The organism is Legionella rubrilucens (genome assembly GCF_001468125.1).
In the GTDB taxonomy this organism is placed as follows: domain Bacteria; phylum Pseudomonadota; class Gammaproteobacteria; order Legionellales; family Legionellaceae; genus Legionella_C; species Legionella_C rubrilucens.
The window spans coordinates 200444-257168 of record NZ_LNYT01000020.1; the positions used below are offsets into that span (position 1 = coordinate 200444).

Below are 56725 nucleotides of genomic sequence, written 5' to 3' on the forward strand. Positions count from 1 at the left end.
GAGACACTGCGCCATTTGTATGAAGAAATGGCAAAAACAGCATCGTTTAACCCCCGAGAAAAATTAGGAGTCAAACATGGCTAAGGACAATGAAACCACGACAGTGTGCGAAGAATGGTATACCTTGTCCCTGCATGAGGTGACAGGTTCTTTTGGCGTGAGCGCCGAAGTCATTTTTGAAATCATGGATGAAGGGATTATTTCATCGCAAAAGAACGAGCAGGATGAATTTTATTTTGGCAATGAAGACCTGCGACGCATTCGCACCGTTTTGCAATTGCACCGCGATCTTGGTGTCAACGTTGCCGGTGCAGCCTTGGCCTTGGAGTTGATGAACGAAATAGAGCAGTTGAAGCGGTTATTGCAGGGTGGCCATCACTAATCAAGCGACAGGGGCCACTGTCGGCGGCATGGCTTCGGGTTCCTCACCGGTTGGTTGCAATCCAGGGTCATAGTAGGCGCGCTCGTTCTTGGTAAACAGACCGAACTGATTGGCAAAGGAGGGCATTGGCGGTTTATTTTTTTCTGCGGCAATATCACGCAGGGCATTAAAACGCTTCAGTGGCGTGGGCGTATAAAGATGCAGAAGCGACAGCAGATAAATGAGGCAACTCTTAAACCACAACCAGTCAGACTCTGTGAATGAGCGCTGTTTGGTTAAGGGAATTGAGAACTCAACCTTTTTACAGGCGGTTTGTAATTGAAAAAGCCGCTCACTCGGCGAGTTTTTATCATTGAGGGCAATGTCTTTTAATAGAGTGAGCAGTCTGCTTTTCTCATGAATGAGCTCCTGTATCTCATAGACGGAAGTGTCATCCACCCCGTTGCCTTTTGCTGTGTCCAGGTACAGATAAAAGGCCTGAATGGCTGACAGGACTTTATCCAGATGCACATAATGACGCAATTCGTCATTCTGAAACGCTCGGGTTTTTTTAATTAATAAACGAATCATGCTCTGGCGGATATGGTTAGACGATTTCGTCTGCTCAATAATTTCCTGATTAAACGACATCAGGTGGGCATGCAGTTTTTTCTCATATTCACTGTGAATGTGCAGTAAACCAAGGCGGCGTCCTGCCATCTTTGTCACGAGTTCCTCAAAGGTGGATTGCAGGTAATTGGCTTTGTACTGTTGGTTCAGTTCAGCGTCTTTTATCTGAATGGCCTGCAAATAGAGGCTCTGTTCTTCGGCTGTTTCCTTTTCGAATTGGTAACTGGCCTGTAAACCCGTGTAATGAGCATTTAAATTGGCGACCCAGTCAGCGACACCGGAAGGTATGGCCATGCACACAGGCAGTTGCGCGCCATTGAGCAAGGTATCCACGTGAGGATAGCGGCCTGATGCGCTTTGTCCTGCCTGGTAGTGGTCCTGATGTTCATACAGGTCCGGTAAAAGACTGGTGTATTGAGCGAGCAATTGGTTCTCGATGGCCTTAAGAATTTCAGGCGTTGAGGGAAGGTACCCTGACGTAAATTGCAGGTAGTCGTTTAATTGGTCATTGAACTGGCTGTAAATACGGATTTTTTTATCGCGGTCGGGCGAGGCGGATTGTTTCTTCCAATAAATGAGTGCACCGGTTGTCAGGCCGGCAATGTTGTCAATCACAGGTATGATTGTGAGGTCGCTTTTGAGAAATAACCCATCGATTACAGGGGTGTTTGTCATTCCCTGTGGGAGTAAATGAGGTAATTCCTTTGCTGCCTGTTTAAGAAAAGGCAATGCCTCGCGGTAATGCTTGACTGCGCGCTGTCTAGCGAATTCCAGCACATCCGGCCGCGGCGGCGGGCCTGGTATATAGGATAAGGGTTGTTTAAGACGAATGTAAGATTGCAGGGATTGATGCAATTCCTTAAAAGCACGCTGCTCACGACTGATTTGTTTAAGCTTCAATTCAGCCAGGGTTGCTCGTTGTTTCGCCGCCGCTTGCCGTTTCTGGATGGGCGTCATGGAGAAAACCAGTTCAAGATGCTGAACCGAAACCAGACCTGCCGGTTCAACCAAACCCTGGTAAAATTGATCCAGAATGGCTTTCATGGAGGTCGCCAATACACCAGGCTTTAAGGCCAGTTTGGCCTCAAAATGATCCGTTTCCATTAATAGACGAGTGAATAACACCGAATTGATTTCGTCCAGATGATCCATGACTGCGTCATGAGAAGTTTGAGAAAACTGGATCAATTTGGCTTTTAACTCCATGAACAGACCATACATGACAGGCGTGTCCAGCAGTAATCTGAAATACGAGGGCGAATCGTGGATAATCTTCTCAATGTTCGTCGCGATGCGTTTGGTATTGAGACGGATTTTTTCAAGCCTGTCCGCCGGTATCGGTGTTTGATAATTCAAGGCGGCAACGTGTTCGGGAACCACCATAAAGGCCTGGATTGTATACCATAATCCATTGTAATGAAGGGGTTCTTCCTTCGGCTCTACCTCCTCGGGGTGGACCAGGTAGGGTTGGGTCTGATCGCGTGTGAATTGATACAGTTGCTGGGCTTTCATCATCAGATCACGGCAAACCAGGCGTGAGTGAGGATCATGATAAAAGGAAAGCGACAACTGATAGATGGTGTTGATGGCATGATAAACCTGCAGCAGATGATACACATAGGTTGATTCATTGCTTTTGTCATTGAGTTTCTCAAGTTCAATGACCATTTGTTCAAGGTAATACAGAGCATTAAAAAGACGTTTAATGTTAAGCAACTGCTGAGGCTCTGCCAGCAGGGATTGCCTGTTTTCCAATTGGGGAAAAGGAATACCCTTTTCCTGTGGTTTAAGGTACTGTCTGGCGGGAAGATTCAAGGCCGCCGTGAATTGAAAAAGCGATTTGCGGTAATCCGCGATGTGTCTCGAGCAGGTGTCTTTTTTAAGCAGGTAATGCGCTCGATTGGCATGCTGAGTATTCACCGCCAGCGGTGCGGACTCCACGTCGTTTTCATAGAGCTTTTTACCCTCATCAAGGTAACTGTTCCGATAGTCTTTCCAACGCGTCTTTGTGGCAGTGAAGCCTGTGTTAATATCCAGTTCCATTGAGATTAATTCATCGAGCGTCACCGGCAATGCAGGCGCTTTGCCGGTCAGAGACGCGATGATATTCTTATCCAGGGCGCCAATTCCTGCGTCAGAAGCCTTGATCGTCCTAAAATAAGGCTGAAAACAGGCATAGAGAGGCCGTAATTTTTTCTTCTCCCCCTCCGGGACTTCAGCGAGGGTCGTCACGTCCTGCTGATCAAGAATAGCCATGAATTGCCGATACGCTTTTTGGGCCTGAGTTAAGGCAATTAACCGCTGATCGTAATGTTGAGCAAGAAGGAATGCCTGATCGGTGGTTAAGGGCGCAGGCTGTTTTAAAAGGCAATGCCCTTCTTCGGAGACGGTAAACTCAAAACCCTTGGCCTCGTCTTTCAAGCCGAGAGCGGCTTTCTCGTCGAGCTTAAACCTGTCTTCATCTGGGGCAGGCGATAATGCCAGGTCGCTCTGGTCAATAATGTGTTGCAAAAGTGCTTTGTTAAGCTGTTGATGGAACCTGGCGGTGACTGTTTCCCGGGAAAACAAGGCAGCCAGCGTGGCTTTTTTGGCCAGAAGGTGGCTGATTTTATCGGTGTTTTCGTAATTGTAATACCAGTCATAAGGCTTTTTTAAGGCGCTCAGCCAACCGCGGTTTTGCGTCAAGCCATAAATAATGGCATTACTTAGGTCAACATGATGATGCTCGATAACAGGGCGGATGTATCGATAGTGCCTGGCTAGTTCCTTTTTGACGATCTCAGGCAGTTGGCTTAAATGAAGCCCCTGGTATTCTGGCAGGGCAAGAATAGCATAGAAACTGTTAAATGCTCTTTGCAGGTGTTGCGCTTTGACTGAGGCTGTCCGTGTTTTGCTGAGTCTTTCGCGCGTTTCACCGAGCCGCAAATCAAGGAATCGCGCATCTTCAAGGGTCAGCAATTCCTTGCCGCAGGTTTCAAAATTAACGGGTTTGCGGGCATAGGTGATGAGCCAATCATAAAGCGGTTTTACCTGCTCCATCATGGGCTTGGAAAGGGTTCCTGGATGCAGCAGGGCTTGATCTTCGATACGATCAATCAGGGCAAATAACCGTGGCAGCAGGTCATATTTTAATTTGGCCAGATTATCACGTACCACGTTCTGGGAGGTTTCATTGAATTGCACCATCTGCTGGAAGGTGCTGGTGCTCAGGCTGATAATGTTGCGAACAATATTGACGTATTTCATCAGCTTGAATGCGATGAAAAAATTATTTTCCCTCAAATCATCCAGCGCAAAAATAATCTTGATTGCATTTTCCTGAAGTTCCTGTAATTTTTGCTCATTTATTTCCGGTGCTTCAATGGAAATTTTTGCAGAATAATGATGCAGATGGAGGCGTAATGCCTGAATATAGCCTGGAAGTTTCGCACTGAATTTACTGATAAAGTTGTAATCAAATCCGCCCGGCCGAGGTTTCATTTGATCCACAGCAATGCCTGCATACCAGCCGGCGTTATAACTCAGTGGAAAATCCAGAATGCGGCCAGCCAGATCATTCGCCTGCTTTTCATAACCATCCGCCTGCTGTTTGACGAGATGCAGAATATGCTGCAACTGCATCAGCTCATGGCCAAACACTTCCATAAAATCCAAATCGACATGTGTCAGCAGATAGCTGGCCTGATAGGCGTGATGAATGGTATTAAAGTAGAGTTTTTTTAAATCAAGGGTTTTTTGCTGGCCATTGCGGAGATTGACATTTTCCAGATCGATGAAGGCCATTTCCGCATGGTACAAGGCATTAATGAGTTGTTTAATCTGGACGATGCGGCGGGGTTCATCGGCGAAATCAACATAGGGTTCACCGGAGGCCTGCGTGTCGGCAAAATAATCGCGTGCGTAACTTGAAAAATAGGGGCCTTTCAACTGAGTTGTGATAAATTCACGATTGCTGCGCAACAGCGTGGAAATCTGATTTTCTTTAAAAGTATCCAACAAGCGCAAAAATCGTTCTATCATAAGTAGTTACCGATGCGATCGTGTTGCAGTTATAATATAAGTCGCGTCTTAAGTGAAGTGTAAGATGCTTTCTTTTTGTTAATTATCTGGAAATTTTGGTTTTTTTGAAGGCATTCAATGAGGGGATGTAACATGACTGGGTGGCGGACCTTAGCAGATATACGGCGGGATTATGGGGATTTACGGATTGATGACCAACAGATCGGGGGCGATCCCTTACTGCTGTTTCAACGCTGGTTTAATGAAGTGCTTGCCAGCGAGAAACAGGATCCCACAGCCATGGTCCTGTCCACGGTGGACGATGAAGGTATGCCGGATTCAAGAGTAGTATTACTCAAGGGAATCGAAGAGGGATGCTTTATCTTTTATACCAATTATGAAAGCGCGAAAGCCGTGCAATTGCACAATCACCCGTTTGCCGCCTTGAATTTTTATTGGCCGGAAATGGCACGGCAAGTGAGAATACGGGGGGGTGTGGAAAAAACCAGCCGGGAAATGTCAGACGCCTACTTTGCCAGTCGGCCGCCAGCCAGTCAGCTCAGTGCCCTGGCTTCGCCTCAGAGTCGTCCCATTGCCACCCGGCAAGAATTGGAGATGGCCTTTAACCGCCTGATGGCGCAATGGAATCAGCAACCCATTGTCCGTCCGGAAAACTGGGGTGGGTACCAGCTCAAACCGTCGACCATTGAATTTTGGCAGGGTAGAGATAACCGTTTGCATGACCGCGTGCTGTATCGTCGACAGGGCGAGGAATGGATTGGTTGCCGCCTGGCGCCATAGTGAGTAAAATCATATACTTATAAGTACAATGTGTATTATTTTTAATAATATTGTCAAGAAATAGTAAATTAATCTAACTTGTCCCCTCCTGGATTGCTCAAGGCGTAAAATAGCTTTTAAGTGGATTGAATCACGAATCCCCTGGCGATGGTACGGAAGTTGCTACCATTCAAGTAAGAGGAAGACGAGCTAAGAGAGGGTACGAACATGAACGATACTTCAGCCTTATTACCACACATAAAATTGCGCTTTAACATTGAGCATCCTAACCTTGAAGAGTGCTATGATGAGGGGTACCAGTGCGCATTGTCCGAATTGGGCGAGCAGGAAAATCCTTACCGTCAGGGCACGAGTGAATACGAACAATGGCAGGAGGGGTGGTGGGCTGGTTTTTATGGCGAGGAACCGCTCTATGACTTAGGGGCAACGACCCTTAAGAAGGATGAAGAGGAAAAGTCAGCCGTGTCAGCCGCCAATGACGGTTTATTTTCCATTCACAATAAATCATTTCTGGTAAAAGTGTTGCGTATTACAGGGGCCATCGCCGCTTCGGCCTTTGTTGGTTACCAGGTACTCGATTTAGTCGCATAACCGTGAAGGCCGGCGGGTCAAAAACCCGCTTTCATTTAAACAATTTTAAAACCATACTGCGCATCCGGGCGATCTCGGATGCGTTAAATTCTTTGTAAATTTCGCTGCCGATATTCAAACAGACAGTCACGTCATCACCTATCCCTTTCAGCAGGTCAACGCCTGAGAGGCGCAGGATCTGGATGGCATCACGAATGTCCTGTGCCCAGGCATCAAGGTAACTCATCTCACTAAAGACCGGCAAAAACGTGTGTTCACCTTCTTTAAGAAAGAGCACTTCCGGATTGTCCGGCGCAGAATGAATATCCACCGGGATGATAAAATTAGCCTTGATGAATTCAAGGTAAGCTTTATTCGCCTGTTGACTATCCCCTTGCGAATCCAGGGCATTTTTTACAGCAAGTTCGAGACTGTTCATAATCTACAACGTCAATAAAAGGTCAGATTATACGGATTCATGGCGTATAATTATACCCCACCTTCATCCTGCCAACGATGATGGCGTGGTTTTCCATGCCACTCTGGTGTTGAAATAAACATTTGTAGCAGTATAATGGGTGCTTGGGTTTGTAAATTTTTTGAGCTAATTGCTGTTGGTAGGAAGCATTAAGACAGTCGGAATGGGCTTTGCTTCTGGATACAGTTACCGAGTGTGTATTTATGAATAAAATAGCAGTATCTCAAAATGCAAATTCCTCAGGACGTTTCAGTCAACTGAGCTTTGCATGGATCGTCTGGGGGTTGGCCGCGGCGTTTTATTTTTCTGATTATCTCGCCAGAGTAGCACCCGGAGTTATGCATCGCAGCCTGCAGATTGATTTTGGCATCAATGAAGTCGGATTTGGGATTCTGACAGCGTCTTTTTACATACCTTATATTATTATGCAGGTTCCGGTTGGCCTGACCGTTGACCGTTTGAGCATCCGCGGCATTTTAACCGTTATGTCTTTGATTACTGCCCTGGGCTGCGGGGTCTTTGGCTTGGCAGATGGTCTGATGATGGCCTCCGTAGGACGTATGCTGATTGGTTTTAGTGCGGCGTTTGCCTTTGTCAGCGCGCTGCGTCTGGCGACTTCCTGGTTCCCGCCGGCCATGTTGGGCTTGTTGTCGGGTTTAACTCAGGCGTTGGGCATGTTGGGTGCTGCAGCAGGTGAGGCGCCTGTGTCTTTTCTGGTGGCCAATGTGGGCTGGCGCCACAGTATGTTGATTATTGCGTTCCTGTTTATCGTTTTAGCAGGTCTTTTGTATCAATTTGTTCAGGATAAGCCAGGGACCAAACGCCGTGAGATTAAGGCTCAACCTCACATCAGCATTCTGGAAAGCCTGAAAATAATTTTATCGCATCGACAAACCTGGCTTAACGCCCTGTATGCGGGTTTTCTTTTCGGACCCACTGCTGTCATTGGCGAAGCCATTGGCCCGGCTTACCTGCAATATGGTCGCGGCCTTTCTGCCCATGCTGCGGCATTTGCAACCGGCCTCATTTTTATAGGCTGGGGCATCAGCGGTCCGCTGTCGGGATGGATTTCCGATCGCATGGGGCGTCGCAAACCCTTTATGATATTCTCAGCGTTGTGCGGGGTTGTGTTGACAACCTTGTTTGTTTTCTACCCCGACATGAATAAAACCTCGGCCTATTTGCTTTTCTTTCTCTTTGGGCTGACGAATACCGGCGTGGCTATCGCCTATGCGGTTTCCACTGAAATTCAGGAAAGCAAAGTCATTGGGACCTGCATCGCCTTTACCAACATGACGTCTATTTTTGTGGGGGCATTAATGCAGCCTCTCGTGGGACGTCTGGTTGATTTGTCAGCCGGAGCCCGGGCATTCAATGTGGAAACCTTGCTGTTAAGCGACTTCCAGGCCGGTCTGCGTATTTTGCCGCTGTGCTCACTGGTTGCCCTCATTCTGGCATTCACTGTAAAGGAAACGTATTGCAAGCCCATAAGGCAGGTTAACTGAGCTGATTTTGTTGAGTTTTTTTTCTTATTTCTTTTGCTAGTTAGTGTATCTCGTGCTTTAATTAGGGCGGGTACTACTTACCGCATCTTTTATGCAGTTTTGCAGTGAGATGTCACTAACACGGAGATAATAATGAAAAAAATCATAGGATTAGTGGTTATCCTGGCCGTTCTAGTCCTTGGCGGATATTATGGTATGGGCATTATCACTGAACACACAGTGAGAAAAAACGTCGATATCGTTAATCAGTCGAATGGCCTGTTTGCCGATATCACTGAATACCATAGAGGCTGGTTTAAATCCCAGGCTACATTAAACTGGCGTTTACATGTGCCCGAGCGCATCGTCAGAGGTGCTGATGGCCAACCGCAAACCATGCCTGCACAAGATTACCAGATGCAAATGCCGTTAACCATTTATCATGGCCCCATTATATTGGCTGACAACGGCGTTAAATTGGGCTTAGGTTACGCTAAAACGGATTTAACCTTACCACAAACCTATGCTGAACAGTTCAATAACACCTTTACCGGCGATTCCACCAAACCCAAGCTGGATTTAAGCCTGCTGATTAACTACTTGAATAACAGCAAGGTCAATATGTCCATTCCTGAGTTTAAACTGATTGCCAAACAAGGCAATTCGCAGTTTGACTGGAAGGGCATGAGCAGTACCGTCAATGTGACTTCTTCCATGGACGAAGTGGCGGGCGATCTGACCATTGAAGGCATGAGCTTTGTAAAAGATCAAGTGACGGCCACCATGGGGGAAATCTCCAGCGAATACAACCTGCACCGCACGGATTCCGGTTTATTCCTTGGTGAAGCCAGCGTTTCTTTCCCTTCTCTGCTCATTCAGGATAAAACTCAAAAACTGTTTGAGCTGAATGATCTCGACATCAATACCAGCAGTGACATTGAGAGTGGTCTCTTCAATTCTCATTTCAAAAGCTCATTGGACAAGATCGTCACTCAAGGCAAAACCTATGGCCCCGGTAATCTGGAAATGGCTGTACGTAATCTTGATGCTGATGCCCTGGCCCGTATTAATGAACAAGCCAATAAAATGCAGCAGGGTTCCGATGTGGAGAAACAGCAGGCGTTGATGGCTATTATGCCTGAGATTCCTAAACTGTTTAGCCGCGGCGCGGAATTTGAAATTTCTGAAATGACATTTACCATGCCTGAAGGTACAGTCGAAGGCAACCTGATTATTACGCTGCCCAAAGGCGATAACAATAATCCGGTCGAGATGATGCAGAAAGTTCAGGGCAACGGCCGTTTGAAGGTTCCTGGTGCGGTGTTGAAACAGATCATCAGCCAAACCGTCAGACAACGATTGGCTTCTGGTTCCGTTCAGGTTACGTCAACTCCTGACACCACGGCTACTGATCCCAATGCGCCTGCAAATGCTGCCTCCACGGCTACGCCGGATATGGAACAGCAGATTGCGGCCCAAACGGATCAACAAATCAATGCCATGGTTCAATCGGGCTTACTGGTACAACAAAGCACTGACTATGTGGTTGAAGTCAGTCTGAATCAGGGGCAGCTTGTTGTAAATGGCAAGCCATTCAATCCTGCCATGATGAAATTCTAAGTCTTATCAATACCTTGTGAGCAGGTTTAGTTTCAATTAAACCTGCTCAATAACACCTGATTATCAGTCAATTTTTCGGTTGTTTTACTTGTCAGGAATTGTCCAATTGGGTAAGATTCATGTTTTTAAAGGAGGAGTTAATAATAATGACAACAATCAGTAATGAAGCCGGGGATACAACTGCGTCACTGGCCGAGAGCGTAACTCAATCAGTGCAAAGGTATTTCTCCGAGCTGAAGGGAACTGATCCTGTTGATCTGTACAAGTTTGTTTTGGAAGAAATAGAGACACCTCTGTTTCGTGCAGTAATGGAGCACTGCAAGTACAATCAATCTCGTGCAGCGGTTATGTTGGGTATTAGTCGAGGAACTTTACGCACCAAATTACGTCGCTATTTTGATGATAAATACGTTGGAACACGTGATTAAGGTTAAGTAGACCCAATAAAAAAGGAAGCTCAGGCTTCCTTTTTTATTGGCTGTCATTAACCCTATTCGGCAAACATGGAGCTCACCGACTCTTCGACATTGACTCGTTTAATGGCCTGAGCCAACATGTCAGCTAAACTGACTACCCTAATTTTTTTACACTGTTTGGCGGCCTGAGAGAGAGGAATAGTATCAGTTACCACAACCTCATCCAGGGAAGAGTGAATGATATTATCGACAGCCGGTCCTGAGAGTACGGGATGGGTGATGTAGGCCCGGACACTGTTGGCACCATTTCGCTTTAAGTGCATGGCCGCTGAACAGAGCGTACCGGCGGTATCAACAATGTCATCGATAATGATGCAGTTTCTACCCGCAGGTTCTCCAATGATGTGCATCACTTCCGATTTATTGGGACCACTGCGGCGTTTGTCAATAATGGATAATTCTGCATCATTCAAGCGTTTTGCCATGGCTCTGGCACGCACCACACCACCGACATCCGGGGAAACAACCATCAGGTTCGCCAGATTCTGCTGCTTGATGTCTTCCAGCAGAATGGGGGTTGAATACACGTTATCGACCGGCATGTAGAAAAATCCCTGTATCTGATCGGCATGCAAATCAACGGTCAAGACTCGGCATATTCCCACCGAAGCCATCATGTCGGCGACAACCTTGGCGGTAATCGGAACGCGGGCGGAGCGAACACGTCGATCCTGTCTCGCATAGCCAAAATAGGGAACAACCGCCGTGATTCGGCCTGCGGAAGAGCGTCGCAGGGCATCGGCCATAGTCAATAATTCCATGAGGTTATTGTTCGTTGGCGCGCAGGTGGATTGGACAATAAAGACATCACGGCCACGGACATTTTCCAGAATTTCAACCATGGTTTCACCATCGCTGAAAGTGCCTACAGTAGCCTGGCCAATTGGAATTTGTAAGTGGGAAGCAATTTTAAGTGCCAGTTCGGGGTTGGCGTTGCCGGTAAAGATCATCATCGTTGACATGTGTAAGAAACCTTCGATTGTTTATAATCAGTTAACTTAAACACATAGCAGAAGACAGCCAGAAAGATATAATTATTATTTTAGCGATCCGGTGAACGCATCCTTCCCGGTTATCTTCTGCCGTCTGTTTACTTGAATCAACAAGAAAATGGCTGGGGTGCTAGGATTCGAACCTAGGTATGCAGGGATCAAAACCCTGTGCCTTACCACTTGGCGACACCCCAATATGCTTAGATTCTTAATCATCCATGAATCATCTGCAGTTGTCGCTGCAATGTGCTGCGTATTTTGCAGAGAAATTAGGGTAATGTCAACGTTGACCTGCGAAATTATTTTCACAGGTCAATTTCTTCATTTTATTGCTCATTTTAAGAACATAAATTAGATTCGCCACTTTTTGATCACCATCTTGATAAAGATGTCGTGGCCCTGAAGTCGGATTTGGCTTGGCAGGGCAGCTCGACCGACAGCGCTGTAGCCTAAGTATTGAATAGTATAGCCAGCCTGGCGAAGCAGTACGAGGCGGTTTTGAGGATCGCGCTGAGCAGTTTGTACAGCGCCGGGGGCAGGCAGACCGCGAACCCAGTAATACAGGTTGGCTACAGGCAGGCCAATGCCCGTTTCTTTTCGCAGCAAAGCATCTGCACTGCCGGAGGAGACTTTTTTCGGCCCGTCACGCAAAGTGACCACGCTGCCTTTTTTGTCGATCATGACTGTCCCGCTGCCTAAGGGGCCGAAAAGGCGGATTTGATAACTGCCAGGACCATTCTGCAGCCAGTTCACCGACGCCGTCCAGCTTTTTTTCTTTCCACGAGCGGCCATGGCACCGGATAATTCCCAGGACGAAATACTGGCGGTTTGTTTCGCCTGTTCAGCGGGCGATACGTTGACTGCGGGCGCTGTTGCCGCTTCTCCGGCTGTTAAGGGCTGGCCATTTGCAGCCGTCTCGCCGGACAGGTTATCCCCTGGTCCTGAATGAATGGCGTGATGATGGCGCGGTGCGCAAGCTGTTAAAAGTAAAAGCAAACAAAGCGACGAGCATTTCAAAGCATTCATTGCCAAATCTCCATTTCGTCAAATCTCAATCATAGTTTTTTAAATCACAATACGCTAGACTGCGTGAAGTTGCAATTAATGACAAACCTTATGAAACCACGAGCGATATACCCCGGTACTTTTGATCCCGTCACCAATGGTCATGTGGATATCATCAAGCGGGCGGCATCCATTTTTCCGAATATTATCGTGGGTGTAGCGAACAGTTCGGCAAAAAAACCTTTCTTCTCCCTCGACGAACGCATTGCCCTGCTTCGCGAGGCCTTGCATGACGTTCCAGGTGTGAAAGTGGTCGGTTTCAGTACGCTTTTAATTGATTTTGTACGTGAGCAGCAGGCGACAATCATTTTGCGTGGCTTACGTGCGGTAAATGATTTTGAATATGAGTTTCAGCTTGCGGGGATGAACCGTAAATTATCACCCGACATTGAAACCCTGTTTTTAACGCCTTCCGAGCACTTGATGTTCATTTCCTCCAGCCTGGTTCGGGAAATCGCCTCATTCAATGGCGATGTTTCTCAATTTGTTCCGGCTCCCGTTGTACGGGCTCTTAAGGATAAAAAGCAAAAATCATGAATGCACGCACAAGTCTGTTGATTCTGGTCAGTGGTCTTTGCAGCGTTTGCCCTGGTTTTGCCTCACCCTTTCATGATATGCCGCCTGGCTATGCAATCGCCACTGCTCATCCTTTAGCGACTAATGCAGGGCTTGAAATTCTGGCGGCTGGTGGCAATGCTTTTGATGCCGCGGTGGCGGCAAGCGCCGCTCTGGCTGTCGTTGAACCGTACCACTCAGGTCTCGGAGGGGGGGGATTCTGGTTAGTGCACCTTGAAAAGGAAAAGAAAAACTGGTTTATCGATGGTCGGGAAACCGCACCCCTGGCGGCTCACAAAGACATGTTTCTTGGAAAGGACGGCAAACCCGTTCCTGAACGCTCTCTCAACGGAGGGCTGGCTGCGGCCATACCGGGCGAACCGGCTGCTTTGGTTTATATTGCCAGCCATTATGGCCGTCTTCCCTTATCAAAAACACTGGCGCCGGCTATTCGTCTTGCGGAAGAAGGCTTTCCTGTCGATTACCAGTTCCGTTATTTTTCGAGCCAGACGGACAGGCTTAAGCAGTTGCGCCATTTCCCGGCGACAGCGGCCGTGTATTTGAAAAACGGTAACCCTTATGACATTGGCGACATTCTGCGTCAGCCCGATCTGGCTAAAACCTTGCGCCTGCTCGCTGAAAAAGGGCATAAGGGCTTTTATCAGGGAGAGGTGGCTGAGCGTTTGGTCAAGGGGGTGCGTGCGGCCGGTGGGGTTTGGACCATGGCCGATTTGGCGCGTTATCAGATTAAAGTTCGCGAGCCCTTGCAGGGGGCCTACCATACCATGCTGATCATTACCTCGCCTCCGCCATCAGCGGGCGGGATAGCGCTGCTGACCATGCTGAATATTCTTTCCGGTTATTCGCTCGAGAACCTGCCTCTGCCGATGAAGATTCATTATATCGTCGAAGCGATGCGAATGGCCTACTGGCAGCGTGGTGATGCCATAGCCGATCCTGATTTTATCAAGGTGCCGATTGATGACATGATTTCGGCTGCCAATGCTAAAAAGCTGCGTCAGTCCATTTTACCGATGCAGGCAACACCCAGCCGCCGGCTTGAGTCCAAAAAGACTATGGAAGATGTCTCCAATACCACCCATTTGTCGATTATGGATGCCGAGGGCAATCGCGTGGCAGCGACCATGACTGTGAATTATATTTTTGGTTCCAGTGTGATAGCTGAAGGCACCGGCGTGCTGCTGAATGATGAAATGGATGATTTTGCCAGCCAGCCCGGGGCATCCAATGTTTTCGGTATTGTCGGCAGCCAGGCCAACATCATCGAACCCGGTAAACGGCCGTTATCCAGTATGTGCCCCACCTTTCTGGAAATGCCGGGGCGTGTGGCTGTTATAGGAACTCCGGGCGGCAGCCGTATTCCCACCATGGTTTTGTTAGCCAGCCTGGTTTTTTATAATTCGGAGGGGGCAATCAGTATGGTTTCCCGTATGCGTTTCCATCATCAATACCTGCCCGATGTGCTGCAGTTTGAACCGGAAACTTTTTCACCGCAATTGCAGTCGCAATTAAAAAGCATGGGGTATGTGCTGATGCCTTTACTGCAGTACTATGGCGATATGCAAGGGATTACCTGGGACAAGCAGGATAATGTCCTCACCGCTGCATCAGACCCGAGGCACATTGGCCTCGCCGCCACGGTGACCCCCACGCAAAGCCAGGAGAGCTACGGTGTGTCGCACTAGGCTTAGTCCTGTGCTTCGCCAACCAGCTTTTCAATGGATTGATGAACGCGCTTGATGAGTTCCTCTCTCTGGTCAATGGTATAGGCACTCGCATCAATGGGTTCACCGATATGAATTTCAGCCGTTTGATTGATATTAAATTGAAGGGTTCTTGCCGGCAGTATGTTATAAGCACCGCGAATACCAATGGGGATGATGGTGGCTTTGGCTTCGATGGCGGTGACAAAGGCGCCTTTTTTAAAGGGGGCGAGTTGACCATTCTTGGATCGGGTGCCTTCCGGCGCTATCCACATGATGATGCCGCTTTCCAGCAGTTGGCGCATGGCTTCAAGATCTTTAATCGCCTGAGTGCGGTTTTTTCTATCGATAAAAGGGAATTCCGCTGCGGTCATGCCTTTGCCCATGATAGGAATTTTAGACAGTTCCTTTTTAGCCAGCATGCGTATGGAATGATTGGGGAAGGCTTTAAAACTGATGGGAATATCGTAAAGGCTGCTGTGGTTACACATGATGATGTAGGCCTTTCCTGGCTCAGGGACCACGCCGTGGGGATTGATGATTTTGCATTGGACCCCCACCAGATTAAGCAGGCGGTTAACCCAGCGATGAATCGTGGTGTCTACCCAGGCACGGCTGGTTTTACCGAACAGACGCATAAGGACGGAGCGGCTGCAGGCATTCACCGTATAAAGCGCTGACAGCAGCATAATCCAGAACGTGCGGAGTTTACTAATTTTCATTGGAACTCGTTTCAATCATTGGGTGGGGAATCATACTGTAAGAGTGCGAACTTGCCCATACTCCTACACTTTATCCCAACGCACATTGCAGTGTTTCTTAACAGCCGCTGTCAGGAGCTGGACTAACGGATAGGCACGATTGGCAAGACTCACCTGATCGTCATCGTCTTCCTGACTTAAAGGATGGTTTTTTGTTTCCCTGTCGATGGCTTCTTTCAAGTGGTTAAGGGCTGCGGGGATTTCCTCAGCGACCATGGCGCCGGGAATGATGCCGCTGTGCCCCATCATCTTTAACAATCGCTGCGCAATATCCCCTAACATGGTGATGTTTTCATAAGCGTCGCTTTTAAATTTAACTAACATACAGCTGTCCTTCTCTGGTATGAAACAGGGTAAGAATTATATACCGATTTTACGGTAAGAAACGAGGGGCGAAAGGCATTCACTCAGCCGGTAGTACCGGCTGGCATTGAGGGCAGAAGGCCGAACTTCTGCCGCCAATGATTTTGACCTCAATGGCGCAACGGCATTGAAAGCAGGGTTGGTTTTTACGGCCATAGACCTGCAGCTTCTGGGTAAAATAGCCGGGTTTGCCGTCTTTATCATAAAAATCGCGCAGCGTGGTGCCGCCGTCTTCAATGGCGCGCCGCAACACAGCCTGGATATGCAGACTCAAGCGGTTGAATTGCTCGAGGCTTACCCGTCCTGCGGGGGTGAAGGGGTGAAGGCCGGCTAGAAACAGACTTTCAGTGGCATAGATGTTGCCCACTCCCACGACAATCCGATTGTCCATGATGAAGGATTTGATGGTTTGGGTTTTGCGTTTTGCCTTTTCAAATAAATAGCCGCCATGGAACGCTTCGCTTAAAGGTTCCGGCCCCAGGTGACGAAACAGGGGATGATCGTCCGGCTCATCGGCAATGTACAACCACAGGCCAAAACGGCGCGGATCGTTGTACCGAAGAAGCCCGCCATCGGTTAACAGTAAGTCGATATGATCATGCTTTTTAGGCGGGGGAACGTTATTTTTAAGCAGACGCAGATGCCCGGTCATGCCCAAATGGATAAGAAGATGCCCTTCTTCGAGGTGAATGAGAATGTATTTAGCGCGCCGGCTGACTTCAATAATTTGTTTGCCGATACACCACGCAGCCAACTGCGGCGGCACCGGCTTGCGCAGGCGTGAATCCCTTACGGCCAGTCCGCTGATTTCCCGTGCCATCAGAAACGGTTTAATGCCTTCCTTGGTGGTTTCGACTTCAGGTAATTCCGGCATCAGTCTTGGTCTTTATGCTCTATAATCCGGCCTTGTGGCGTATCCTGTTTAACCTTGGGTGCCGGGAATAATGCGTTTTTAATCAGGGTGGCTACCCAGAGTAAGCCGCCGATGAACAATCCCCAGACCAGGACATAGGAAAACATGATAAACAGGCCAATCAACAAGGAAACGGCCACGCCGATGACCAAAAAAGGCACAATGCTTTCTATGATTCGTTTTATACTGTCATTCATTATGGAGTCCTGTTCTCGATGTACTGCAATTTATTTCCTGTTTAATTAAAATTATCGTTCACAAGTCGACCTGATGCAATGCGGTTTGTGCAATTTGTGGTATGATCATAGAAGAGGTGTAATTTTATACCTTAACACACGCCTTGGCTTAATAGAGGATTCGATCGCATGTCGAAGCTGAGCGGATAGTTTAATCAGCTGTTAAGTATCTGGCAAATAATTCTTTTTTGGGGAGTTACCGAATGATTTATGGGGTTTTGAACCTTTCATTTTGGGGATATGTCATTGCGACCATCGTGTTAACGCAAATCACGATTGCCGCGGTTACCATCTATCTGCATCGCTATCAGACACACCGAGCATTGACCCTTCACCCTGCCGTCAGCCACTTCTTTCGTTTGTGGCTCTGGTTGACGACCGGTATGGTGACGGCCCAATGGGTGGCTATTCATCGTAAACACCATGCCACGACGGATGTCGAAGGCGATCCTCACAGTCCCAAAGTTCTTGGGATTAAAAAGGTATTCTGGCAGGGTGCCGAATTGTACCGCGAAGCCTCCAAAGACAAGGAGATGATAAAAAAATACTCCCATGGTACGCCGACTGACTGGGTGGAACGCAATGTTTACAGCCGTTTCAGTTCCAAAGGCATTATCATCATGCTGCTCACCGACCTGGTTCTTTTTGGCATTCCCGGCCTTACCATCTGGGCCATTCAGATGATGTGGATTCCGCTGCACGCGGCAGGAGTCGTCAATGGGATTGGCCATTACTGGGGGTATCGCAATTTTGAATGCCCGGATGCTGCGACCAATATTTTCCCCTGGGGTTTCTGGATTGGTGGTGAAGAGTTGCATAATAATCACCACACCTTCGCTTCCTCGGCCAAGTTTTCTGTGAAATGGTGGGAGTTTGATATTGGCTGGCTCTATATTCGCTGCCTGTCTTTTCTGAAATTGGCCAAGGTTAAAAAACTGCCCCCAAAACTGGCGATGGAAGAAGGCAAGCTGCACGTGGATTTGGAGACAGTGAAAGCGGTTGTCAGCAATCGATTTCAGGTGATGTCATACTACTACAAGCGGGTTGTCCGTCCTATCCTCAAAATGGAAAAGCGTATCCATACGGAAAACAATACCGATAAAAAGCTGTTCCAGCGCGCCGGACGTCTCCTGCGTCTTCAAGACAGTCTGTTATCGCCGCGTGCAAACACCAGATTGCAGGCTTTACTGGCAAGCTGCGAGCAATTGCGCCTGGTTTATAGCTACCGGCAGTCCCTGCAGAACATCTGGCTTAAGACCGCAAGCTCGCAACGTGAGCTGGTCGACGCATTGCAGCAATGGTGCAAGCAGGCTGAAGAGTCTGGTCTTGAAGTGTTGAAGCAATTTGCCCAGCAAATGAAAGGCTTTGTACCCAAACCCGTCAAAATCTGATTTTTAAAAGGGAGGCCAAGCCTCCCTTTTTTGCGCTTAAGCCCGACCTGTATGTGTTCTCTGGCTATACTTTCAATAAGACATCAAATTATGGTAACTCATGATTGACTTTCAGCTGGATTTGCTTTGAAGTAATGAATTACCAGTCACAAAATTGAAAGGAGTTGTTTATGGAAAAAATGACAGCCGTTGTAACTGGAGGTACTGGAGGAATTGGCACAGCAATCTGCCAAAAATTGGCTTCCGAGTACCAGGTGATCGCTTGCTACTTCAAGGATGGAAAGCATGAAGAAGCCAAAGCCTGGCAAGAGCAGCAACGCAAAGCCGGCTTTAATGTGGATATCGTTTACGCGGACATGGCAAGCTTTGCTGATTGTGAAAAGCTGGTTTCTCTGGTGAATGAACGTTATGGCCACATCGATGTTCTGGTTAATAATGCCGGGATTACCGCCGATTGCAGTCTTAAAAAAATGACCCCTCAGCAGTGGCAGCAGGTGCTCGATGCCAATCTGACCAGCGTCTTTAATATTACTCGCAATGTACTGCCCGTTATGCTTGATAAAGGCTATGGCCGTATTATTACCATCTCTTCAATCAATGGTCGTAAGGGTCAATTTGGTCAGTGTAATTATGCCGCCAGCAAAGCCGCCTTGTTTGGTTTCAGCAAAAGTCTGGCGTTGGAAGTCGCCAGCAAGGGCATTACCGTCAATACCATTTCGCCGGGATACATTGAAACGCCGATGTTGGCCGGTGTGAAAGAGGATGTATTGAAAAGCATTGTCGCCAACATTCCTGTCGGGCGTTTGGGTCGACCTGAAGAAATTGCCGATGCCGTGGCTTTTCTGGCTGCTCGTGAATCAGGCTTTATTACCGGTGCCAATCTGGATATTAATGGCGGTCAATACATGTAATTACCTGTTTCCTCATGGTTAGCAGAAAGAGAACAAAATGGAAAAAGACAAGGTTATATTGGTAACAGGGGGCACTGGGGATATTGGCACTGCCATTGCCATTGAGTTGAGCAAACGTTATGGTCAAATCATTGCATTGGATGTAGTCTCGGAAGCACAGGCCACCGAGTGGCTGAGTCATCTGAAAAAAGAAGGGCATGAGCAAATCGCTTTTCGACACATGGATGTGACCCGCTTTGACGAATGCCGACAAACTGTTACCGATATTCTTGTCGAATACGGACGAATCGACGTGTTGATTAACAACGCAGGAATTACCCGCGATGCCGTATTTCATAAAATGACCAAACAACAATGGGATGAAGTTTTGCGCGTTAATCTCGATGGTATGTTTAACGTGACTCGCCCGGTGGTTGAGATCATGCGTAATCAGGAGAGTGGCCGTATCGTCAATGTGTCGTCCGTGAATGCGCAGAAAGGGCAATTTTCCCAAGCCAATTATGCCGCCTCCAAGGCGGGTATTTATGGTTTTACAAAGAGCCTGGCGCAGGAGTTGATGAGTAAAAACATCACGGTTAACAGCATTTCTCCCGGTTATGTCAATACCCGTCTTATGAAGGGCATCAGGCCTGATATTCTGGATTCAATCATTAATTTAATCCCGGCAAAACGTCTGGCTGAGCCGGAAGAAATAGCCTGGGCTGTTGAATTTTTAATTGATGAGCGAAGCCGCTACATTACCGGCGCCAATTTAAGTATTAACGGCGGCCTGCACATGTATTAAGCAGACCAGGCTGTTTTAGAGGGCTAAATGACCAGACTTATAAAAAAATACAAAAACAGACGATTATACGACACTGAAAAAAGCCAATACATCACGGTTGAAGAGTTACAACGTTATATTATCGATGGAATCGCCTTCCGAGTGGAAGATTCGGTCACCAATAACGACATTACCAATGCGACGTTACTGCAGATTTTTGTGGAAATGGAAAGCGGTGCCAGCCAGTTTTTGTCGGCCGACATGTTAAAGCAGCTCATTGTTCTGGCCAATCATCCGATGAGTCAGTCCTTTAAAAAGATGCTGGAGCAACTGTTTGTGACCATGGAAAAATCCCTGCAGGGCAATCCCTATTTAAGTGATTATAAAACCACCAGTGATCTCTGGTCTCAACAAATGCAGCAACTCCTCAAGCAATGGCAGGGATTTTTTAAATAATTTTGCTGCACTGCAAAAAAAATCGCTAAATGCCTTGACAGGCATGGTGAAAAAGAACTAATCTATTATTGTGCACTGCAACATATTGGGAGAAATGAAATGGTAAATCAAGCCTATTTTGAAAAATGGAGCGAAATCGCCAAGAAGGTTCAAGAACCTGTTCAAGCCATCGCTGAGTTAAATGTCAAGACCTTGCAAAACCTGTCTTACATTAAGCCCGATGAATTGGCTAATTTGAAAAAGCCGGAAGAGTTGTTTGACAAGCAAATGAATGTTGCGCTGGAAAACGGCCACAAAGCCTTGGATTACATGCAAAAATCCTTTCAAATCATTGAAAAGGCCATGTTAAATTTCGCTAAAGATGTTAAAAAAACGGAACAAGCGGTTAAATAATTCTTCACCGCTCTGAAACAGCCGCTAAGCGGCTGTTTTTCTATTGGCCCATGAGCCGCAAAAAAACACGGCGTCACCATAACCCCGACTTCTTGCTTCCTGCACGCGTTAATCCATGGACTACCCATTTAATGGGAATTATGTCAGTTTATAGGTTTACTTTCGATAAAGGTCAACCAGTGGAACACAGCCATTCCCCCATGGATATTAAACGCCGGCTAAGCACCAATCCGCAAAATTATCTGAGGGACTGGATTTATGGCGGAATCGATGGAGCAGTCACCACCTTTGCGATTGTTTCTGGTGTCGTAGGAGGTAATCTGTCATCGCTTGTTATTCTGATATTGGGTTTTGCTAATTTATTGGCGGATGGATTTTCCATGGCAGCAAGCAATTACCTGGGAACAAAAGCGGAACGGGAGCGCTATCAACAATACAAAGCCATAGAGGAAAAACACCTTCGTCTTGTACCCGAAGGCGAAAAAGCTGAAATACGTGAAATTTTTGCGGGCAAAGGATTACACGGGGAGGCGCTTGAACAATTGGTTGAGATTATTACATCCAATCACGGTTTGTGGTTAAAAACCATGCTGCAGGAAGAATATGGTTTGCCGAAAGCAGTGCCATTGCCTTTGAAGTCGGCTGCCTGGACATTCTTTTCTTTTCTGATTTTTGGAGCAATTCCTCTGTTACCCTATGTTTTTAACAGACCTTCTGCTTTTTTCTACTCGTGTCTATTCACTGGATGCACTTTTTTCATCATTGGTGCGATTAAGAGTTACTGGTCTCCCAAATCCTGGCATTATTCAGGGTTAGAAACCCTTTCCTTAGGCGCTATTACGGCGGCGTTGGCCTATTTCATTGGTTGGGCTTTGCACCATTACCTGGCCTGATACTAGCCCTGACTGATGATCAACACCCCAATGAAGATGAGTGTGCCGCCAATCAAAACGGAGGAGTTGGCATGATTTTCACGAAACAGCAGCCAGGTAAAGAAAATGGTGAACAGGGGGTAAATTAATTCGATGATGCCCGCGGCAGTGGCATTTTTAGCCCGCACAGACAGTGCAATCAGGTAACTTGCCACACTGACTACGACAACCTGAGTCAGTGTAAGAATCAATAAGTTAGGCTCATTGCTCAAAGTATGCCAATCTTTTTTAAAGGAGGTGAGACCGGCAAGCAGGGAAAATACTACTGCGCCAAGGAGCATCTCCAGGGCTAGCAGGGTAAAAATGGACAAGCTGTGCAGAAGCTTTTCCGCGAGAGAATAATTTAAACCCCAGAGCAGGGCTGCCAATAAAGCAAATACTATCCACATTGTTAGTCCGCTTTATGAAGGTTGTCTCCCCATCGTCTCACAAGATCCAGATCAAAATCAAAAAGATCGAGAATACGACCCACTGTGTGGTTGACCACGTCATCCAGTGTGGCCGGTTTGGAATAGAAAGCAGGAACGGGTGGGGCGATAATGGCTCCCATTTCCGTCACGCTCACCATGTTACGCAGATGCCCTAAATGCAGTGGTGTTTCTCTCGCCATGAGCACCAGTTTGCGCCGCTCTTTCAAGATCACATCGGCTGCCCGAGTTAATAAATTACTGGTACAGCCGCTGGCAATGTCAGCCAGTGTGCGCATGGAACAGGGGGCGATGATCATACCTAAGGTTTTATAGGAGCCGCTGGCGAGGCAAGCTGCAACATCATTGATGTTGTAATAATGGCTGGCTAGCTGTTCAATATCCGAGGCAGTATAGGTGGTTTCATAATGGCGGGTTTGCTGGGCTGCTTTCGTTACAATCAGATGGGTTTCCACGGACAGTTGCCGCAAAATTTCAAGCAGACGAATGCCATAAACAATGCCTGAAGCGCCGCTGATGCCAATGATAATTCGTTCTTTCTTAGCCATGAAGTTGCTTTTGCCGATGAGGGTAAGACCATAAAAATACCACAAAAAGTGTTATTTTTCTCCATTTTTGCTGGCAAGACGGCAGGAAGTGAGAAGCTCTTCCAGTTTAGTAATACCCAACGCATGCATTTTTTCAATGTTTCGCACAGGAATTTGCGAGGTGTCGCCATAATAGGCAATGGCTTGTTCAACCTGGTCTTCACGCAACAGATGCAGCATGGGGTAGGGGGAGCGGTTGGTGTAATTGGCGGCATCATTAAAATCAACGCCGTCGAAACAATAGTCAGGATGAAAACTGGCCAGTTGATAAAGGCCTTCATAGCCGCTGTCGTTTAAGAGTTGCTCCGCCAAATCAAGGAAATCCAGGTAGTCAAAAAAGGAATGAAATTGCCGGGGGAAAATGAGCAGGGTGGTGGCAATGGCCGGATCCTTATCCAGCAGGGATACCTCATCCATTAATTGGAATAAGGCCTGTTCAGTATCCTGACTGTCAGCCACTGCAAGGCGAAGCGTCTGGCGATCCACTTCCCGTTTGGCAAAAGGACAAACCCCGTATTCGATTATAAAATGCCGGACCCAATGTCGGATTTGGGCAATGACCTCTTGTTCAGAATGACTCATCATGATTAAAAAACTGGAAGTATAACCGATTTTGACACTTGCTATAATTAAAAGGCAATCTCGTTATGGAAAAAATGATGAAGAAACCCTTAATACCGTTGCTTGCCTTGTTGTGGGTGTCTGAAAGTCAGGCTTTGGAGCCGCTGAGTTTCAAGTCCCCATACAATGAGGAGGTGCTGCCGTCGCCCTTTCCAGTGTATGTCATTGAAAATCAGGGGGTGGTCAATCATCCCTACCCTGGGGCAAAAAAAGTGTTGTTACCCACGGACAACAGTTACAACGGCAAGTCAGGCTGCTACGTGGCCTGCTATTCGCATCGTTCTGGAATTTACGCCGTCTCACCGGACATCAGCGTCATGGGGCAGGTGCGTGTGCCTGGGGAATACATTGGCCGCATTTGTCAGCCTAAAGCCTATGAATGGCAGGATATCAGTCAAATAGCCGCTTTTAACCAACTCTGTGCCCAGAAAATCAAAAGCTGCGCCGCCGGCGACTGCTGGGCCGGCGGCGATACAGGCGGTTGGTTTGGGATTCAGTAACCGCTAACTGGTCGTGGCGGAAGGATTGGGTGTCATCTCGCTCTTATACGTTTTAAACACGTAAGTTCCAGGGGCATTGACGATGCCAGGGTAGGGCAACTCCCTGAACACCGGCGCCTGGATCATTCTTCCGGACTCTTTTTTAAGCCAGGACATCCATTCTGGCCACCAGGAGCCGGCAAGATGCATTGCCTCATTGAACCATTCATCCGCTGTCTGATGGGTATTGTAATTGCGATAATACCCGTATTTTTCCACATTGGGCGGATTGACAATGCCTGCAATATGACCTGAGCCGCCGAGGAGGAAACGCTTTTTGCCTTTCATTAACTCAAAGCCCTTGTAGGTGGTTTTCCAGGGGGCAATGTGATCTTTCAGTGTGGAGACAAAAAAAGTGGGAATGGTAATCTGGGTGACGTCAATCGGAATGTGATTGAGCAGCACTTTACCGGGTTTAACCAGGTAATTATGCAAATACATCCAGCGCAAATAAGTCGAATGCATTTTCGCCGGCATGTTGGTGGCATCGGCATTCCAGTAGAGGATGTCAAAGGGAACCGGATTTTTCCCCTGCAGGTAATTTTTAATGAAAAAACTCCAGACCAAATCATTGGCCCGCAGGGAATTAAACGTACTGGCCATAAACCGCCCATCCAGATAACCTTTCAGTTGCATTTGCTCTTCAAGACGCGCAATTTGATGCTCATCAATAAAGACCGAAATATCGCCGGGATCGCTGAAATCAATCATCGCGGCGAGAAAGGTTGCGCTATGAACCGGCATGGTTTTGCTGGCATTGTAATAGGCCAGAAGGCAGGCCAATAAGGTGCCGCCGATACAAAAGCCCAGGGTGTTGACTTTCTTGACATTCAATTGCTTGCGAATGATGTTAATGGCGGTCATCGGGCCTTCATCAAGGTAATTGTACAGACCCTTATTGGCATAACTGGCATCCGGGTTGACCCAGGAAATCATGAACACGGTGATCCCCTGTTCCACTATCCATTTGACAAAGGAATTATGCGGGCTTAGATCGAGAATGTAGTATTTATTGATCCAGGGCGGAATAATCAGCAGCGGAATGGAGTTGACCTTTTCTGTTTGCGGCGAATACTGGATGAGCTCCATCATGTCATTGCGGAAAATGACTTTCCCGGGTGTGGTTGCCAGATTTTCCCCAATTTTAAACGCATCGGTGTCCGTCATTTTGATGATGAGGCGGGTGGAGCCGGACTCCATATCCGTGAGCAGATTCTGTAAGCCTTTCAATAAATTTTTGCCATGGCTTTGAATGGTTTCGGCCATCAGTTGGGGGTTGGTGTGCAGGTAATTCGCGGGCGACAGGGCATCGAGGTATTGGCGGGCAAAAAACTGAATGCGTTTTGCCAGTTGCTTGTCCCCGTAATCGATTTGTTCAAGCAGGCAGTTCATGTGTTCACTGGCTAAAAGGTAATGCTGGCTTAAAAGATTAAAGAAAGGATTATTGACCCATTCTTCGCCGCTGAACCGTTTGTCGTCTATCGGCATGGCTTTGCCTTCAAGCCAGTGACTGAACTGGTCCTGCGCCAGACTCATGGCGTCCTTCCAGTAGGCGACCTGCATTTGCCAGACCTGCTCGGGATTTTTAAGCATTGTCAGCATCAGCGAAATGAAATCATTGGTTACATCGGAATACTGTTTGATTAAATCCAGTACCTGTGTGGGCTGCGTCTGAAACTCAGTCATCAGTTTAAGACTTTTTTCAGCCACGACCTGCATGATATGGCTAAGTTCTGCGTCGTGAGTCATCCTTGCTCCTGCTTCCTTTTTTTTGTTCTATTCTCACGCTTTTTAGGCTAGATTAGCAAGTAGGGAATTTACCTAGAGGCCAAGAAGTGAAAACAAATGCTAAAACACGAAAAATAAGCTGGTATACCTTATTAGTCACGACCGTAGTGGTTTTAGCCGTTCTCTATTATTTTTGGGAATATTATCTGTTCAATCATTACCTTGGCGGTTTCACGCACGAAGGCTATCTCGTTCAACGTTCGCAGACCGGGTTGCATTTTTTCCTCTCGGTATGGCCGCTATGGGCATTTCCTCTGGCGGTGGGCATTGGTTTAACCCTGCTCTGGCATCAAGCTACCTTGAATCAGGCAAGGCGGCGTATCGAACAACTCGAAGAGGAACGGGCCATGCAACAGGCCGCCAGGCGTGAGGCTGAGGTGGAAAAAAAGCCTGTCGGTATGGATCAGGAGACAGCCCCAATGCAAAAAATCCTTCCTGACGTTAACAACGAGTTCGAGGAATTAAAAACCGCGCATGAAACCCTGCAGCAGGATTATCAAGCAAGCCTTGATTTCATTGAGAAACTATTGTTAAGGCTGAATGCATCGGAAACACCAAACAGTTAATTTTTTGATAAGGTTCTCCAGGTTATAATTGGTACAGATAATCTAAAAGAGAACAATTATGTCGTACAATTCGCTTGAGGTACTGAGCTACACGAAGAAAGTATGTGAACTGTTTGGGGTTGAAAACCCAGATTCTGCCGAGTTGACAAGCTGGCAACAGGCAAAACAGGAAATAAACGCTGCCGCCCGACAATTGCAAAATGTAATCCCGGGTATTACTTCGCATGAAGAACGTCAACGCTTATTTGCCTTGCTGATGATTGCGATTGCAAGGGCAGTGAACTATGTGGATAAACACCCCAATTACCGCAGCGCACTGGACATCTATATTGGCGGCGCTCTTGAGGAGGCAAAGCATTTTGAAGCGCTTAAGCCGCTTAAGCAGCCTCAATTTCATGATAGAACCAAACCCTCCCCGACGCCCAGCATCCCGCAACAAGTGTTTGAAATCGATCAGCATTTTTCCGAAGAAGAAAAAGCGGCTGTTGCCAGCCGAATGGGCGGGATTTTTTTTAATAACCCCGAAGCCATTGAACCTTTATCTGATGAAAAAATGAAGGGGTTGGAGGAGGTCAACGCATTTAAAGAGAGTACTTCGTATCTAACCCTTTGCAAATACCAGGCATTTCTAAGCAAGGACCCCCGAAAGCATTGGTATAAAGTTCCCGATAAAGCAGATAATCTGGCCATCCTTATCGATGCGCTGGATGGTGCTAAATCCGAGACCGATATAAAACATATTTTAAGCGACTTTTATGCAGGGAAAGGGCGGGAAGGCACTTTGTATGAAAAGCTGAATCAGGGCCAGGGCATTACCAGCCGCTTCCTGGGCTTATTTAATTCCAATACCCACACCACAACCCTGGAACTGATTGATAAGCTGGCAAAGCCTTTTGGGTTGGGCAACTTAGTCCCTTCTGCACCTGCCCCTAAGTAGTTGCTCATCCGCATGTCGGCGATCCGATGTGCGGATTCTTCTCTATTTTCCACATTTCAGGCTATAATTTCCGCTATTTCGTTTAAGCTAAGTCCTGATGCACCTCAAACAGTTAAAACTGGCGGGTTTTAAATCTTTTGTTGATCCCACGACAGTTCCTTTCCCAAGTCAACTGGTCGCAGTCGTGGGTCCCAATGGCTGCGGTAAATCCAACATCATCGATGCGGTTCGTTGGGTGATGGGTGAGAGTTCGGCTAAAAATCTGCGCGGTGAATCCATGACCGATGTCATTTTTAATGGCTCGTCCAATCGCAAGGCACTGGGTCAGGCTTCAGTCGAGTTGCTGTTTGATAACAGTTTAGGCCGTTTAACCGGTCAATACGCAAGCTATCAGGAACTGGCAGTCAAGCGGGTTGTTACCCGCGATGGCGAATCCCTTTATTACCTCAATGGTACCCGTTGCCGGCGGCGCGACATCACTGACATTTTTTTAGGCACAGGCGCTGGCGCCCGCGGTTATTCGATTATTGGACAGGGCACGATTTCCCGCCTCGTCGAAGCACGGCCTGACGAGTTGCGGGCTTACCTTGAAGAGGCAGCCGGGGTTTCCAAATACAAAGAACGCCGCCGCGAAACCCTGACCCGCATCCAGCATACGCATGACAACCTTGCCCGTATCGCCGATATCCGCGACGAGCTCGATAAGCAACTGCAGCGTCTGGAGCGTCAGGCCAAAGCGGCGGAACGCTATCAACAACTTAAACAGGAAGAGCGCCGGCTTAAAGCCGACATTCTGGTGCTGAAGTGGCAGGCGCTTTGCGACGAACAGGAGAGGATGGTGCACACCATTCAGCAGCACCGCCTCGCCTATGAGGCACAGCAGGCCCGATCGACTGAAATTTATCAACAAAGCGTCGCCCTGCGCGAAAAGCGGCATGAGGAAGACGAGCGGCTGCAGAATGTCCAGACCAGTTATTATCAACTGGGAACCGAAATTGCCCGGCTGGAAGAAAATCTGCAGCAGCATCAGCGAGACCGGCAGCGCCTGATGGAGACGCGTAACCAGTTGCAGGACGATTGGCAGTCATTATCCGCGCAGCAGACGCAGGATGAAGAAGCCCTGCAGCACAGCCAGGCCATCCGCGAACAATGCCTGACCAATGTCCTGTTGCTGCAGGATGAACTGGCCGCCAAAGACGCACTGTTAAAGCGGTGTCAGCAACAGCAAAGCGATTGGCAGGAGCAGGCCGATGCGGTTCAACAGGCCCTCAATAAAGCGCGCCATGAGCAGCAGATGACAGCGCTCAGTCTGCAACATCTGACGCAGCGCCGTCAGGACACCCAAACCCGCCTCGACAACCTGATGAGGGATGAAACCAGCCAGGACACCGCCGCTTTAATGGAGGAACTGGAACGCTTAAAGGACGAGGTGCAGAATCTTCGCGTGCAGGTTCAGGAACAGGAACAGGATTACGAGGCGCAATCGTTACAAGCGCAGGGCGCTGCTCAGGAGTTAAAAACAATTGAGCAGGCCATCCGTGCAGCGCAGGATGAAGGGTATGCCCTGCACACGCGGCAAGCTGCCTTGTCGGCTATGATTCAAACCGCCCTGGGGCGTCATGAGGACAACACCCTCGATGAGGACTGGAAAGATCAACCGCGTCTTGCCGAAGTGCTGCAGGTCGATAAAGACTGGCAGGCCGCCTGTGAAATGGTGCTGGGGGATAGGCTCCAGGCCATAGTCATGGAGGACCTGACAGCGCTCTATACTCGACTGGAAACCGACCCATTGCCGGGTGATCGCTGGTTTGTAACCCCGCAATCCCTTCCGGCATCGCCCCGCAAGCAACCGCGTTTGTCGGATAAAATCCAGGGTTTTACGGCCTGCGGCACCCTCGATTTCACTCAAATCTTAGCCGCAGCCGATTGGCATGAAGCCATGGCCTGGCTGCCTGCGATTACCGCTGAGGAGTCCATTCTGACGCCGGAGGGTTACTGGTTGGGCCAGGGATGGTTAAAAGCGCCGCCGCTTGCGCACAGCGACAATCAAGGCATTTTAGTGCGGCAGCAGGAGTTGGCTGAACTGACTGACCAGCTTGAACAGTCCCGTCTGCTGTTAAGCCGCCTGATGACTCAACGTGATGAGAAACAGGAGCAGCTGGCGGCCGTTCAGGAACAGACAGCCAACCGCCAACAAACCCTCGCAGAAACGAAGGAAAGCTTGCGCAGGGTGGAAATGCAAAGCCAACAGCAGGAACAGGCACTGCTGCAGGCCAAGCACAAAATGCTGCAGTTGACGGAGGAAAAAGAAGACTTATTGCTCAAATTGCAATCGTTAGCCGAAGAGCATCACGAATTGACAGCCCGATCGCAGGAGGAGGCGCTGATTGTCGAGGAACAGACGCATCGCCATCAGCAGTTACAGGATGGCAAAACGACCTGGCTTTCCGAACTGCCGTTAAGCAAGGCCGCTGTCGACACAGTCCGTACCCTCCTGCATCAGGCGGAATTAAATGCCGAACGTGAAAAATTGAAAGTGGATCAGTTGCAGGATGCTTTGAAACGCAACGACGAGCGTCTGCAGGTGCTTCATGATCGCCTGGAGGACGTTCAAAGCCAGTTACTGAATCTTAAGGAACCGGATACGACCCTTAAGTCCCTGCTTGAGGAGAAACTGCTGCAGCATTACGAACTGGACGAGTTGCTTGTACAGCACCGTGAACAGCTTAATCAGCTTAGCCAGCAGATTGAGGGACTTTCCGAACAGATGAAAGCCCTGGACAAGCAAAGCCGCGACCTGCAAAACATCATCCAGCAGGCGCAAATCGAGGAGCAAACGCTCAAAGTGCGCGCGGCAGGATTAATTGATTCTTTAACAGAACTTGGCGTAAGGCTTCAGGATGTATTGGCAGGACTTGAACCTCAGGCGTCACTGAGCTTGCATGAAGAGGCGTTGGTGGAGGTGGTCAATAAAATCCAGCGCTTGGGCGCTATCAACCTGGCTGCCATTGAAGAATACGAGACGGAATCGCAGCGTAAAAAGCATTTGGACGATCAGTATGACGACTTGCAGGAAGCGCTGGCGACCCTGCAAACGGCAATTGAAAAAATGGACAGGGAAACCCGGCAACGGTTTCAAAACACCTTTGATGAAGTCAATCAGCGGTTCCAGGTGTTGTTTCCGCGTCTTTTTGGCGGTGGACGTGCCCTGCTTGAACTGACTTGTGATAATCTGTTGGAAGCTGGTATTGTGGTAATGGCACAACCGCCGGGTAAACGGAACAGCACCATTCATTTATTGTCCGGGGGGGAGAAGGCAATGACGGCAGTGGCATTGGTTTTTGCCATTTTTCAACTTAATCCGTCTCCTTTCTGCATGTTGGACGAAGTGGATGCGCCTCTGGATGATGTGAATGTCGGACGATTTTGTACTTTAGTGAAAGAAATGTCACAATTCGTACAATTCCTGTTTATTACCCATAACAAGGTAACCATGGAACTGGCGGATCATTTAATTGGAGTAACCATGCGTGAACCCGGTGTGTCGCGCGTTGTTGCAGTTGATGTTGAACAAGCCTTGTCAATGAGCGAGACTTGATAAATACCAAGAGCAAAGTCAAGCGCTCTTTACTTACGAGGAGTAAACCATGCAGGCAAACTGGAGTCTGATACTCAATGTGCTATTACTCATTGGCGTAGTGGTTGCTATTGGCCGCCTGATGAAAGCCAGAAGGCAGAGTTTAAACCACACGGCCTATCAACCCTCACTGGGTCAGGCCGCCGAACCGAAGCATTACGATGATATAATTGCCATTCGTAAAGTCAATCTTCAACCTAAGGAAGAAGTAGACGAACTGCCGGAGTTTACCATAAAAACCCAGTCAACCGATGGCCCATCCATTGCCCTGGATGAAAAAGACATCGCCGGTGCGGCTGAAACGCGGGTGGATATCCGGCCAATCGAGGCCCGCAGCGATACGCGGCCTGCGCTGGATTCACGCCCCATGGAAGCAAGACCTGTCACTAAAAATGATCCCGGTCAATCGATCATGATGTTTCTGTTGGCAAAAGAAAACCGCCAGTTGGCAGGCTATGAACTGCTGCAAACCGTATTGGCGGCTGGTCTTCGTTTTGGCGAAGGGCATTTATTTCATCGCCATCAGCAGGCGAATGGTCAAGGGCCTGTGTTATGCAGTCTCGCTGCAGCTACCGCAAGCGGTGTGTTTGATTTACAGAATATCGGTGCATTCAGCGTGCGCGGCCTGTGCCTGTTCATGCACACCTCCGGTAATTCCACCATTGATGCTGAACGCTTTGCCATCATGCTCGAAACCGCCAGACAATTGAGCGATGGCCTCGATACACATTTGCTGGACGACATGCGGCGTCCGTTAAATGACGAAAGCCTGGCCCGTTACCGTCGTGTACTGAATATTCCCAGTGAATACGAACTCTCGGCCCTGGCTTGATTGCCGTCCTCAATTCATGCAATTGACGCTCAAGGTCAAACCGGCCAGCCGCGTCAATGCCTTGCTTCTCAATAACAATCAGGGTCTTTTACTTGAACTCAAAGCCAGCCCGCAAGAGGGCAAGGCCAATCAAGCGCTGGTAGTGTATCTCGCCCGATTGCTGGGGTTAACACAAAAACAGGTGATGATTGGCAGCGGTCATCATGCGCGGGATAAAAAAATTCGCCTGCTGGTCGAAGAGGCTCAGCAAAAACAGATGATCCAGGGCCTGGATAAGGTTCTAAAAATAATCTGATTTTATAAATTTTGCGCAATTTGATCGGAGGTTGAGGACTACTCTGGTGAGTTGGCACAATAACCATTACACTAAGCATTTTAACCCCTTGCAATCATCATGAACTTAAAAACAATTGCCGAGCTTTTGGGTTGCGCTCCTGCGCCAGACATGGAAATCAATGGTATTGCCATCGACAGCCGCCTGGTAAAACCGGGTGAATTATTCATTGCCCTGCGAGGCGAGCGTTTTGACGGCCACGATTTCATTGCCGATGCGGCGGCCAAAGGGGCGGCAGCGATTGTTTGCGAGCAGGCCTGTCCTGGCATTGCCATACCGCAATGGGTTGTTCCCTCAAGCCTTGAGGCCTTGGCTAAACTGGCCGCCAGCCATCGCCGAAGCATGGATTGCCGGGTTATTGCGTTGACTGGCAGCAACGGCAAAACCACGGTCAAGGAAATGATTGCAGCCATTCTTCCGCCGCCTTCCTTGGCAACCCGCGGCAATCGCAATAACCATATTGGTGCACCCTTAACAGCCCTTGAGCTTAAACCGGAACACCGTTATGCCGTGTTTGAGCTTGGCGCGAATCACCCGAGGGAAATTGCCCATACAGTGGCGATTGTGCAACCACAGGTGGCGCTTATCAATAACATTGCACCTGCCCATATTGAAGGATTTGGCTCCATTGACGGCGTGGCCAGGGCTAAAGGGGAGATTTATGAGGGCCTCCCTTCCGACGGTACGGCCGTGGTGAATGACGATGACGAGTATGCCCATTTCTGGGATGGCCTCTTAAACGGTAAAAACGTGTTGCGCTTTTCTCTGAACAAGCCGGTTGATGCCTATGCCCGGGGTACGCTGTTCGATGAACGCGGTTGTGCCCAGTTTACTCTGGTATTGCCCTGCGGTGAGGCTCAAATCCAGTTACAGGTTCCCGGCGAACACACCATCCGCAATGCCCTGGCGGCAGCGTTGTGCTGCTTTGCCGCCGGTATAGGCTTGCCGGACATTGCCCGGGGCTTAAACCAGTTTCAAGGGGTAGCGGGACGCATGACTTATCTGCATGGCCATAATGATGCCCTTGTCATTGATGACACCTACAATGCCAACCTGCGTTCGGTTCTGACGGCCGTGGATGTCCTGTCCAAACGGCAGGGCCGCCGTATTCTGGTGTTGGGCGACATGGGGGAACTGGGCGCCTGGACACAGCAGCATCATGAGGAAATCGGGCGGGTGGCGCAAAGCAAAGGCATCGATTTGCTAATGACCTGCGGCAAGCACAGCGAGTTCAGCAGTAAAGCCTTCGGAAAACCGGCTTGCCATTATCAGACGCAGGACGATCTCGCCCGGGATTTGCTGCCGCATCTGAATAAAGACACCACAGTGCTGGTGAAGGGGTCACGGTCGGCGGCGATGGAGAAAATTGTGCATAGACTGGTGGGTTGATGAATCCAATTATGCTATGCTTGGCAACTTTTTGCACGGCCTGATAGCGGCTGCAATCGAATCAATCTGACAAAGAGGAACAGACAACATGCTTTACTGGTTAACGCAGTTATTTCAAGGACAATATCATGCGTTCAGGGTTTTCCAATACATTACGTTTCGCTCCATCCTCGCGGCATTAACCGCTTTGCTGGTGGGATTGTTTTGCGGCCCCATGATGATTAAGTGGCTGAGAAATCTTCAGATCGGCCAAATGGTTCGCAATGATGGCCCGCAAACGCATTTATCCAAAGCCGGAACCCCCACCATGGGCGGGTTGCTGATTTTAGTGGCCATTACGTCCAGTTGCCTGTTGTGGGGGGATTTACGGCAACCAGCGCTTTGGCTGGTGCTATTGGTCACTTTAGGATTCGGCGCCATTGGCTGGGTTGATGATTACCGCAAGGTGGTGCGTAAAAACAGCCGCGGTTTACCTGCGCGCTGGAAATATTTCTGGCAATCCGTGGTCGCCATTCTCGCGGTCACCTTCCTTTATTGTAATGCCAGCATCCCGGTGCAGACGCAATTGTCTATTCCTTTCTTTAAAAACTGGCTCATTACCTTAGGCCCTTTGTTTCCGGTTCTGGCCTATTTTGTGGTCGTCGGCAGCAGTAACGCGGTGAATTTGACCGACGGTCTGGATGGTTTGGCCATCATGCCGATTGTCATGGTCGCCGGGGCATTGGGGATTTTTGCCTACGCCAGCAGCAATGCGTTGTATGCTCATTACCTGGCCATCCCCTACATTCCCAATACCGGTGAGCTGACGATTTTCTGTTCGGCTATCGTCGGGGCGGGATTGGGCTTTTTGTGGTATAACACTTACCCCGCCCAGGTTTTTATGGGTGATGTCGGGTCGCTCGCTTTAGGCGCGGCTCTGGGTATTGTCGCCATCGTGGTCAGGCAGGAACTGGTGCTTTTAATCATGGGCGGCCTTTTTGTGATTGAAACCCTGTCTGTTATCCTGCAGGTGGGTTATTTCAAGTACACCGGCGGCAAACGCCTGTTCCGTATGGCGCCTTTGCATCATCATTTTGAATTAAAAGGCTGGTCTGAGCCTAAAGTGATTGTGCGATTCTGGATTATGACGGTTATTTTTGTCCTTTGTGGTTTGGCAACCTTAAAATTACGATAGGCGAAAATCATGAATCAACCATGTTATCTCGTTGCAGGTCTGGGTAAAACAGGGCAATCCATCGCCCGTTATCTCAAGCGGCGTAATGAACCGTTCATCGCGTTTGATACGCGAAATCAAGTCGAAGGACTGGCCGATTTCCACTCGGAGTTTCCTGGCGTTGACGTGTTTTTAGGGCAATTGCCATCGACCGTTTATCCTCATCTTAAAGCCGTCATTACCAGCCCCGGTGTGTCGCTTGAAGAACCCTTCCTGACGCAGGCCTGTGCAAGCGGTATTCCCGTGTACGGCGACATTGAATGCCTGGTGCGCGAAATCACAGCACCGGTGATTGCCATAACCGGAACCAACGGCAAATCCACCGTCACCATGCTGGTCGGCGAGATGGCTAAAGCCGCAGGAATCCATGCGGCGGTAGCCGGCAATATCGGCACGCCTGTTCTCGATTTGCTGGATAAGGGCATGGACTATGATTTATGGGTGCTTGAATTGTCGAGCTTTCAACTGGATTTAACCCATTCTTTGGCTGCAAAGGCGGCTACTGTTTTAAATGTCACGCCGGATCATCTTGACAGACACCATACCATGGCGGCTTATACCGAGTCCAAACAACGTATTTACAAACAGGCCGAGTTGCTGATTTACAATCGTGAGGACAAGGCAACGGTGCCTGAAACTGACGATGCTCAACGAACAAGCTTCGGGTTGGACAAGCCAGAGACGGGGCACTGGGGAATTGTTTATAACGGTAAAGACGCTTTTTTGGCCTATGGCGAAGAACGATGGCTTGCCGTGGACGAGTTGCGCATCAAAGGCACTCACAATTGGCAGAATGCCCTGGCCGCCTGTGCCTTAGCCAGGGCCGCAGGCATTGACCGGGAAGCCATCGTCACCGTATTAAAAACCTTTGCCGGGTTACCGCACCGTTGCCAGTGGGTAAGAACCCTGCACGGGGTGGACTGGATTAATGACTCCAAGGGAACCAATATCGGCGCCACCCAATCAGCGATTACCGGCATTGGCGGTGCCATGCCGGGTAAAATCGTGCTGATTGCCGGCGGTTTGGGTAAGGGAGCAGACTTTACTGCGTTACGTCAGTCCGTCAGTCAGTATGTACGCTCCATGGTGTTGATTGGTACGGATGCTGACAAGATTGAGAAGGCGGTGGGTGATTTATTGCCTGTCTCACGTGCTGCTTCGTTGGACGACGCGATTAATCAGGCGAAAGGTCAGGCTCAGGCGGGGGATGTGGTGCTGTTGTCGCCAGCCTGCGCCAGCATGGACATGTTTCGTGATTTTAATCATCGCGGTGAACTGTTTGCCAACCTGGTAGGGAAATTGTGAGCGCCATGCAACCCCGTCATTACACGCAACGTGGAAAACCAACCCACAAACCCTTAGCCCTTTACGACAAGTGGATGATGGGGGCGGTGCTCGGCCTGCTGATCATTGGTTTGATGATGGTGGCTTCCAGTTCCGTCATGATTTCCACCAAATATTATCATCAACCCTTTCATTTTCTCATTCGTCAATGCTGCTATCTGGCGGCCGGCTTTCTGGTGGCGCTGGTGGTGATGCGCATTGACAGCCAAATCTGGGAAAAACTGAGCATGCCGCTTCTACTGGCCTGTCTGGTGATGCTGATGCTGGTTTTAATCCCCGGTATCGGACGTTCCGTCAACGGCAGCCGCCGCTGGCTGGCTTTAGGTCCCATTGGCATTCAGGTGTCTGAATTGGCGAAAATGACCATGATTTTTTACGTGGCGGGCTATCTCGTTCGTCAACAAAAACAGATAGGCGCCAGTATTTTGGGTTTTATCAAGCCCATGATCATTCTGGGCATGGTCTCGGTCCTGTTGTTACTGGAGCCTGATTTTGGCGCCACTGTGGTCATCGCCGGTACCATCATGGCCATGCTCTTTTTAGCCGGGGTGAAACTGCGTTATTACATTGGTTTGGTGATCTTAGTCGGCTTCTGCCTTGCCATGCTGGCTGTGTCATCGCCTTACCGGGTCGCCCGATTAACCGCATTTCTCGATCCCTGGGCGGATCAATTTAACAGCGGTTATCAGTTGACCCAATCGCTGATTGCGTTTGGCCGTGGGGGCTGGCTGGGGACTGGCCTGGGGGATAGTGTTCAAAAATTATTTTATTTGCCGGAAGCGCACACGGATTTTCTATTTGCTGTGCTGGCTGAAGAATTAGGGTTGCTGGGCGTCCTGTTCGTATTAATTTTGTATAGTATACTGGTGCTTAGGGGACTGATGATTGGCTATACCGCCTTTTGTCAGGATCGGCTCTTCGCCGCATTTACGGCCTACGGCCTGACCTTTTGGTTAGGGTTGCAGGCCACAATTAACATGGGGGTCAATTCAGGTTTGCTGCCAACAAAGGGATTAACCTTGCCGCTTTTAAGTTATGGCGGTGCGAGTATGGTGGTTAATTGTGTGGTTATCGCATTGTTATTGCGGATTGATCATGAAAATCGTTGGCAATCTTTGGGATTGAGAAAGCCGACTTCATAACAAGGGGAACGTGGTGGACAGCTCAGGACAATTTCTTTCGCCAAGGATGGGGCGTGTAGAACAGATTCATTTCGTGGGGATTGGCGGTGCCGGCATGTGCGGCATTGCTGAAGTGCTTCATAATGAAGGTTATCGCATTACCGGATCGGATATCAGCGAAAACAAAGTGGTTGCCCGTTTGCAATCCCTGGGCATTTCGGTGGCCATTGGCCATCGTGTGGAAAACATCCAGGGAGCGGATGTCGTTGTGCGGTCCACTGCCGTCAGTTCCGATAATCCGGAAATCATTGCGGCCAAAGAACAGTTAATCCCGGTTATTCCACGCGCGGCCATGTTGGCTGAATTAATGCGTTTTCGTCACGGCATTGCCATCGCGGGTACGCACGGCAAAACCACCACCACCAGCTTAGTCAGCAGTCTTCTGGCTGAAGGCGGTCTGGATCCGAGTTATGTTATTGGCGGAAAGCTAAACAGTTCCGGCAGCAATGCGCAATTGGGGCATTCCGCTTATTTTGTGGCCGAAGCGGATGAAAGCGATGCCTCGTTTCTGTTCTTAAAGCCCATGATGGCGGTCGTGACCAACATTGACGCTGACCACATGAGCACGTATGAAGATAACTTTGACAAGCTGCGTAACACGTTTGTGGAATTTCTGCACCACCTGCCTTTCTATGGTCTTGCCGTGTTATGCCTTGAAGACGAAGAGGTTCGCCGTATCCTGCCGTTGATTCAGCGCCCGACCATGACGTATGGTTTTCGTGAGGAAGCCCATTACCGCGCTGTCAATTGGACTCAAACGGGTTTAAGCAGTGAATTTACGGTGTTAAGACCAAGGGGATTAAAGCCTCTGGACATTAAATTCCAGTGGCCGGGACGCCATAACGTGCTTAATGCTCTGGCAGCCATTGCGATTGCTTCTGAGCTCAATGTCAACGATGACGCCATTGTGTGCGGTCTGGCTAAATTCCAGGGCGTGGGGCGACGCTTCCAGATTTTAGGCGAGCGCCAGTTTGAACACGCCAGTGCGACAGTGGTTGACGATTACGGCCATCACCCGCAGGAGATTCGAACAACTCTTGATGCGTTCCGCCGCGTGTGGCCCGACAAGCGTCTGGTTCATATTTTTCAGCCGCACCGTTACAGCCGTACCAAAGATTTGTTTGATCAGTTTGTGGATGTATTAAGTATCGCTGAAGAATTATTGCTGCTGGATATTTATTCTGCCGGCGAAGAACCCATTCCCGGGATCAGCAGCGAAGCCTTGTTAAAGAAAATCCGCACCATCCGTCCCAATGCCCGACTGGTGAATGATCAGAACCTGGTCAAAACCCTGGATGAATTGATTGCCAATGGCGATGTTATCCTCATGCAGGGGGCTGGCAGTATAGGTCAGATGGCGCAAAATTTAATGCAAACCATGCGAGAACCAGCGTGAAAACAATCAACGGGTTAAATGGTCAGGGTGTTGCTTTCCAGGGGCAGTTGCTCAGCAATGAGCCATTGGCAGACTATACCACCTGGCGGGTGGGCGGGCTTGCCCGTCAACTTTACAAGCCGGCCGGCATTGATGATCTGGCCCTGTTTTTAAAGCACCTGCCAAGCAGCGAACCCTTGCTGTGGTTGGGGCTTGGAAGTAACTCCCTCATTCGCGACAGCGGGTTTGCAGGAACGGTGATCCTCACTCAGGGCTGCCTTAAAGAAGTCAGTCTGGTTGGTGATGATCTGGTGCGTGTTGAAGCCGGCGTTTCCTGCGCCACCATGGCCCGTTTCTGCGCCAGGAATCATTTAGCCGGCGGCGAATTCTGGGCCGGCATTCCAGGGACCATGGGCGGGGCCTTGCGTATGAATGCAGGCTGCTTCGGCGGTGAAACCTGGCAATCGGTTGTTGAGGTCGAAACCATGACCCGGCATGGCGAGAAACGGGTACGCAAACCGTCAGAGTTCGCTATTGCCTATCGCCATGTCGCGGGACTTGAGGATGAATGGTTTATTGCGGCCACCTGCCGGCTTTCACCCGGTGAAAAAGATAAATCACTGCAGATGATTAAAGAATTACTGGCTCGTCGTGCAGAAACGCAGCCGACGAATGAATACAATTGCGGCTCCGTATTCCGCAATCCTGCCGGCAATTTTGCCGCCCGCCTCATTGAAGAATGCGGTTTGAAAGGGAAACAACTGGGGGGGGCTGTGGTATCCACCAAGCACGCGAACTTTATTATCAATCACGAAGGCAATGCTTCGGCGCATGATATTGAATCATTGATTGAACTGGTGCAACAAACGGTTCATCAGCAGACCGCCGTCGAACTTATCCGTGAAGTACACATTATTGGAGACTAATCATGTCTGAACTGGTCAACCTGGCCTTACTTTATGGGGGCAAATCGGGGGAGCATGAGGTTTCCCTTGTTTCCGCGGCCTCCGTTTTAGCCCAGCTCGATGCCCGAAAGTATCGTATTATTCCTATCGGTATGGATAAAGAAGGGCGTTGTTATCTGAATGATTATCAGGAACTGCTGGCGCATAAAAACAGCTTACCGGTAAAGACCGCCTCCTCCCAGGCATTACCCAGCCTCCTGATTGATGGACGTTTGGCTGTGGATGCCGACGTGGTCTTTCCTGTTGTTCACGGTCCGCTGCATGAAGACGGTTGTTTACAGGGACTGCTTGAGTTGGCCGGTGTCGCCTATGTGGGATCGGATGTTCTGTCGTCAGCCATTGGCATGGACAAGGACATGGCACGTCGCCTTGCCTGCGATGCGCGTATCCGCTCCGCTCGTTACCGTCTTTTATCCTGGCACAGCAATGCGGCCGAACGTCAACAATTCTGCCAGGATGTGGCGTCGGATTTTGGCTGGCCTTTGTTTGTCAAGCCCTGTTCATTAGGTTCCAGTGTAGGTATTCACAAAGCGAAGACGATGGCCGAACTCGCTCATGCTGTCGAGGATGCGTTACGCTACGATGAGACCATTCTGGTCGAAGAGTTTATTCAAGGGCGTGAAATTGAATTGTCCGTACTTGAAAACACTAATCCTTCCGCTTCGCCGCGGGTCAGTATTGCCGGTGAGATTTGTGTCCATCATGCGGATGGTTTTTATTCCTACGCGGCAAAATACATCGAAAGCGCCGCCACGGATCTTCATGTTCCTGCTCAATTGGATAATTCCCTGTTGAACGAGTTACAAGCCATTGCCGGCGAGATATTTACCCGCTTAAAATGTAAGGGCATGGCGCGTGTGGATTTCTTTGTCAATGACAAAACGGGTGATATATATTTTAATGAAATCAATACCTTGCCCGGTTTTACGCCCATCAGCATGTATCCCAAATTATGGCAGGCCAGCGGGCTTGGTTACCCTGAGCTGCTGGAGGAATTGATTTCCCTTGCCAGGATACATCATCGTTGCAGGGAGCAACTGGTAACCAATTACCAATAATTGAGGTCGATGGATGGACGGAAGCGGTAAGGGGCAGTTAGGTTATGCCGGCGTGCTGACGCTGTTGGTCGCCTGCGCGCTTTTTTTAGGGGCGCGGCTTGTTTATGTCTTTATCGCTGATCCTGGGCGTTTTCCAGTCAATACCATTAAAATTGCAGCAACCTACCAGCACGTTTCCCATCAGCAACTGGAAGAAATACTATCCAGATACCTGGATGCGAGCTTTTTTTCATTGTCGGTCAATCAATTGCATGCCGAATTAAGCGCCCTGGAGTGGGCAGCACAGGTGGAAATCGAGCGAATTTGGCCGGATACCTTAAAAATTACGCTGGTGGAAAAAGAACCGGTGGCGACCTGGAATGACGCCATGTTAACTAAGGATGGCGAGACATTTAACGGGGGCCAGGTGGATGATTCTACCCTGCCTCATTTACGAGGGCCTGCGAATCAACAGCAGGAAGTCTTACAAGTTTACAAAAAAATGAGTAAGATATTATCAATCTATGGCTTGCACGCCGCCTCGCTGGAATGGCGCGACAACCATGCTTGGGACCTCACTCTGGCAAATGGTGTACAGTTACGCCTGGGAAAACGAGATCTAGAAATGCGAATTACACGATTCTGTAAAGCATATCCTGCTGTTTTTGCAGATAAACCGGAGCAGTTGGCAAGTGTTGATTTACGGTATCCGCGCGGCATGGCGGTGCAATGGAAAAAATAAGCGGGAAGATAATGGCAAAAAAATCAGAAAAAAACATCATCACCGGTTTGGATATTGGCACCTCAAAAGTTGTTGCCTTAGTGGGCGAAATCACGGCTGACGGAACCATTGAAGTCATTGGCATAGGGCGCCACCCTTCCCGCGGCCTCAAACGAGGTGTGGTCGTGGACATTGAGGCCACGGTCAATTCCATTCAGCGTGCCGTCCAGGAAGCGGAATTAATGGCGGGTTGTGAAGTCCGTACAGTGTTTGCCGGAATTGCCGGCAGTCATATCCGCAGCCTCAATTCGCACGGCATTGTTGCCATCCGCGATCAGGAGGTGTCCCAGGCGGATGTTGAGCGGGTGATTGATGCGGCCAAGGCCGTTGCCATCCCGGCGGATCAGAAAATTCTCCACATTCTGCCCCAGGAATTCATTATTGATAATCAGGGAAGCATTCGCGAACCCGCCGGCATGGCCGGTGTCCGGCTTGAGGCGCGGGTTCACATTGTGACGGGTGCCGTCAGCGCCGCGCAAAACATCGCCAAATGCGTGCGCCGTTGCGGACTCGAAGTCAGCGACATTATTCTTGAACAATTAGCCTCCAGCCATGCCGTATTAACGGATGATGAAAAGGAATTGGGCGTGTGCCTGATTGATATCGGCGGCGGGACAACCGACATTGTTGTTTTTGCCGAAGGAGCTATCCAGTACACAGCGGTAATCCCTATTGCCGGCGATCAGGTCACGAATGACATCGCCATGGCATTGCGGACACCGACGAAAGCAGCAGAAGCCATCAAGGTCAAACACGCCTGTGCCATGCCTGAACTGGCCAGTGCCAATGAAATGATTGAAGTCACCAGCATGAATGATAATCGCCCTGGCCGTAAAATTTCAGCCAAGGCTCTGTCGGATGTCGTGTCCGCCCGTTACGAGGAATTATTTACTCTGGTCAGAAATGAATTGCGCCGCAGCGGGTTTGAGCAGCGCCTGGCGGCCGGCATGGTCATGACCGGCGGTGGTTCAAGCGTCATGGGGGCTATCGAGTTGGCGGAGATGTGTTTTGAAATGCCGGTACGCCATGGGTGTGCTCACCATGTGTCAGGATTGGCAGAAGCGACAGTAAACCCTTCTTTAGCCACAGGAGTTGGTTTATTATTGCACGGATACCAACAGCAGTATGAAGGCGGTTATGCAGTTCCGGCATTGAATGTCAGCGGTAAAGGGCTCTGGTCTCGCATGAGAGAATGGTTTCAAGGTAATTTTTAAATTACCCACAGAATAATAAGAATTGAAGAGGGGAGAGGCAGTAATGTTTGAACTAATGGAAAGCCAAGATAACAGTGCCGTCATTAAGGTTGTGGGTGTTGGCGGCGGCGGTGGTAATGCGCTGGAGCACATGGTCGCTGAAAATATTGACGGTGTAGAGTTTATTTGCGCGAACACCGATGCACAGGCATTGAAAAATTCCAATGCTAAAATTCATATCCAACTCGGTGATAACCTGACGAAAGGCCTGGGTGCCGGCGCCAACCCACGCATTGGCCGCGAAGCGGCTGAAGAAGACCGCGAGCGTATCCGTGAAGTGCTTGAAGGCGCAGACATGGTCTTTATTACGGCCGGTATGGGCGGTGGTACTGGTACGGGAGCGGCTCCAGTGTTTGCCGAAGTCGCCAAAGAGTTAAACATCTTAACCGTGGCGGTGGTAACCAAACCGTTCTCGTTTGAAGGCAAACAGCGTGCCTTGGCGGCTGAAGAAGGTATTCGTCGTCTGGCTGAACATGTCGATTCATTAATTACTATCCCTAACAATAAACTGCTCAGCGTGCTTGGCAAAAACATCAGTCTGCTCAACGCCTTTAAAGCCGCTAACAACGTCTTGCTGGGTGCGGTAAAAGGGATTTCCGATCTGATCACCCGCCCTGGTCTGATTAACGTCGATTTTGCTGACGTTCGTACCGTAATGTCTGAAATGGGCATGGCGATGATGGGTACCGGCAGTGCCACGGGCGAACAGCGCGCCCGCCAGGCCGCTGAAGCGGCGATTGCTTCACCTTTGCTTGAAGACGTTAACTTCTCCGGGGCAAAAGGGATTCTGGTGAACATCACCGCGGGTCTTGACATGTCCATCGGCGAATTTGAAGAAGTGGGCGATGTAGTGAAAGAATTCATTTCCGATGATGCGACGGTGGTGGTCGGAACCGTGATTGATCCCGACATGACGGATGAGATGAGGGTGACAGTGATTGTAACAGGCCTTGGCGACTCACGTCCGCGTGGCCAACAGCAATCGGCTTCAAGCCAACAACCGGCCAAATCCCGTTTTGCGGAGTCTACCCGCAGCGACGGATCCCTTGATTATCACCAACTTGATCGTCCGGCTGTGATTCGCAAGCAGGCCGCAGCCCCTGCAGCGACCACCTCAACCAAGGCCGTATCAGAGTCTGTACCGGATGTTGATTACCTTGATATACCAGCGTTTCTTCGCCGACAAGAAGAGCAAGTTGATTAAATAATGGACGGCCTTCGGGCCGTTTTTTGTGGAAAAGCATGAAAAAATTAGACTAATCAAACAATTGCTGTTATGATTTGGTCGTTTATTGCGCGTCAACAAAAGGGTATCGAGAAAAGGTGATCATTGCATGATAAAACAAAGAACTCCTAAGAAAGTAATTCAAGCAACAGGTGTAGGCTTGCATTCAGGCGAAAAAGTTCTTCTTACTCTGCGCCCGGCACCCATCAATACCGGTATTGTTTTCAGACGCACCGATTTAAATCCACCCGTTGAAATTCCTGCTTCCTACGACAACGTGGGCGATACCATGCTCTGCACCTCCCTGCACCGAAACGGTGTGAAGGTCGCAACCGTTGAGCATCTGCTCTCAGCGCTGGCTGGATTGGGCATTGATAATGCCTATGTGGATGTCAATGCGCCAGAAATCCCCATCATGGATGGCAGCGCGGCTCCCTTTGTCTTTTTAATTCAATCCGCGGGAATCCGTGAACAGAGCGCTGCCAAGCGTTTTATCCGCATATTGAAACCCATACGCGTGGAAGACAAGGACAAATACGTCCAGTTTTTGCCGTACAATGGCTATAAAATCTCATTTACCATCGATTTTGATCATCCAGCATTTAACGGCCGGCCGCAAAAAGCGAGCTTCGATTTTTCCGATACGTCCTATGTAAAAGAAGTATGCCGCGCCAGAACCTTTGGCTTCTTGTCCGATTATGAAAAACTGCGTGAAAATGATTTAGCGAAAGGCGGCAGCATGGACAATGCCATTGTGGTTGACGATTACCGCGTGCTCAATGATGACGGCTTGCGCTTCGAAGGTGAATTTGTCGCTCACAAGGTCCTTGATGCCATTGGCGATTTGTATTTACTAGGATGCGGCCTGATTGGCGCGTTTGAAGGCTACAAATCCGGGCATGAGTTGAACAATCGCCTGCTCAGGGAATTGATGGTTCGTCAGGATGCCTGGGAATACACCTATTTTGATGCTGAAAATTACCAACCCGCGGTTGTTCCTGATTTCTTCCCTGTTGAAGCCTAAACACAAGGCTTTGCTTCTGCAGCGATCGCCCATGCCAATGCGCCGCTAGGTTTTATTGTCCTGTGCCAGTTTGTAAAGCGCTTCCTGAAGCGGCGGATAAAGACAGGTTTCTCCCGCCTGTTGAATGGCTGTACGCGCCTTGTCAGACAGCGGCCGGCATTTTCTTTTGATACCCGAACTTAATTCAACTTCAGGCTCGATAATTTTAATCTGAATGGACAGAAGCTGATAAAACCCTGCCTCTTTGCGCAACCGATCACGCAACGTCGGAAGCTCGTAGCGTAGCGGTGTAGCAAAGGCAGGATCGGTCAGTGCCAGAACCAGACAGCCACGATTGAAACTGCCCACGGTGCAATGAGCATGAAGCGAAGGACTCAAATACAATTTCAGCTTGTCACTCAACTCATTGAGCTTCATGCTCTGTTCGCAGAGAGCAGCGAGTTGTTTATTCAGGCATTGATTAACGGGGCGCATACGGACAGGTAGCCGGATTAGGATGAACCGATCTGGGAGCATAGCAAATTTATTGCATCTCCTCTATGATATGGCAATAAGAATAATGAGGATACCAATGAAGGAAAAAGCCGATACGAATGTTGTCTATGAAGCAGGACTCCATTTAGTCCTTTTTTTCTGGCCGGCGATGCTGGCATTGGCGGGCATGCTCATCGGTATCGAGTTTGAACAATTAAAAGTGTTGTCTCTGTTCGTTGTTCTTTTCGCCTTAGCCTGGATAGGGATTACCTGGGTGACTTATCATTTTTCATCCCTGACCATTAAAAAAAAGCAGGTTATATTGCGCACGGGCGTGCTGGTGCGCCAGACTGTGGATATTCCGCTGACTAAAATTGAAACCATTGACATCCGCCAGTCCATCTTAGGCAGTCTGTTACGCTACGGGTCGCTCGTTATTACCGGAACAGGCGGAACACGCTATTTAATCAATTACCTGGATAAACCCTTAACCTGTCGACGTTACATCGAACAATTAATGAATGAGCAATAAGTCGCACCCTTTACCTGCCGTGTTTAAACCGACATGCCAGCCGCAGTCGTAAACCATTGGGCCATGCCCTTTCTCCCTGAGCCACTAGTGTGGGTGACGTCATTAAACCAGGGGCTTCAGCACCACAATGAACTGGTGTGTTTACAGAATGGCAGCCTGTGGGTGGCCAAATTGTTTGCTTCATCGACCTGGTTGGGACTTACCCAACCAGAGCATCTTGAATTCACAGAGGAATTGGCGGCGGAAGTGGCCACCCGTCTGGCCCTGACACAGCGAGCATTGCGTCCGCATGCCTCTGGCTTTCTTATCCCGGTGGGGAACCGGGTGGGTTTGCTCAAGCCCTATTGTCCCGGCAAAATCCACGAGCGATCATCACGCCATCGGGCAATCTGTTCAGGCAGAGCGCTGGCCGCCCTTCACCAATTGGGATTTAAGCATCTTAAGGCACAACCCTTTCCTGCCATCGAAGTCGATGACGCATCCGCCTTGAGTTGGGTTTCCTCCCTGATCGACGAATGCAATCAGCAACGCAATCACCGTGACCATGAGTGGGTGATCAGCCATCGCGACCTGCACAGCCACAACATTGTTTGGCAGGACAACCAACGCCTGTGTCTGCTGGATTGGGAAAGTGCAGGGTTAATTCACCCGTTTGTGGAATTACTGGGCCTTGCACTGAATTGTGCCGGCGTGGTAGAACATCGCTTTGAGGCTTCGTTATACACGGCTGTGTTGAAAGGGTATTTTGAACGCGCATCGCACCGGCATCATGCCGATGATATCCTGTGGCGCCAGATTTTTCATAGCTGGCTGCTCTGGTATGCCTACTGTCTGAAACAGGGAAAACACCAGGAGGTGGAGGCGATCCTTACCACAATCAGTCATTTACAGAAATTACTTCCCTCCCTGAAAGCAATCTATAACACGATAAGCGAGACGTGAAAAATGAAACGAATTGATTTTCGAAGCGATACGGTCACCCAGCCGACTGCAGGCATGATGAAAGCGATGATGGATGCAGAGTTAGGCGACGATGTGTTTGGCGAAGATCCGACTGTCAAAACGCTTGAGTCCATCCTCGCTGAGCATACCGCGATGGAAGCGGCTGTTTTTGCGCCATCGGGCACCCAGACTAACCTGATGGCCATCATGGCGCATTGTGAGCGCGGCGATGAATACATTGTCGGTCAGACAGCGCATACCTACATGTGGGAAGGCGGGGGTGCTGCTGCATTGGGCAGTGTGCAGCCGCAACCCCTTGATTTTGAGCGGGATGGAACCTTGTCGCTGTCTAAAGTAGCCATGGTTATCAAGCCTGTGGAAGATCATCATCCACGCAGCCGGCTGTTGTGCCTGGAAAATACCCTGTCCGGTAAAGCCTTACCGCTCGACTACCTGAAGACCATCCCTTCTTTTTGCCGCGAACACGGTTTAAGCGCGCATTTGGATGGTGCACGGGTGTTTAACGCGGTGGTGGATTCCGGGGTTGAGCTCCACGAAATCAGCCAGCACTTCGACTCCATTTCCATCTGCCTGTCCAAAGGATTAGGGGCGCCCGTAGGCTCGGTTTTATGCGGCTCCCGCGAGCTGATTCGTAAAGCACGGCGTTGGCGCAAGGTACTGGGCGGCGGCATGCGGCAGGCGGGATTACTCGCCGCAGCCGGAATTTACGCACTCGAGCATCACGTGGCGCGGTTACAAGAGGACCATGATCACGCCCTGCTGCTGGCCGAGCAATTGGCAGGGATTGAACACATTCAGGTGGATAGCGTTTCAACCAATATTCTTTTCGTTAAAGTGAATGAGTCCTACCCGCAACTGCAGGCTCATCTTCACAGCCAGGGCATCCTTTGGCCAAAAAATCCCAACAAAAGCGGCCAGTTACGTTTAGTCACCCATTTGGACATTCACCGCGTCGACATCGAACGAACCATTCAGGAAGCAAAAAAGTTCTATACTCAATCTAGGAGTTGAGCGTCCAAGGCGAGGCGATATGAAACGATTGATGATGCTGGCTGGCCTGTTAATGGCGTTAAGCCCAATGGCTGTCCAGGCCATGCGTTGCCAGCAATCCTTAGTTTATGAAGGCGACACCAAATTTGCCGTACTTAAAAAATGCGGTGAGCCTTTGGCTAAAGAAATCCGCGAAGATCGGCAGTTGCTGCTGGATGCCTGGGGTAACCCGGTGGGTGAAAGCATCCGGCAAATTGAGGTATGGACATACCAGAATTCCCCCAACGAGTTTGTCTACGAACTGACGTTTGAAAATGGCCGGGTGAAAAGCATTGATGCCAGCCGTCATTAGCCCGTTAACCCATTCGCAGCGGGGATTCTGAAAGGGCATCAGGCGCCATTTGTCTGATTTGCTTGTCGGAGCTTTCCTGCATTAACGTAATCGCGGTTTTTCCCTGATGGTTTTTTAGGGTGACATCGGCCCCGTAATCAATGAACATTTCAATGACCTCATGCCGGTGGGGTAGGGTATTGTCTTGAATCAAAGCCATCAACGGCGTATTGCTGTCTCTGGAAAGGGGGTCAACCCGAGCCCCATGCTCAAGCAGGCTGGCTAAGGGGGCAAGGCAGCGATTGCTGATTAGGTAATGCAAAAACGGTTGGCCATGAATGTGAAGGTTATCAATGAGTTCCGGCCTGCATTGACGCAGGAGCAGCTGATATAAACGTTCATCGTAAGACAGAGCCAGTTTCACTAAAAGTTGTTGCAGGATTTGACGATCAGACGCTTGCGATAAGTCAAACTGATACTGACTGATAAGTAAGCGGTAACATTCCCGTTGTTCCTGAATCCCCCAGGGCGAATCGGCAAGCAGTTCAAAAACGGTTTTACCGCCTGCCGTAACCTGCCGCACATCCGCACCGGCACTGATTAATTTTCGCAAGGCCAGGGCATTGGCCTGTTCGGACGCATGATGAATGGCCGCCATGCCCGTGGCATCAAGACGATGGAGGATGCCGTTTAAGCGGGCAATCACTACGTCCATGCACCGGGAATGGCTGAGAAAAGCCACTTTCAATGGGGTTTTCGCATAACCGCAGGTGATGAACAGCGAGGCACCATGATCCAGCAGGGTCAGAATAATGGCCTCACTGCCGGTTTGCAGGGCATCAATCAACGGCAGGGTGTCAGAAACGATCGTATTGACATCGATTTTTGCTTGAGACAGCAGGCGTTGAATGAACGGCAGATCGTCTTTTTGAATGGCCTCCAGTAACAAACCGATTAACTGCCTGGCATTTGGATGAGCCAGTGCGGCCTGAAGAATGTCATTTTCGTTATTACGATAAGCTTGACGAATAAAACCGCTTAACTCATGAAGAGCAATGTCCGGTGAGGCTAAAAACAAGCCCAGGGCGTCATAAAAATGACTGTCTAAGGCCATTTTAATGGCTGAGCGGCCTGAGCGATCCCTGGCGTGAATGTCACAAAAGCCATCGTTAAGCAGTCTTCTGATGGCGGGTAAACTGCGCGTCATGACGGCAATGTGCAAGGGGGTAAACTGGTTGGCTGATTGCTGCTGAAACCGGATCGCATCGGCCCGGCTTTTTGGGAATTCCTTTTCATCAAAAACAACAAAGGTCGACAGCTTAAGTTCATTAATGTCTTTCTGAAAACAAAAAACAGTGATGAGATAATTCGCCTGAGCCCCCGCGCCTTCAAACCAGTCCCGTAATTGCCGACTGACTGCCGGGGCGTGGGTACTTCCCTGTAATTTAAACGTAAAATTGCTGTCGTAATAAGCCAGCGAAAGGGCCTTTTCATTGTAGGCGGACGTGGTATGTCTCTCACCCATGAATTCAATGTGAATGCCGGCTGGCATACGAGTCATGTAGGAAAGAATTTCCAGAAGTTCCGCCTCGCCTCGCACATAATTAAAGGGTTTTCCCTGTTCATCCCGGTTGTGTTCAGGTTCTACATAGAGAAGATGATACTGACTGTTTTCCTGCGAAACCCCCTTAATCAGGTCAAATTGTTTCTGGCGATCCGTTTGTCGCAGCGAATCAATCGTTCGGAGTCCGGTGTGTTGGAACCAAAAGAGATCATTCGTCCATTGTTCAAACAATTCATCCAGGTTTTTATACCAGGCGGCCTGGGGCAGTGTCGGATGAAAAGGCTTGAATAAATCGTCCTCGCTGCCATTCCAGCGGCTCATCAAGGCTAAGGTCGCAAAATAATAATCCCCCCGCTCGGCATAAAGGGAATGAAGAAAGGAAAACCCGTGGCAGTGGCCGTCGCGATCAAAATAACGGGTATCGCGGTAGTTGAGCTTCAGGCGGTAAAGCATGTTATCCAATACGGCGGCCTGATGGATGGGGACCGGGAGATGGCCATAAGCCGCGTTCTGTTTAATCGACGTTAAATCCTGTCCTTCCGCCAGCAGGGGCAGCCATTCATCGCGCTGGTGCTGAAGGGCAAGATCAAAGGGGGTAAAACCGTACATGTTCCTGTGATGACGCAGAGCCGAAAATCCCGGCAGACCAAGCAGGTCGCTCACAAAAGGACAGCCGCTTTTCACAGCAAGGTGAAGAAGGCTATTACCAATTAAGTCATTATGCAGGCAGGTTGCGCCAAGCGTCAATAATCGTTCGGTTGTGCCTTTGTCGTGATGGATGATGGCATAACTTAAGGCAGTGTTTTTTAAGCCGTCCTGTTGATTAATGGCCACATTTTGGCTTAATAAATAATCAATAACGCGGCCATGGCGATTTTTTACTGCTTCAATCAATGCCGTTGTCCCACCCGGTGCACTGATGGCCCCCGCCTCTTCAAGCAGGTATTTCACAGTGTCCAATTGATCATTGGCTGCCGCAACGGCCAATAAGGGATTAACGATTTCGGGCGGTAAGGCGTGTTGCCTGATGGCTGATTTCAGAAAAGAGGTATCGCCCGTTTCAGCCGCCCGTGTTAATGAGGCCGGATGGATTTCGTCCTTTTGTTTGAAAAATTGACCGCTGCAGCGTGGCGTGCGGTAGTTTCTGGCTGAAGGGAAAGCGGCTTTTAACCACTGCGCAATCACCTCTTTAAACCAGGCGGTTTGTTCAGGATTTCTCCGGCATTGGCTTAAATGGACATCGCTGCAATCCGCGTTCTCCATGAACAGCTTTTGTGCTGCTGCCAATTGACCGTTTTCCAGAGCCAGATGAATGGCTTGCTGGGAGAGATTATTCTTTATATCGATGTCGATGTTGTTTTTCAAGCATTCCCTGATCTTATCCAGGTCTCCCAATGCGGCAGCATAATGCAATAACGAGTTACCGTGGACATCGGTAAAATTGAAATCGGTTTTGTAGAGGGAATAAGGCGGATAGGGATGGGCTGCTTCAAAAGCGCGCCGTTTAAGGATCAAGGCTTTTAATTGATTAAATCGCTGTAAATCACGGGTATGGGTTTGCGATGGGTTTATTGGCATGGGAGTAACTCGCAAGCACAAGGTGCAAAAATGATGGATTATAGCTCATTTTGTTCATGAAGGGATGAAAAGCCGTTGACCTAAGCGATTGATCCCCCTCGAAATTCTCCAATCATCTGTTAAACTGATTAAACGAATGCTGAATAAAGGATTATTATGCGTACGTTAATCATGGTGTTGTGCCTGGCATCCAGCCTGGTTTTTGCTGAAAAAGAAATTGCCATTACTATCGATGATTTGCCGCTGGTGGCATCGCGAATGGATACCCCAGGCAACCAACAGCGCGCCACGGAGCGGTTTAATAAAATCGTTCAAGCGCTTGTCGATAATAAAGTACCCGCCACCGGGTTTGTGATTGCCGGCGCCATCGAAAAAGGACAATGGGCTTTTCTTGAGCAATTTCGTCAGGCCGGTTTTGAATTGGGTAATCACACCTATTCGCACCGCAGCTTAAATCAGATTGGCGCCGATCGTTACATTGCCGACATCGAAAAAGCCGATAAAATCCTGAACCCGCTCATGACGGAGCCGAAGTATTTCCGCTATCCCTACCTGGCCGAAGGGGCCAACCAAACGCGGGAAAAGGTGCATCAATACCTTGCCGAACACCATTACGTCATAGCGCCGGTGACCATTGACAGCGATGATTTCCGCTTCAACGAAATGGTTTATCGCGTGCCCTATCGTTCAAGGGAAGCCTACATTCAAAAGCTTAAACCCCGTTACTTAGCCTACATCTGGAATCGCACTCTGCGCGCAGAAAAGAAAGCTAAAAACAAGAATGCGAGGCAAATTCTGTTGTTGCATGCCAATGTACTGAACAGTTATGTGCTGGGCGATATCATTGCCATGTACCGGAAAAACGGCTATCAATTCATTACCTTGACGCAGGCTTTGGAAAATCCTGCGCCGGAACTTGATTTCTCATTTGAGAATGCGATTAGAAAAAACAAAGGAAGCCATTTCCCTTATTAAGCGATTATTCTTGTGCGTCGGCGCTGTAGCCGCACCCTTCGCGGGGACAAAGGATTTGCTTGCCTGAGCGCTTGGTTTCCTTGACAGTCAACAGGGGCCAGGCGCATTTGGGGCAGGGTGTTGCCACCGGCTCATTCCACAAGGCGTAGTCGCATTTGGGGTAATTGCCGCAGGAATAGAAAATTTTACCTTTGCGCGACTTCCGTTTCAAAAGGGTGGCCTCATGGCATTTGGGACATTCCACACCGGTATCGGCCGGTTTTTCCAGCGGTTCAATGAATTTACAATCCGGATAATTACTGCAGCCAATGAAGCGGCCATAGCGTCCGGTTTTAATGTGCAAAGCCCCCTGACATTCGGGGCAACTTCGACCTTCCACGACATCCGGTTCGGCTTTTTCCCCTTCAGCATGGCCTAAATCCTGGGTGTAATCGCATTCCGGATACCCGGTACAACCAATGAAACGCCCGCGTTTACCCAGGCGAATGGCTAGGGGTTTGCTGCATTTGGGGCATTGTTCATCCAGGGTCTCGGTGGTCACGTCCTTGCGTTGTACCTGTTCATCGGTCTGATGAATCTGGTGAATAAACGGTTTCCAGAATTCTTCCAGCACGGGTACCCATTCACGCTCACCGCGCGACACGGCATCCAGCGTGTCTTCCAGTTCGGCGGTGAATTTGTAATCCACGTAGCGGGTAAAATGGCCCGTGAGAAAACGGTTAACGATACGTCCCACGTCTGTGGGGACAAAGCGCTTTTTATCGACAATCACGTATTCGCGCTGCTGCAGGGTATGAATGATGGTGGCATAAGTCGATGGACGGCCAATGTCGTATTCTTCCAGGGCTTTAACCAGCGAAGCTTCCGAATAGCGGGGCGGCGGTTCGGTAAAATGCTGGTTGGCCAGGATATCCTGAAGCAGGACTTTTTCACCAAGTTTAAGGTTGGGCAACAAAATACCATTCTGCTCGTCTTCCGCCAGATCGTCCTGTCCTTCTTCATACACGGTAAGAAAACCGGGAAACGTGATGGTGGAGCCATTGGCGCGGAAAATGTTGCCCTGGCCGCAGGTGAAATCAATCGCGACCGTATCTAAAACAGCATCGGCCATCTGGCAGGCCACGGTTCGTTTCCAAATCAGGCTGTAAAGTTTAAATTGATCGGCGGTCAGCGATTCCTGCACCATTTCGGGCGTGCGTTTAATGGACGTGGGGCGAATGGCTTCATGCGCTTCCTGGGCATTTTTGGATTTGGTTTTGTAAAGGCGGGGGCCTCCGGGATAATTGTCATTGCCGTAACGGTTAATGATGAATTCCCGGATGTCGTCCAACGCTTCATTGGACAGATTGACCGAGTCGGTTCGCATATACGAAATAAGACCGACGGTTCCTGAACCAATATCAATCCCCTCATAAAGTTGTTGGGCGATCATCATGGTTTTACGAGCCGTAAAGCCCAGTTTTCGAGCCGCTTCCTGTTGCAGGGTCGAGGTAATGAAGGGGGCCGCGGGTTTGCGTTTGCGTTGTTTCTTTTCGATGTTATCAACAACCAGAACCCCTTGGGCCTGCTGCAATAACGCGTCGCGCAGACGGTGCGCCTCATCACCCTGGGTGATGCTGAACTGGTGCAGCTTTTCGCTCTGATAGTGCGTTAGTCGGGCTTCGAAAGCGGCTTTTTCATGTTGGCAGTGGGCAATGATGCGCCAGTACTCCTGGGCGATAAAGCGTTCGATTTCTTCTTCGCGCTCCACAATCAGGCGCAAAGCCGGACTTTGCACGCGGCCTGCAGAAAGGCCGCGTCTGATTTTTTTCCACAACAGCGGTGAAAGATTAAAACCCACCAGATAGTCCAGAGCACGGCGTGCCTGCTGCGCATTCACCAAATCCATGGAAATGGAGCGGGGATTATTAATCGCTTCCTGAATGGCCGATTTGGTAATCTCATTGAAAAAAATACGGTGAACTTCTTTGTTCTTTAACAGATTACGTTCCTTCATTAATTCGTAAACGTGCCAGGAAATGGCTTCGCCTTCGCGATCAGGGTCGGTTGCCAGAAGGAGTGAGTCTGAATTTTTAAGCGCTTTGGCGATGGATTCAATGTGCCGCGCGTTTTTTTCAATGGGGGTGTAGGTCATGGTGAAATGATTATCGGGATTAACGGATCCCTTGCGCGGCGGCAAATCCCTGACGTGGCCGTAGGAGGCCAGGACATCGTAGTCTTTGCCCAGGTATTTTTGAATAGTTTTAGCCTTCGCGGGAGACTCCACGATAACCAAATGTTTGTTCATAGAAAGTTGGCCTTAACTTTTTTTGTGTTATCAATGTAAGGGTAGTTCATCTTCTTTTTGATAGAGCACCAGATCAAGAAAAGCAAGTTGCGCGGAATCAAGATGCTCTGCCAAAGTATTGCGAATAGTCCATTTCGTCTCCTGCAACGTGACAAAGCGGGATTCGGAAAAAAGCAGTTGATTAATGATTTGCTCCATGGTTTCAGTCGCGATAACGCCCCAAAGCATCATGCGCACAATAAACTGGTGGCTGGCTTTGGTCAGTTTCATTTGTTCATCGACGGTAAACACCCGCGTGGCATCCATGTTGGCTGGTCTGACCACGAGCGTGCTTTTTTCAGGATTGGTCGAATCAAGACCATTTTCCCCGTCTGGCTGGGCTGTCTCTGCGTTTTGCTGAGATTTGCTTTCCTTTAACTGAGACAAACTTTTCTCAAAGAAATTCATCAACATCTCAAACAAGCTATCTTTCATATGCACACCTCATGTAACCGCCGGGTACTGATTTGACAATGCCCTCTAATTCCAATATGGCCAGGTCAGAGACAACCTCCTCAACGTTTAAACCGCTGCGGTTGACGATCTGATCGACCGTCGTCGTCTCAAAGCCAATGCACTTTACTAGGTTTTTATTGTTGGTTGCAAGGGATGACCTGGATTGATTTGCTTTTTTATCCGGAATGGTTAATTTTAACTCTTCCAGGATGTCCTCCGTTGAGGTAACCAATTTAGCACCCTGCTGCAGAAGAAAATGACACCCTCTGGATTGCGGGTTATGAATTGAGCCAGGAACAGCCATCACCTCCCGATTTTGCTCCAGTGCCAGGCGCGCAGTGATCAACGAACCGCTGCGAAGTGCCGCTTCTACAACCAAGGTGGCCAAGGATAAGCCACTTATTATACGATTTCTGCGTGGAAAATGTCCAGCACTGGATGGACTATTTAACGGAAATTCACTCAGCAACAAGCCGTTTTTACTTAATTTATCAGCCAGTTGATGATGTTGACGCGGATAGATGCGATCAATGCCTGTCCCCATAACGGCAATGGTTTTCCCTCCCGCAGCCACACAACCGGTATGCGCCCGCGCGTCGATGCCCAGTGCCAGCCCGCTGACAACGGTGATTTGCCGGCTCGCCAATTCAAAGGCAAAGTGTTCTGCAGTCTCACTGCCACTGACCGAAGGTTTGCGGGTGCCGACCATGGCAATGCAGGGCTGCTTGAGTGCGGCCAAATCCCCAATCGCATAGAGAACCACCGGCGGATCATGGATTTCCCGAAGCAGGTCAGGGTAGGCGTCATCCTCCCAGGTCAACAGATGGTGCTGTGGGGAAGACTGCTGCCAGGCGGTATCCGTGTCCAGGATTCTGTGCTCAAACCGCTCAATGGCCCGCGCCATTTTATCAGGCAAACCGGCATCAAGCAGGGCTGCATAGGGCGTGTTGAAGAGATCCGCCAATACCGGCCATTGCCGCAGTAATTTCATGACGGTGCGGGGGCCGATGGCAGGAATGCGGTTTAAAGCGAGGAGGTAAGGCTTGTTGATCATGGATTGGTAACTTTATCCAGCAAATGAACGGCTCGGGTTGAACGCACGACTAAGGCGAAACTGGTTTTGCTAAAGACTCGGAAAATCATCATTTCCCCCACCCGTTCGCGCGGCAGAAGGATTTCCTCCTGGCGATTAAGCGGATCGCGGATTAAGCGTTGCTCGGAATAAATCGCCAGTACATCGCCAGGCTCAAGACCGGCGTCATCCCCACGATCGATGACGGCCACCAGCCCCACAGCGCCCTGCGTGGAGCCGCTGGGCAAGCCGCCGGGTAAATCAATGATGGATCCCCGGATGGGATAGCTCGGCGTTTTAGGCAGAAAATTCAGTTTGAATTCCGGGAAATCATTGAGCATAACCCGGTCTCTTATTTTGACGCCCTCGGTAATTTCCGTCAAAAGGATAGTGGCCGGTTCACCGCCTCGCACCAATTCGCCATAACCGACTAAGGTCGCTTTATAGCCCAATGGCCGATGGGTCACTGGCTCAACGTAGGGGCACTCGGGACGATACACGGCATAGGAAATCGTAGCGCCTCTCGGCATTTTT

55 protein-coding genes and 1 tRNA gene (2 of these 56 cut by a window edge) are annotated in these 56725 nt (G+C 49.3%); 37 read left to right on the top strand and 19 right to left on the bottom strand.

The genetic code is table 11. The features are described 5' to 3' along the window. Both Lrub_RS08660 and Lrub_RS08665 read left to right on the top strand, forming a co-directional pair. Positions 1-84: the final stretch of a DnaJ C-terminal domain-containing protein gene (locus Lrub_RS08660; RefSeq protein ID WP_058531783.1), read on the top strand. It extends 846 nt beyond the left edge of the window; the window shows 84 of its 930 coding nt (coding positions 847-930); its start codon lies beyond the left edge, outside the window; the stop codon is at positions 82-84. Then, positions 77-382 carry a chaperone modulator CbpM gene (locus Lrub_RS08665; RefSeq protein ID WP_058531784.1) on the top strand — a complete coding sequence of 102 codons (306 nt, stop codon included), beginning with the start codon at positions 77-79 and terminating at the stop codon, positions 380-382. The genes Lrub_RS08660 and Lrub_RS08665 overlap by 8 nt, the downstream gene beginning before the upstream one ends. Here Lrub_RS08665 and Lrub_RS08670 read toward each other — a convergent pair whose 3' ends face one another. Then, a complete protein-coding gene (locus Lrub_RS08670) occupies positions 383-5011 on the bottom strand; it encodes a hypothetical protein (protein ID WP_058531785.1) in 4629 nt (1542 codons plus the stop codon). 132 nt (positions 5012-5143) lie between these two features. Between Lrub_RS08670 and pdxH the strand changes: the two genes are divergently transcribed. Together pdxH and Lrub_RS08680 are read left to right on the top strand one after the other, a co-directional pair. Next, positions 5144-5791, top strand: coding sequence for a pyridoxamine 5'-phosphate oxidase (gene pdxH, locus Lrub_RS08675; protein WP_058531786.1), 648 nt, complete (start codon positions 5144-5146; stop codon positions 5789-5791). A gap of 207 nt (positions 5792-5998) precedes the next feature. Further along, positions 5999-6382, top strand: a complete 384-nt coding sequence (locus tag Lrub_RS08680) for a hypothetical protein (protein WP_058531787.1) — start codon at positions 5999-6001, stop codon at positions 6380-6382. Between the two features lie 31 nt (positions 6383-6413). Here the strand turns inward: Lrub_RS08680 and Lrub_RS08685 are convergent, their stop codons facing one another. Then, complete coding sequence (locus Lrub_RS08685; RefSeq protein WP_058531788.1) at positions 6414-6800, bottom strand: SseB family protein; 387 nt, start codon at positions 6798-6800, stop codon at positions 6414-6416. A gap of 242 nt (positions 6801-7042) precedes the next feature. On the opposite strand from Lrub_RS08685, the gene Lrub_RS08690 reads away from it, so the two are divergent. The 3 genes from Lrub_RS08690 to fis all read left to right on the top strand — a co-directional run bounded on the left by Lrub_RS08690 (position 7043) and on the right by fis (position 10371). Then, a complete protein-coding gene (locus Lrub_RS08690) occupies positions 7043-8344 on the top strand; it encodes an MFS transporter (RefSeq protein WP_058531789.1) in 1302 nt (433 codons plus the stop codon). 132 nt (positions 8345-8476) lie between these two features. Beyond that, complete coding sequence (locus Lrub_RS08695; protein ID WP_058531790.1) at positions 8477-9943, top strand: YdgA family protein; 1467 nt, start codon at positions 8477-8479, stop codon at positions 9941-9943. Positions 9944-10062: 119 nt separating this feature from the next. Then, a complete protein-coding gene (gene fis / locus Lrub_RS08700; RefSeq protein WP_065230301.1) occupies positions 10063-10371 on the top strand; it encodes a DNA-binding transcriptional regulator Fis in 309 nt (102 codons plus the stop codon). Between the two features lie 62 nt (positions 10372-10433). Here fis and Lrub_RS08705 read toward each other — a convergent pair whose 3' ends face one another. The 3 genes from Lrub_RS08705 to lolB form a co-directional block, all read right to left on the bottom strand. Continuing rightward, a complete protein-coding gene (locus Lrub_RS08705) occupies positions 10434-11381 on the bottom strand; it encodes a ribose-phosphate pyrophosphokinase (RefSeq protein ID WP_058531791.1) in 948 nt (315 codons plus the stop codon). Positions 11382-11530: 149 nt separating this feature from the next. Continuing rightward, positions 11531-11605, bottom strand: a tRNA-Gln gene (locus Lrub_RS08710). 157 nt (positions 11606-11762) lie between these two features. After that, positions 11763-12437 carry a lipoprotein insertase outer membrane protein LolB gene (lolB, locus tag Lrub_RS14610; RefSeq protein WP_082651479.1) on the bottom strand — a complete coding sequence of 225 codons (675 nt, stop codon included), beginning with the start codon at positions 12435-12437 and terminating at the stop codon, positions 11763-11765. A gap of 69 nt (positions 12438-12506) precedes the next feature. Here lolB and coaD point away from each other — a divergent pair, with 69 nt between their 5' ends. Together coaD and ggt are read left to right on the top strand one after the other, a co-directional pair. Continuing rightward, positions 12507-13013, top strand: a complete 507-nt coding sequence (gene coaD, locus Lrub_RS08720) for a pantetheine-phosphate adenylyltransferase (protein ID WP_058532263.1) — start codon at positions 12507-12509, stop codon at positions 13011-13013. Next, entirely contained in the window at positions 13010-14737 is a 1728-nt protein-coding gene (gene ggt, locus Lrub_RS08725) for a gamma-glutamyltransferase (protein ID WP_058531792.1), read from the top strand. Before coaD ends, ggt begins: the two co-directional genes overlap by 4 nt. A 2-nt stretch (positions 14738-14739) precedes the next feature. Here ggt and Lrub_RS08730 read toward each other — a convergent pair whose 3' ends face one another. The 4 genes from Lrub_RS08730 to Lrub_RS08745 form a co-directional block, all read right to left on the bottom strand. After that, positions 14740-15477 (bottom strand): lysophospholipid acyltransferase family protein, encoded by a 738-nt coding sequence (locus tag Lrub_RS08730; RefSeq protein WP_058531793.1) that lies wholly within the window; start codon positions 15475-15477, stop codon positions 14740-14742. Between the two features lie 63 nt (positions 15478-15540). After that, positions 15541-15840, bottom strand: coding sequence for a DUF1840 domain-containing protein (locus Lrub_RS08735; protein WP_058531794.1), 300 nt, complete (start codon positions 15838-15840; stop codon positions 15541-15543). Between the two features lie 79 nt (positions 15841-15919). After that, positions 15920-16753 carry a bifunctional DNA-formamidopyrimidine glycosylase/DNA-(apurinic or apyrimidinic site) lyase gene (gene mutM / locus Lrub_RS08740; RefSeq protein ID WP_058531795.1) on the bottom strand — a complete coding sequence of 278 codons (834 nt, stop codon included), beginning with the start codon at positions 16751-16753 and terminating at the stop codon, positions 15920-15922. Further along, positions 16753-16989 (bottom strand): hypothetical protein, encoded by a 237-nt coding sequence (locus Lrub_RS08745; protein WP_058531796.1) that lies wholly within the window; start codon positions 16987-16989, stop codon positions 16753-16755. Before Lrub_RS08745 ends, mutM begins: the two co-directional genes overlap by 1 nt. A gap of 242 nt (positions 16990-17231) precedes the next feature. On the opposite strand from Lrub_RS08745, the gene Lrub_RS08750 reads away from it, so the two are divergent. From Lrub_RS08750 to Lrub_RS08775, 6 genes are all read left to right on the top strand, one after another. Beyond that, positions 17232-18419: a DesA family fatty acid desaturase gene (locus Lrub_RS08750; protein WP_058531797.1), complete on the top strand. Its 1188-nt coding sequence runs from the start codon at positions 17232-17234 to the stop codon at positions 18417-18419. 170 nt (positions 18420-18589) lie between these two features. Then, complete coding sequence (gene phbB / locus Lrub_RS08755) at positions 18590-19330, top strand: acetoacetyl-CoA reductase (RefSeq protein ID WP_058531798.1); 741 nt, start codon at positions 18590-18592, stop codon at positions 19328-19330. A gap of 37 nt (positions 19331-19367) precedes the next feature. Beyond that, positions 19368-20114 carry an acetoacetyl-CoA reductase gene (gene phbB / locus Lrub_RS08760; protein WP_058531799.1) on the top strand — a complete coding sequence of 249 codons (747 nt, stop codon included), beginning with the start codon at positions 19368-19370 and terminating at the stop codon, positions 20112-20114. A gap of 27 nt (positions 20115-20141) precedes the next feature. Continuing rightward, positions 20142-20549, top strand: coding sequence for a polyhydroxyalkanoate synthesis regulator DNA-binding domain-containing protein (locus tag Lrub_RS08765; RefSeq protein ID WP_058531800.1), 408 nt, complete (start codon positions 20142-20144; stop codon positions 20547-20549). A 99-nt stretch (positions 20550-20648) separates the two neighbouring features. Further along, positions 20649-20942: a phasin family protein gene (locus Lrub_RS08770; protein WP_058531801.1), complete on the top strand. Its 294-nt coding sequence runs from the start codon at positions 20649-20651 to the stop codon at positions 20940-20942. Between the two features lie 140 nt (positions 20943-21082). Next, a complete protein-coding gene (locus tag Lrub_RS08775; protein WP_058531802.1) occupies positions 21083-21835 on the top strand; it encodes a VIT1/CCC1 transporter family protein in 753 nt (250 codons plus the stop codon). Positions 21836-21837: 2 nt separating this feature from the next. On the opposite strand, the gene Lrub_RS08780 is transcribed toward Lrub_RS08775, so the two are convergent. The 3 genes from Lrub_RS08780 to Lrub_RS08790 are packed head-to-tail and all read right to left on the bottom strand — an operon-like array spanning position 21838 to position 23474. Then, a complete protein-coding gene (locus tag Lrub_RS08780) occupies positions 21838-22263 on the bottom strand; it encodes a DMT family transporter (protein WP_058531803.1) in 426 nt (141 codons plus the stop codon). Between the two features lie 2 nt (positions 22264-22265). Further along, positions 22266-22850 (bottom strand): UbiX family flavin prenyltransferase, encoded by a 585-nt coding sequence (locus Lrub_RS08785; RefSeq protein ID WP_058532264.1) that lies wholly within the window; start codon positions 22848-22850, stop codon positions 22266-22268. Between the two features lie 51 nt (positions 22851-22901). Then, positions 22902-23474 (bottom strand): DUF1415 domain-containing protein, encoded by a 573-nt coding sequence (locus Lrub_RS08790; protein WP_237760785.1) that lies wholly within the window; start codon positions 23472-23474, stop codon positions 22902-22904. Between the two features lie 71 nt (positions 23475-23545). Between Lrub_RS08790 and Lrub_RS08795 the strand changes: the two genes are divergently transcribed. After that, positions 23546-24010 carry a hypothetical protein gene (locus Lrub_RS08795; RefSeq protein ID WP_237760786.1) on the top strand — a complete coding sequence of 155 codons (465 nt, stop codon included), beginning with the start codon at positions 23546-23548 and terminating at the stop codon, positions 24008-24010. A 3-nt stretch (positions 24011-24013) separates the two neighbouring features. On the opposite strand, the gene Lrub_RS08800 is transcribed toward Lrub_RS08795, so the two are convergent. Next, entirely contained in the window at positions 24014-25798 is a 1785-nt protein-coding gene (locus Lrub_RS08800; protein ID WP_058531805.1) for a PHA/PHB synthase family protein, read from the bottom strand. A gap of 86 nt (positions 25799-25884) precedes the next feature. Between Lrub_RS08800 and Lrub_RS08805 the strand changes: the two genes are divergently transcribed. The 16 genes from Lrub_RS08805 to lpxC all read left to right on the top strand — a co-directional run bounded on the left by Lrub_RS08805 (position 25885) and on the right by lpxC (position 44930). Then, on the top strand, positions 25885-26403 hold the full coding sequence (locus tag Lrub_RS08805; protein WP_058531806.1) for a hypothetical protein: 519 nt from the start codon (positions 25885-25887) through the stop codon (positions 26401-26403). 58 nt (positions 26404-26461) lie between these two features. Next, positions 26462-27340, top strand: coding sequence for a hypothetical protein (locus tag Lrub_RS08810; RefSeq protein WP_058531807.1), 879 nt, complete (start codon positions 26462-26464; stop codon positions 27338-27340). A gap of 97 nt (positions 27341-27437) precedes the next feature. Beyond that, on the top strand, positions 27438-30938 hold the full coding sequence (gene smc, locus Lrub_RS08815; RefSeq protein WP_058531808.1) for a chromosome segregation protein SMC: 3501 nt from the start codon (positions 27438-27440) through the stop codon (positions 30936-30938). A gap of 49 nt (positions 30939-30987) precedes the next feature. After that, positions 30988-31809, top strand: coding sequence for a cell division protein ZipA C-terminal FtsZ-binding domain-containing protein (locus tag Lrub_RS08820; protein ID WP_058531809.1), 822 nt, complete (start codon positions 30988-30990; stop codon positions 31807-31809). Continuing rightward, the gene (locus Lrub_RS08825; RefSeq protein WP_133134115.1) at positions 31781-32104 is read left to right on the top strand and encodes a DUF167 domain-containing protein; all 324 of its coding nucleotides are present in this window, start codon (positions 31781-31783) and stop codon (positions 32102-32104) included. Before Lrub_RS08820 ends, Lrub_RS08825 begins: the two co-directional genes overlap by 29 nt. 99 nt (positions 32105-32203) lie before the next feature. Beyond that, positions 32204-33532 carry a UDP-N-acetylmuramoyl-tripeptide--D-alanyl-D-alanine ligase gene (locus Lrub_RS08830; protein ID WP_058531811.1) on the top strand — a complete coding sequence of 443 codons (1329 nt, stop codon included), beginning with the start codon at positions 32204-32206 and terminating at the stop codon, positions 33530-33532. An 88-nt stretch (positions 33533-33620) separates the two neighbouring features. Further along, complete coding sequence (mraY, locus tag Lrub_RS08835) at positions 33621-34706, top strand: phospho-N-acetylmuramoyl-pentapeptide-transferase (RefSeq protein WP_058531812.1); 1086 nt, start codon at positions 33621-33623, stop codon at positions 34704-34706. A 9-nt stretch (positions 34707-34715) separates the two neighbouring features. Next, positions 34716-36050, top strand: coding sequence for a UDP-N-acetylmuramoyl-L-alanine--D-glutamate ligase (murD, locus tag Lrub_RS08840; RefSeq protein WP_058531813.1), 1335 nt, complete (start codon positions 34716-34718; stop codon positions 36048-36050). A 5-nt stretch (positions 36051-36055) separates the two neighbouring features. Next, positions 36056-37231 carry a putative lipid II flippase FtsW gene (gene ftsW, locus Lrub_RS08845; RefSeq protein ID WP_058532266.1) on the top strand — a complete coding sequence of 392 codons (1176 nt, stop codon included), beginning with the start codon at positions 36056-36058 and terminating at the stop codon, positions 37229-37231. Positions 37232-37244: 13 nt separating this feature from the next. Further along, on the top strand, positions 37245-38666 hold the full coding sequence (gene murC / locus Lrub_RS08850; RefSeq protein ID WP_058531814.1) for a UDP-N-acetylmuramate--L-alanine ligase: 1422 nt from the start codon (positions 37245-37247) through the stop codon (positions 38664-38666). Beyond that, on the top strand, positions 38663-39571 hold the full coding sequence (gene murB, locus Lrub_RS08855) for a UDP-N-acetylmuramate dehydrogenase (RefSeq protein ID WP_058531815.1): 909 nt from the start codon (positions 38663-38665) through the stop codon (positions 39569-39571). The genes murC and murB overlap by 4 nt, the downstream gene beginning before the upstream one ends. Before the next feature lie 2 nt (positions 39572-39573). Further along, positions 39574-40668, top strand: a complete 1095-nt coding sequence (locus Lrub_RS08860) for a D-alanine--D-alanine ligase family protein (RefSeq protein ID WP_058531816.1) — start codon at positions 39574-39576, stop codon at positions 40666-40668. A 13-nt stretch (positions 40669-40681) separates the two neighbouring features. Then, a complete protein-coding gene (locus tag Lrub_RS08865) occupies positions 40682-41389 on the top strand; it encodes a cell division protein FtsQ/DivIB (protein ID WP_058531817.1) in 708 nt (235 codons plus the stop codon). An 11-nt stretch (positions 41390-41400) separates the two neighbouring features. Next, positions 41401-42642 carry a cell division protein FtsA gene (ftsA, locus tag Lrub_RS08870; RefSeq protein ID WP_058532267.1) on the top strand — a complete coding sequence of 414 codons (1242 nt, stop codon included), beginning with the start codon at positions 41401-41403 and terminating at the stop codon, positions 42640-42642. A gap of 43 nt (positions 42643-42685) precedes the next feature. Beyond that, complete coding sequence (gene ftsZ, locus Lrub_RS08875; protein WP_058531818.1) at positions 42686-43885, top strand: cell division protein FtsZ; 1200 nt, start codon at positions 42686-42688, stop codon at positions 43883-43885. 130 nt (positions 43886-44015) lie between these two features. Beyond that, the gene (lpxC, locus tag Lrub_RS08880; RefSeq protein ID WP_058531819.1) at positions 44016-44930 is read left to right on the top strand and encodes a UDP-3-O-acyl-N-acetylglucosamine deacetylase; all 915 of its coding nucleotides are present in this window, start codon (positions 44016-44018) and stop codon (positions 44928-44930) included. Positions 44931-44975: 45 nt separating this feature from the next. Here the strand turns inward: lpxC and Lrub_RS08885 are convergent, their stop codons facing one another. Continuing rightward, complete coding sequence (locus Lrub_RS08885) at positions 44976-45446, bottom strand: DciA family protein (RefSeq protein WP_337589126.1); 471 nt, start codon at positions 45444-45446, stop codon at positions 44976-44978. 55 nt (positions 45447-45501) lie between these two features. Here Lrub_RS08885 and Lrub_RS08890 point away from each other — a divergent pair, with 55 nt between their 5' ends. The 4 genes from Lrub_RS08890 to Lrub_RS08905 are packed head-to-tail and all read left to right on the top strand — an operon-like array spanning position 45502 to position 48241. Continuing rightward, positions 45502-45936, top strand: coding sequence for a PH domain-containing protein (locus Lrub_RS08890; protein ID WP_058531821.1), 435 nt, complete (start codon positions 45502-45504; stop codon positions 45934-45936). Positions 45937-45969: 33 nt separating this feature from the next. Beyond that, entirely contained in the window at positions 45970-46878 is a 909-nt protein-coding gene (locus tag Lrub_RS08895; protein ID WP_082651480.1) for a phosphotransferase, read from the top strand. A gap of 3 nt (positions 46879-46881) precedes the next feature. Further along, a complete protein-coding gene (gene ltaE, locus Lrub_RS08900) occupies positions 46882-47910 on the top strand; it encodes a low-specificity L-threonine aldolase (protein WP_058531823.1) in 1029 nt (342 codons plus the stop codon). A 19-nt stretch (positions 47911-47929) separates the two neighbouring features. Next, the gene (locus Lrub_RS08905) at positions 47930-48241 is read left to right on the top strand and encodes a DUF2845 domain-containing protein (RefSeq protein WP_058531824.1); all 312 of its coding nucleotides are present in this window, start codon (positions 47930-47932) and stop codon (positions 48239-48241) included. 4 nt (positions 48242-48245) lie between these two features. On the opposite strand, the gene Lrub_RS08910 is transcribed toward Lrub_RS08905, so the two are convergent. Next, positions 48246-51362 carry an ankyrin repeat domain-containing protein gene (locus Lrub_RS08910; protein WP_058531825.1) on the bottom strand — a complete coding sequence of 1039 codons (3117 nt, stop codon included), beginning with the start codon at positions 51360-51362 and terminating at the stop codon, positions 48246-48248. Between the two features lie 156 nt (positions 51363-51518). Here Lrub_RS08910 and Lrub_RS08915 point away from each other — a divergent pair, with 156 nt between their 5' ends. Beyond that, positions 51519-52337, top strand: a complete 819-nt coding sequence (locus tag Lrub_RS08915) for a polysaccharide deacetylase family protein (RefSeq protein ID WP_133134113.1) — start codon at positions 51519-51521, stop codon at positions 52335-52337. A 4-nt stretch (positions 52338-52341) separates the two neighbouring features. Here Lrub_RS08915 and topA read toward each other — a convergent pair whose 3' ends face one another. The 4 genes in view from topA to Lrub_RS08935 are tightly spaced (at most 30 nt apart) and all read right to left on the bottom strand, a layout consistent with a single transcriptional unit that may run on beyond the window. Then, positions 52342-54624: a type I DNA topoisomerase gene (gene topA, locus Lrub_RS08920; protein WP_058531827.1), complete on the bottom strand. Its 2283-nt coding sequence runs from the start codon at positions 54622-54624 to the stop codon at positions 52342-52344. 30 nt (positions 54625-54654) lie between these two features. Further along, a complete protein-coding gene (locus Lrub_RS08925; protein ID WP_058531828.1) occupies positions 54655-55098 on the bottom strand; it encodes a DUF494 family protein in 444 nt (147 codons plus the stop codon). Beyond that, positions 55088-56173, bottom strand: coding sequence for a DNA-processing protein DprA (gene dprA / locus Lrub_RS08930; protein WP_058531829.1), 1086 nt, complete (start codon positions 56171-56173; stop codon positions 55088-55090). The genes Lrub_RS08925 and dprA overlap by 11 nt, the downstream gene beginning before the upstream one ends. Beyond that, a protein-coding gene (locus tag Lrub_RS08935) for a LysM peptidoglycan-binding domain-containing protein (RefSeq protein WP_058531830.1) crosses the window boundary here: on the bottom strand, positions 56170-56725 show its 3' portion. It continues 503 nt past the right edge of the window; 556 of the gene's 1059 nt are visible here — the last part of the coding sequence; its start codon lies off the right edge, out of view; its stop codon occupies positions 56170-56172. The genes dprA and Lrub_RS08935 overlap by 4 nt, the downstream gene beginning before the upstream one ends.

What these genes read in the sequence shown, in the direction of transcription:
- Lrub_RS08665 (WP_058531784.1), top strand. Translation starts at nt 77, where the DNA reads ATGGCTAAGGACAATGAAACCACGACAGTGTGCGAAGAATGGTATACC.
- Lrub_RS08670 (WP_058531785.1), bottom strand. Translation starts at nt 5,011, where the DNA reads ATGATAGAACGATTTTTGCGCTTGTTGGATACTTTTAAAGAAAATCAG.
- pdxH (WP_058531786.1), top strand. Translation starts at nt 5,144, where the DNA reads ATGACTGGGTGGCGGACCTTAGCAGATATACGGCGGGATTATGGGGAT.
- Lrub_RS08680 (WP_058531787.1), top strand. Translation starts at nt 5,999, where the DNA reads ATGAACGATACTTCAGCCTTATTACCACACATAAAATTGCGCTTTAAC.
- Lrub_RS08685 (WP_058531788.1), bottom strand. Translation starts at nt 6,800, where the DNA reads ATGAACAGTCTCGAACTTGCTGTAAAAAATGCCCTGGATTCGCAAGGG.
- Lrub_RS08690 (WP_058531789.1), top strand. Translation starts at nt 7,043, where the DNA reads ATGAATAAAATAGCAGTATCTCAAAATGCAAATTCCTCAGGACGTTTC.
- Lrub_RS08695 (WP_058531790.1), top strand. Translation starts at nt 8,477, where the DNA reads ATGAAAAAAATCATAGGATTAGTGGTTATCCTGGCCGTTCTAGTCCTT.
- fis (WP_065230301.1), top strand. Translation starts at nt 10,063, where the DNA reads ATGTTTTTAAAGGAGGAGTTAATAATAATGACAACAATCAGTAATGAA.
- Lrub_RS08705 (WP_058531791.1), bottom strand. Translation starts at nt 11,381, where the DNA reads ATGTCAACGATGATGATCTTTACCGGCAACGCCAACCCCGAACTGGCA.
- lolB (WP_082651479.1), bottom strand. Translation starts at nt 12,437, where the DNA reads ATGAATGCTTTGAAATGCTCGTCGCTTTGTTTGCTTTTACTTTTAACA.
- ggt (WP_058531792.1), top strand. Translation starts at nt 13,010, where the DNA reads ATGAATGCACGCACAAGTCTGTTGATTCTGGTCAGTGGTCTTTGCAGC.
- Lrub_RS08730 (WP_058531793.1), bottom strand. Translation starts at nt 15,477, where the DNA reads ATGAAAATTAGTAAACTCCGCACGTTCTGGATTATGCTGCTGTCAGCG.
- Lrub_RS08735 (WP_058531794.1), bottom strand. Translation starts at nt 15,840, where the DNA reads ATGTTAGTTAAATTTAAAAGCGACGCTTATGAAAACATCACCATGTTA.
- mutM (WP_058531795.1), bottom strand. Translation starts at nt 16,753, where the DNA reads ATGCCGGAATTACCTGAAGTCGAAACCACCAAGGAAGGCATTAAACCG.
- Lrub_RS08745 (WP_058531796.1), bottom strand. Translation starts at nt 16,989, where the DNA reads ATGAATGACAGTATAAAACGAATCATAGAAAGCATTGTGCCTTTTTTG.
- Lrub_RS08750 (WP_058531797.1), top strand. Translation starts at nt 17,232, where the DNA reads ATGATTTATGGGGTTTTGAACCTTTCATTTTGGGGATATGTCATTGCG.
- phbB (WP_058531798.1), top strand. Translation starts at nt 18,590, where the DNA reads ATGGAAAAAATGACAGCCGTTGTAACTGGAGGTACTGGAGGAATTGGC.
- phbB (WP_058531799.1), top strand. Translation starts at nt 19,368, where the DNA reads ATGGAAAAAGACAAGGTTATATTGGTAACAGGGGGCACTGGGGATATT.
- Lrub_RS08765 (WP_058531800.1), top strand. Translation starts at nt 20,142, where the DNA reads ATGACCAGACTTATAAAAAAATACAAAAACAGACGATTATACGACACT.
- Lrub_RS08770 (WP_058531801.1), top strand. Translation starts at nt 20,649, where the DNA reads ATGGTAAATCAAGCCTATTTTGAAAAATGGAGCGAAATCGCCAAGAAG.
- Lrub_RS08775 (WP_058531802.1), top strand. Translation starts at nt 21,083, where the DNA reads ATGTCAGTTTATAGGTTTACTTTCGATAAAGGTCAACCAGTGGAACAC.
- Lrub_RS08780 (WP_058531803.1), bottom strand. Translation starts at nt 22,263, where the DNA reads ATGTGGATAGTATTTGCTTTATTGGCAGCCCTGCTCTGGGGTTTAAAT.
- Lrub_RS08785 (WP_058532264.1), bottom strand. Translation starts at nt 22,850, where the DNA reads ATGGCTAAGAAAGAACGAATTATCATTGGCATCAGCGGCGCTTCAGGC.
- Lrub_RS08790 (WP_237760785.1), bottom strand. Translation starts at nt 23,474, where the DNA reads ATGATGAGTCATTCTGAACAAGAGGTCATTGCCCAAATCCGACATTGG.
- Lrub_RS08795 (WP_237760786.1), top strand. Translation starts at nt 23,546, where the DNA reads ATGATGAAGAAACCCTTAATACCGTTGCTTGCCTTGTTGTGGGTGTCT.
- Lrub_RS08800 (WP_058531805.1), bottom strand. Translation starts at nt 25,798, where the DNA reads ATGACTCACGACGCAGAACTTAGCCATATCATGCAGGTCGTGGCTGAA.
- Lrub_RS08810 (WP_058531807.1), top strand. Translation starts at nt 26,462, where the DNA reads ATGTCGTACAATTCGCTTGAGGTACTGAGCTACACGAAGAAAGTATGT.
- smc (WP_058531808.1), top strand. Translation starts at nt 27,438, where the DNA reads ATGCACCTCAAACAGTTAAAACTGGCGGGTTTTAAATCTTTTGTTGAT.
- Lrub_RS08820 (WP_058531809.1), top strand. Translation starts at nt 30,988, where the DNA reads ATGCAGGCAAACTGGAGTCTGATACTCAATGTGCTATTACTCATTGGC.
- Lrub_RS08830 (WP_058531811.1), top strand. Translation starts at nt 32,204, where the DNA reads ATGAACTTAAAAACAATTGCCGAGCTTTTGGGTTGCGCTCCTGCGCCA.
- mraY (WP_058531812.1), top strand. Translation starts at nt 33,621, where the DNA reads ATGCTTTACTGGTTAACGCAGTTATTTCAAGGACAATATCATGCGTTC.
- murD (WP_058531813.1), top strand. Translation starts at nt 34,716, where the DNA reads ATGAATCAACCATGTTATCTCGTTGCAGGTCTGGGTAAAACAGGGCAA.
- ftsW (WP_058532266.1), top strand. Translation starts at nt 36,056, where the DNA reads ATGCAACCCCGTCATTACACGCAACGTGGAAAACCAACCCACAAACCC.
- Lrub_RS08860 (WP_058531816.1), top strand. Translation starts at nt 39,574, where the DNA reads ATGTCTGAACTGGTCAACCTGGCCTTACTTTATGGGGGCAAATCGGGG.
- Lrub_RS08865 (WP_058531817.1), top strand. Translation starts at nt 40,682, where the DNA reads ATGGACGGAAGCGGTAAGGGGCAGTTAGGTTATGCCGGCGTGCTGACG.
- ftsA (WP_058532267.1), top strand. Translation starts at nt 41,401, where the DNA reads ATGGCAAAAAAATCAGAAAAAAACATCATCACCGGTTTGGATATTGGC.
- ftsZ (WP_058531818.1), top strand. Translation starts at nt 42,686, where the DNA reads ATGTTTGAACTAATGGAAAGCCAAGATAACAGTGCCGTCATTAAGGTT.
- lpxC (WP_058531819.1), top strand. Translation starts at nt 44,016, where the DNA reads ATGATAAAACAAAGAACTCCTAAGAAAGTAATTCAAGCAACAGGTGTA.
- Lrub_RS08885 (WP_337589126.1), bottom strand. Translation starts at nt 45,446, where the DNA reads ATGCTCCCAGATCGGTTCATCCTAATCCGGCTACCTGTCCGTATGCGC.
- Lrub_RS08890 (WP_058531821.1), top strand. Translation starts at nt 45,502, where the DNA reads ATGAAGGAAAAAGCCGATACGAATGTTGTCTATGAAGCAGGACTCCAT.
- Lrub_RS08895 (WP_082651480.1), top strand. Translation starts at nt 45,970, where the DNA reads ATGCCAGCCGCAGTCGTAAACCATTGGGCCATGCCCTTTCTCCCTGAG.
- ltaE (WP_058531823.1), top strand. Translation starts at nt 46,882, where the DNA reads ATGAAACGAATTGATTTTCGAAGCGATACGGTCACCCAGCCGACTGCA.
- Lrub_RS08905 (WP_058531824.1), top strand. Translation starts at nt 47,930, where the DNA reads ATGAAACGATTGATGATGCTGGCTGGCCTGTTAATGGCGTTAAGCCCA.
- Lrub_RS08910 (WP_058531825.1), bottom strand. Translation starts at nt 51,362, where the DNA reads ATGCCAATAAACCCATCGCAAACCCATACCCGTGATTTACAGCGATTT.
- Lrub_RS08915 (WP_133134113.1), top strand. Translation starts at nt 51,519, where the DNA reads ATGCGTACGTTAATCATGGTGTTGTGCCTGGCATCCAGCCTGGTTTTT.
- topA (WP_058531827.1), bottom strand. Translation starts at nt 54,624, where the DNA reads ATGAACAAACATTTGGTTATCGTGGAGTCTCCCGCGAAGGCTAAAACT.
- Lrub_RS08925 (WP_058531828.1), bottom strand. Translation starts at nt 55,098, where the DNA reads ATGAAAGATAGCTTGTTTGAGATGTTGATGAATTTCTTTGAGAAAAGT.
- dprA (WP_058531829.1), bottom strand. Translation starts at nt 56,173, where the DNA reads ATGATCAACAAGCCTTACCTCCTCGCTTTAAACCGCATTCCTGCCATC.